Origin of the sequence: Vibrio sp. 10N.261.46.E11, from assembly GCF_041472735.1 — a bacterium.
Taxonomy (GTDB): domain Bacteria; phylum Pseudomonadota; class Gammaproteobacteria; order Enterobacterales; family Vibrionaceae; genus Vibrio.
Window position 1 is genome coordinate 9,352 of record NZ_JBFRQW010000045.1, and the last position, 57,671, is coordinate 67,022.

A 57,671-nucleotide genomic window follows, 5' to 3' on the forward strand; every position below is an offset into this window, starting at 1 on the left:
TTAAGCATTAAGCATTAAGTGCTAAGTGCTTGCTCTAGGTCAGCCAAGATATCGTCAATATGCTCAATGCCTACAGAGAGACGAATCATCTCTGGTGACACACCTGCTTGCTTTTGTTCCGCTTCGCTTAATTGACGGTGTGTTGTAGAAGCAGGGTGACAAGCGAGAGATTTTGCATCGCCAATGTTCACCAAGCGCTTGAATATTTGTAGCGCATCATAGAAACGAACACCGGCTTCATAACCATCTTTCAAGCCAAAAGATAAAATGGCAGACGGCTTACCTTGCATGTATTTTTCAGCCAGCGGATAGAACTCAGACGTTGGTAAACCAGCGTAGCTCACCCAACTCACTTTCTCATGTTGCTGAAGGTACTCTGCTACTTTTAGTGCGTTCTCTGTGTGTCGCTCCATGCGTAGCGACAACGTTTCTAGACCTTGCATTAGCATGAAGGCATTCATTGGCGACAGTGCTGCCCCCGTATTACGCAGTGGAACCGTTCGAGCGCGGCCAATAAACGCGGCTTCGCCAAAGGCTTCTGTATACACCACACCGTGGTAAGAAGGTTCTGGCTGATTAAATACTGGGAAGCGATCTTTGTGCTCTGCCCATGGGAATTTGCCTGAGTCGACAATCACGCCACCCAATGTTGTTCCGTGACCACCAACGTATTTGGTGAGTGAGTGCACCACAATATCAGCACCAAAATCGATAGGTTTACACAACACAGGTGTCGCCACCGTGTTATCGACAATCACAGGTACACCTTGTGCGTGAGCAAGCTCAGCCACACGTTCTAAGTCGATGATATTACCTGCTGGGTTGCCGATACTTTCGCAGTAAACCGCCTTGGTTTTTTCATCAATCAGTGCCGCTAAGCTTTCTGGTTTGTCGTCTTTGGCAAAGCGAACTTCTATCCCTTGGTTTGGCAGCATGTGAGCAAATAGAGTGTAAGTACCGCCGTAAAGCTGAGGCGTTGAAACGATGTTATCACCGATTTGTGCCAACGTTTGAATGGCGTAGTTGATCGCCGCGCTGCCCGCACTCACCACTAAGCCTGCAATACCACCCTCTAAGGCCGCCATGCGTTTTTCCAACACATCATTGGTTGGGTTCATTATGCGAGTGTAGATATTACCTGGCACCGCAAGGTTAAACAGGTCGGCGCCGTGTTGTGCATCATCGAATTCGTAAGCAACGGTTTGGTAAATAGGGGTCGCAACTGATTTGGTTGTTGGATCAGTTTCGTAGCCGAAGTGAATCGAGAGTGTTTCGTCTTTCATGTGTCTTCCCTGAACGATTGAATTATCTATGTACTCTCATATTGCCGATTTTTTTATAAAAGAAAAGTACTGTTTAGTCACTGGGAGAATTCTGGGGGAGTTGTTTGTGAGCAGGTATGGTTATTACATAAAAGAAAACTGCATGACTTTAGCATAAAGGGGAGGGAGATTATGCCTGGAGCAATGTAGTGCTCAACAAATCCGGGTACTGATCAAAGTAGATTTTTGTCATCTACTGGTGACGCCTCATCATTTACTCGATGAGGCTGTGCTGATTGTCGTAACTCATCAGGTAATAGTTGATGCCCTTTTTATCTTAACTTTAAGCTCTGTGAATAAGTGTGCCTGGGAGTTCAAAACATAATATTGAGATCTGCACTCTCTCTGAGTTCGGGGATTTGTGAGGTGGAATCCGAATTGATGACAATGACTAGGATATTTTAAGAATTACTGCCGCAATGGATACTAGTCCCTGTTGGAATACAAAGAGCGCCGTTGGCCACACAGCCAGATAGATAGAAACATATTACAACTAAGATTATTTTTTTCATGCTGATGGGGAGTCCTTTTAAGATGAAAGAGTAGCGCTTCGTTTTCGTTATATAGGCACTAAGGAGCTTGTTAATTAGTAATAGTACAGGCTGATAAAAGCCCAATAAGCGGTTAGAAGTATATCGCGCAATTATGATACGTGGGTAACTCTTTCTTTAGAGTTATAACGGATCGCTTTAGTTCACTATTTCGGTTAATAGATCTTTAAAGTGCTGGATAATAGAGCTGGGCCTGTAATTTCAATCGTGCCTTTACTCATACGTTCGACATAAAGCATTCATTATATTTTTGTTGTTTTTGTCGAGCAGTTTTTGAGATTCGGCTCTGGTGCTGAGATCTAGCGCTGAATCATACTGTACAGATGAGAGAGCTTACTGATTGTCAATATCAGCCTGAGATAGATTTACGGGTTCTGCGGTGATTAGATGGAGTGTTTCAGTGTTACTAATTGAATCGTGCTTACAGGAAGTAATCGAAGACTGGATATGGAAAGGATTAGAAAAGATAAAGGCCCATGAATTTCTTCATGAGCCTTATCGGAATTTGGTGGCCCCTCCCAGATTTGAACTGGGGACCGAACGATTATGAGTCGTGCGCTCTAACCACTGAGCTAAGGGGCCGTAGGGCATAGATTATAGGGGAAGCATTCATTGGTGTCTAGACACTATGAGGGGCAATTCCGCTTACATCTTAGCCACTTAAATCATACAGGCACAAAAAAGGTGAGCCAACGCTCACCTTTTTTATTTTATGCTTAAAAGCTAACCACACTAAAGCGTGTAATTACTCGTCTAGGAAGCTACGCAGAGTTTCTGAGCGGCTTGGGTGACGAAGTTTACGCAGTGCTTTTGCTTCGATCTGACGGATACGTTCACGAGTAACGTCAAACTGCTTACCCACTTCTTCTAGAGTGTGGTCAGTGTTCATGTCGATACCGAACCGCATACGCAGTACTTTCGCTTCACGAGGCGTTAGGCCAGCAAGAACGTCTTTAGTTGCGCCGCGTAGGCTTGTTGCCGTTGCAGAATCTAAAGGCAGTTCTAGCGTTGTATCCTCGATGAAATCACCTAGGTGCGAATCTTCGTCGTCACCGATTGGTGTCTCCATTGAGATTGGCTCTTTAGCGATTTTCAGTACTTTACGGATCTTGTCTTCAGGCATTTGCATGCGCTCAGCCAGTTCTTCCGGAAGTGGTTCACGACCCATCTCTTGTAGCATTTGACGAGAGATACGGTTTAGTTTGTTGATCGTTTCGATCATGTGAACCGGAATACGGATAGTACGAGCTTGGTCGGCAATCGAACGAGTGATTGCTTGACGGATCCACCAAGTAGCGTAAGTAGAGAATTTGTAACCACGACGGTATTCAAACTTATCTACCGCTTTCATTAGACCGATGTTACCTTCTTGGATTAGATCCAAGAATTGTAGACCACGGTTTGTGTACTTCTTAGCAATCGAGATTACTAGACGTAAGTTCGCTTCAACCATCTCTTTCTTCGCACGACGAGCTTTCGCTTCACCGATAGACATACGACGGCTGATATCTTTAATGCTTTGAACAGTAAGAGACGTTTCTTTCTCGATCATATCCAGTTTTTGGATTGAGCGACGGATATCGTTCTCGTTACGTTTGATCTTTTCTGCGTATGGCTTGTCTGAAGCTAATACTTCGTCTAACCATGCTTCGCTAGATTCATTACCCGTAAATAGAGCAATGAAAGATTTCTTCGGCATTTTGCCGTACTCAACCGTTTGACGCATGATTAGGCGTTCTTGAGTACGTACGCGATCCATCGAAGTACGCAGTTCGTTTACTAGGTAATCAAACTGTTTTGGCGTTAGACGGAACTCTTTGAATACGTCTTGCATCATTGTCGTTGCAAGTGTCGCTTTCGGGCTTTCGTGGCCGTATTCATTGATTGCTAGTTGACGGTTTTGGTAGCTAGTGCGAAGTGCTGTGAACTTCTCAAGAGCAAGCTCAGGGTCAATACCTGTATCTTCCTCTTCTTCTTCCTCGTCGTCTTCTGCTTCTTCTTTGTCTTCGTCTTCTAGATCAGTTTTAGCAAGTTCTGAACCGATGTGAGTCGCCGTTGGCGCAGCTGTGCCATCGTCGTCTGGGTCAACAAAGCCATTGATTAGATCTGTTAAACGAATCTCTTCAGCGAGTACGCGGTCAAACTGTTCCAATATGTATGGAATAGTGCCTGGGTACTCAGCTACAGATAATTGTACAGTATTGATACCATCTTCAATACGCTTCGCAATGTCGATTTCGCCTTCACGAGTCAGTAGTTCAACTGTACCCATTTCACGCATGTACATACGAACTGGGTCAGTTGTACGGCCAATCTCGCTTTCTACGCTTGAAAGCGCAGCAGCTGCAGCTTCAGCTGCATCTTCATCTATATTGGCATCGTCATCATTAAGTGCTAGATCATCAGCGTCAGGTGCAGTTTCTACTACCTTGATACCCATGTCGTTGATCATTTGAATGATGTCTTCTACCTGTTCAGAATCCACGATTTCTGCAGGTAGGTGGTCGTTTACTTCGGCGTAGGTCAGATAGCCTTGTTCCTTGCCTTTAATAACAAGTAATTTAAGCTGTGACTGCGGATTTTGATCCATAGATGATATCCAACTTCAGGTCTGGTGAAGGACGTTGCATTCTCAAATGCAAACCAATTATGTTAACAAATTTATTAAATGCTGACTAATCAAACAGGGTTACGCTTTTAGATCTCGCATTAAAGCGAGTAGCTCCCTTTTTTCTTCGGCTGATAAACCGACACTTCTTGCTTTGGCCTGCAGGTTTTCAATTTGTTTTTCAACGCACTGGGCAAGGATATTGTCCAATGAGTCTAAAAATATGTCTTCTTGATTGTCTTCGTCGAGGGGGATTTCCCAGCTCGCGAGACGAGACAGAAGTGCCTCATGTTTGTTCTCTCGCCAATGTTCTAATAATTGGCCTGTGCTGATATGGGGGTTCACTCGGCAGATATCAAGTACTTCGACGAATAAACTTAGTCCAGGCAATTGTAAGCCTTTGACACTTGATAAATCCGGTACCATATCAGCATAGCTCGGATTTTGGATAAGCAAAGCGATAACTTCTCGCATTGGAGTGCGTTTCAGCTCTTTATGCGGTTGAGGTTTATTGTCGTTGTTAACCTTTAATAAAGCATTTAGAAACTTTTGAAGTTGGAAATCACTCCACCCCGTACCTAAAGCGAGCTCTCGCCATAAATATGCTTTTAAAGAAGGGTCTTGAGTCTTATTTAGCAAAGGGGCTGCATTGGTAGCAACATAAGTTCCCCAGCGTCGGGAATCAGTATCGGGAGCTTCTTTTTTTATCTCAGTTAATAGAAAGTCAATTAACGATTCCGCATTCTTAATTTCATTTTCAAATGCGCCTTTCCCATTTTCTCTTATGTAGCTATCAGGATCATCACCATCAGGTAGGAATAAAACTTTTAGTACTTTATTCGCATTAAGGAACTCTAATGCGTTTTCCATAGCTCTTCGTGCGGCTTCTCTGCCAGCACGGTCACCATCGTAACAACAAATAACAGTATTAGTTTGTCTGAATAATGTTTGTAGTTGTTCTGTGCTTGTTGCTGTGCCCAGTGATGCTACCGCGTAATCTACACCATATTGCGCTAATGCTACGACATCCATGTAACCTTCAACCACAAGTATTTGCGGCGGTTCACGGTAGGCTTGCAGCACTTCATAAAGGCCGTAAAGCTCTTTACCTTTATGGAAGATAGGCGTTTCTGGTGAGTTGAGATATTTTGGTGTGCCGTCTTCTAATACACGACCACCAAAACCAATCACACGGCCACGACGATCGCGAATCGGGAACATTACGCGTCCACGGAATCGGTCGTATCGGTTACCTTTATCGTTCTCAATTAACATACCGCCAGTCACGAGCATGTCTTGGGCTTCTTTCTGTTGGCCAAAGTTCTTACGAACTAAGTCCCACTCATCGGCCACATAACCAATGCCAAACTTCTGGACGATTTCGCCAGAAAGACCACGATTCTTTAGGTAATCAATCGCAGGTTTGTTGGCCGATATTTTCAGTTGAGAGCGGTAAAAATTACTGATGCCGCCCATCAAATCGTAGAGGTTACGTTTTTGTTCGCTGTTGGCTCTTGGTGCCGTGGATATTTCACCGCTGCGCTGTTCTCTAGGAACATCAAGGCCTAAAAATGAGGCAAGTTCTTCAATCGCTTCAACAAAGTCGAGACGTTCGAACTCCATAATGAAGTCGATGGCATTGCCATGCACGCCACAGCCAAAGCAGTGATAAAACTGTTTTTCTTGACTTACGCTAAAAGAAGGGGTCTTCTCGTTGTGAAATGGACAACAAGCGCCATAGTTTTTGCCTTTTTTCTTAAGTTTCACGCGTGCGTCCACAATATCGACAATGTCGAGACGCGCTAGGAGATCATCGATGAAACTACGCGGGATGTGTCCTGCCATAAAACCTTAGAAAAATGCACTAACTGAGAGTGTGGATAATAATAGTTTGAATAGGTTACAGATACAAACAAGCCGTGCGTTCCGAAGGATTGCACGGCTTGTTGCAATTTGATTTGGGATTAAGCGAGTTTAGAACGAACTAAACCACTAACTTTACCCATATCTGCACGCCCTTGAATTTGTGGTTTCAAGATAGCCATTACTTTACCCATGTCTTGCATGCCCGCAGGTTGAGCTTCTGAAATTGCGCTATCAAGTAGTGCAATAACTTCTTCTTCAGTTAGCGGCTGAGGCATAAAGCCTTCAAGTACCGTAATTTCTGCTTTTTCCACATCAGCAAGATCTTGACGATTTGCCGATTCATATTGAGCAACAGAATCGCGACGTTGCTTAACCATTTTAACTAATATAGCAATTATGTCGTCGTCGTTCAGAGTGATCCGTTCGTCAACTTCACGTTGCTTAATTGCTGAAAGAGCTAAGCGGATAGTACCAAGGCGCGGTTTGTCCTTGGCTTTCATCGCTAATTTTTGCTCTTCTTTGAGTTGTTCAATAAGAGCCATAACTCAGTCCTTATGGATTAAGTTATTAGTACAGACGAACGCGACGTGCGTTTTCGCGAGCTAGCTTTTTAGCGTGACGCTTTTGAGCTGCTGCTTTAGCGCGTTTGCGAACTGTAGTTGGCTTTTCGTAATGCTCACGACGACGCACTTCAGAAAGGATACCTGCTTTTTCACAAGAGCGCTTAAAACGACGTAGTGCAACGTCGAACGGTTCGTTTTCACGTACTTTAACTATTGGCATATGCCTTTCACCTCAGGGGTTATTCATTATCGCTGGCTACTCAGTACCAAATCAGAGAAGTTACCCATCGAGCTAACTCTCTATTCGCGTTTGGCCATTAACCAGCTTGATCAAAAATGGTGCGGAATTTTAATCCGATCACAGTGGCTTTGTAAAGCACTTTGTCGATTATAGTCTGTACAATATTTGTTTGAAGAGCTTAGGCAGGGTAATATTGCGCTAATTTCCCATTTTAGACGAAAGCGTGCCGAGAAAATTATGCGCATTATTGGTATTGAAACCTCTTGTGATGAAACAGGAATCGCAATTTATGATGATGAGCAAGGGCTGCTTTCTCATCAGTTATACAGCCAAGTAAAACTGCACGCCGATTACGGTGGTGTAGTACCTGAGCTAGCGTCGCGTGACCACGTAAAAAAAACCATTCCACTGATTAAAGCGGCATTGGCAGAAGCGAATCTAACATCGAAAGATATTGATGGTGTGGCTTACACGGCTGGCCCAGGTTTGGTTGGTGCATTGCTTGTGGGCGCAACGATTGGTCGCAGTATTGCTTACGCTTGGGGCGTACCTGCAGTACCTGTTCACCACATGGAAGGTCACCTTCTTGCGCCAATGCTAGAAGACAATCCTCCACCATTCCCATTTGTTGCTCTGCTGGTTTCTGGCGGTCATACCATGATGGTAGAAGTGAAAGGCATTGGTGAATACCGAATCCTTGGTGAATCGATTGATGATGCGGCGGGTGAAGCGTTTGATAAAACCGCGAAGCTAATGGGCTTAGATTACCCAGGTGGTCCACTGCTATCTCGACTCGCAGAAAAAGGCACGCCAGGTCGTTTTAAGTTCCCACGTCCGATGACCGATCGTCCGGGTCTAGATATGAGCTTTTCGGGCTTGAAAACGTTCGCGGCAAATACCATTCGTGCTAATGACAATGATGACCAAACTCGTGCTGACATCGCTTATGCGTTCCAAGAAGCGGTTTGTGCGACCTTGGTAATCAAGTGTAAGCGTGCGTTGGTAGAGACGGGTATGAAACGTATCGTGATTGCTGGCGGTGTGAGTGCCAACAAACAACTACGAGTTGAGCTTGAAGCATTGGCCAAGAAAATCGGTGGAGAGGTGTACTACCCACGCACTGAGTTCTGTACAGATAACGGTGCGATGATCGCTTATGCGGGCATGCAGCGCCTGAAGAATGGTGAAACTGCTGATTTATCTGTCCATGCCACACCGCGTTGGCCAATTGACCAGCTTGAGCCAATTGCTTAACCAGTAGCAATCGTTCAACGAGAAACCGTCGATCAACTAGAAACCGTCGATCAACTAGAAACCGTCGTTCAACAAAAGCTAAGCGCAGAATAAACCAGTGTGTTTCGATTAACGGTCGCCTCTTGCGGCCGTTTTTATATATCGCCGTTTCATAAGCTCAACAATATTCGTAGATAGAGATTAGGGAAGAAAATGAACAAGTTCACAGTAGACAATCAATCGATGGCGTATCTAGATGAAGGTCAAGGCCCTGTTGTAGTATTAGGCCACAGCTACCTTTGGGACAGTGCAATGTGGCAGCCGCAGATCGATGCATTAAAAACTCAGTATCGCTGTATTGTTCCAGAGCTTTGGTCTCATGGTGAATCACAAGCCGCGCCGAACTCGATGCGTAACTTAAAAGATTACGCTCAACACATGTTGGATCTACTTGATCATTTAGAAATCGAAGAGTTTTCCGTAGTAGGTTTATCGGTTGGCGGTATGTGGGGAGCTGAATTAGCGGAACTTGCACCTGCACGTATTAAATCTTTAGTTCTAATGGATACCTTTGTTGGTTTAGAACCAGAAGTTGCTCATGCTAAATACTTCAGCATGTTAGACACCATTACTCAAACCAAGATGGTTCCTCAACCGATTGTTGAAGCGGTTGTTCCATTGTTCTTTGCAAATGATGCTCAAACAAACACGCAAGCTTTAGTGGAAGGCTTTACTCAGAAATTATCAAATCTTAAGGGTGAGAACGCTGAAGAAGTGGCTCGAATCGGTCGAATGGTGTTTGGACGTCGCGATATGATTGAAGCAGTAGAGAGCTTTGCACTGCCGGTTTTGATCGCTGTAGGGCAAGAAGACAAACCACGTCCGGCACTTGAGTCATACCTAATGCACGACTGTATTACGGGCAGTGAATTGGTGGTGATTCCTGGAGCAGGTCACATTAGTTCGCTAGAGCAACCAGAGTTTGTGAACACAATGCTGAAGACGTTTTTAGATAAGCATCTGCTGTAAGCAATGAAAGAACGAATGGTATTGACCGAATTAGACTAGCGTCGGTTCAAACGTATCTTAGTTTAAAAAATGGTTCGGCTTAGACATAACAGTTTAAGCCGATTTTTTTTGCCCGAGTTTTGGTTCGCTGCCATCGAGTAGGCGGCGGATATTCTGATGGTGACGTAGAACGATCAAACAACACAACATGGCCACAGGCAGTGTGTATTGAGGTTTAACTAACCAAGCGTAGAAAGGTGCGAGCAACACAGTAATCAGTGCAGCTAAAGATGAATAACGAAACAAAAATGCCACAACCAACCAGGTCGCCATGATCATGCCTGTTAGATCGAATCCAATTGGGGCGATAGCTCCGAGTGCGGTTGCGACGCCTTTACCACCTTTAAAGTGAAAAAATATTGGATACATATGACCAAGACAGGCTGCGATCGCCACAACACCTAAAATGATGGGATCGATCTTGAGGTAGTAGCCAAGCCAAACAGGAATGGTGCCTTTAAGCATGTCACAAAGCAGGACGGCCGCAGCGGCGCCTTTGCCACCCACGCGAAGCACATTGGTGGCTCCGGGGTTATTGGACCCCACAGTTCTTGGGTCAGGAAGTCTTAAGACTCGGCATATCAAGACCGCACTAGAGATTGAACCTAGTAAATAGGCAGCAATAATCATGATGAGTGCCAATGGGGTCATGTTTTTCCTTAAACAGTTATAAGCCTAACGATGGGAAAATAATGCTCAATCTAAGAGTAATTGATATCATATCTGGAATTACGCAAATAATACGTTTTTTTCCCCGATATGGGTATCCGACCTCTAAAAGGACAAGTCATGGCACTGGATAAAGTTTTCATTGAACAGCTAGAAGTAATTACAACGATCGGTGTTTACGATTGGGAACAAGAGATTAAACAAAAACTTGTGCTTGATATTGAAATGGCTCATGACAATCGCCCAGCAGGTAAGAGTGATGATGTTGTCGATGCTTTGGATTACTCGACAGTCAGTACAGTTGTGCTTGACCATATTGCTAATGGCCGATTCCTATTGGTTGAACGTGTGGCAGAAGAAGTCGCTGAATTGATTATGACTCAGTTCTCAGTGCCTTGGATTAAAATCCGTTTAGCGAAGCCTGGCGCAGTACCACAAGCAAAAGCCGTGGGTGTGATCATCGAACGAGGCCAAGCATGACAATAGCCTATGTTGGTGTTGGCACGAACATAGACCGCGACAAGCATGCAAGGGTGGCATGGACAGAGCTTCAAGCATTAGGGACTAACCTTAAATGCTCTAAGATCTATCACTGTGAGCCTGTAGGGTTTAACAGTCATCCGTTTTACAATTTTGTGGTAGAGATCGACACATCACTCCCATTGACTGAATTTTCACAACAACTGCGTAAAATTGAGTTCAAGTGGGGGCGCTCTCAAGATGCACATAAGCTTCAAGATCGAAAGCTCGATCTTGATATTGTGTTGTTTGGAGAGGTGGTATCAGAGAGCGACCCAGAATTACCACGCAGTGATATCTATAAATATCCTTTTGTAACACAACCACTTTATGATCTTTGTCCTGCGAGAGTGATCCCGCAAGATGGACGAACCGTCGGTGAAATATGGCAGAAGATGCAGCAATTAGACACACTCTCTGTCGTAGATATAACACTATGATTTTTAAGGTAAGTAATGAGTTATTTTGAAGCGTTTATGTTGGCGTTGGTGCAAGGCTTTACTGAGTTTTTACCTATTTCCAGTTCTGCACACTTAATCCTTCCTTCGGCTGTTTTAGGCTGGGAAGATCAAGGCTTGGCTTTTGATGTGGCGGTCCATGTCGGTACTTTGGCAGCTGTCGTTATTTATTTCCGCAAAGAAGTGGTCTCTCTGTTGAGTGCATTCTTTGGTTCAGTATTTAAAGGCGATCGCAGTAAAGAAGCGAAGTTAGCGTGGATGATCATTCTTGCGACCATTCCTGCGTGTATCTTTGGTTTGTTGATGAAAGATATTGTTGAGCTGTACTTGCGTAGCGCGTGGGTTATTGCAACGACCACCATCATTTTTGGCCTATTGCTTTGGTGGGTGGATAAGAACTCAAGCCTGCGTGATGACGAATACCAAGCGGGTTGGAAAAAGGCGTTGTTTATTGGCCTTGCTCAGGCAATGGCGATCATTCCGGGAACGTCTCGTTCTGGTGCGACGATTACTGCAGCGCTTTATCTTGGTTTCACACGTGAAGCGGCGGCTCGATTCTCTTTCTTAATGTCTATCCCAATCATCACTCTGGCTGGTGGTTACTTAGGCTTGAAGTTGGTGACAAGTGGTGACCCAATCCATGTTGGTACTTTACTGACAGGCATCGTGGTGTCTTTCATCAGTGCTTATATCTGTATTCACTTCTTCTTGAAGCTTATCTCTCGTATGGGTATGACGCCGTTTGTTATCTACCGCCTGATTTTAGGTTTTGGTCTATTTGCTTTCTTGATGATGCAGTAGCGCTCGACTTACGAAGGCAAATGTTTCGTCCTACAGATTGAAACGGAAAAACCCGCTTAGTTGCGGGTTTTTTAATGCATGGTAACCAGCGTTATTACGATTAATTATCTGCGAGTTCTAATAGGGCAATCTCAATCGCGGCAGCTCTGCGTCTCTCTTGCTCTTCTCGAATATCTTTACCTTGAAAACCATCGGTAATAATGGCTTTAACTTCGACTTGAAGTGCCGCTTGGTAAGCCACTTCAAAACGCGCTTTTTGAGGATACGGCTGATCCTCTAATCCTTTTCGGCCTGCGTGATCGGCTTGGCAGCAAAGCAGTATATCGTCGAGTCTATCTGGCTTACGCCATACATCGAATTTGTTGAGAACCTTGAGAAAGGTGGTTGGTTTTAGCTCGCCAGCACGATGGATATTAGAATGCTGCTCGCACACTAACAACGCGAGGTCTCTGAATTCATTGGGCACTCTGACTCTTTCACACAGCTTCTTAATGATATTTAAGCCTGTATGGCAATGCATTTTGTGGCTTGGCCACTCGCTTTCTGGCGTGACGCCTTTACCTAAATCATGTACTTGAGCGGCAAAGCGTACTGGCAATGACTGGCTTAAGAGTGCTACTTGTTGAGCCACCATCAGAGTGTGGATGCCCGTGTCGATCTCTGGGTGCCATTTTTCAGGTTGAGGTACGCCAAATAGAGCGTCAATCTCAGGTAAAACAACCGCCAATGCGCCACATTCTCTTAAAACGGAAAGGAACACTTCAGGGTGCGGTGTACTAAGAGATTTATGCCACTCTTGCCAAACTCGCTCTGCCGTAAGGTGTGCGAGTTCACCAGATTGCACTATCTCACTCATCATCACCATAGTTTCTGGGGCAACGGTAAAGTTGAGATGGTGAAGCTTGGCAGCGAAACGAGCTACACGCAGTACACGAAGCGGATCTTCAACAAAGGCATCCGAGACGTGCCTTAGAATGTGATCAGAGAGATCTTGCTGGCCGTGGTAAGGATCGTGCAGGTTGCCTTCGTCATCTTGAGCGATGGCGTTGATCGTTAGATCTCGACGCATCAGATCTTCTTCTAGGCTGACATCCGGAGCGAAGTAACATTCGAAGCCTGTGTAACCTGAACCAGATTTTCTCTCAGTGCGAGCCAGTGCGTGCTCTTCTTTGGTTTTTGGATGCAGGAAGACCGGGAAGTCTTTACCCACCGCAGTAAAGCCAAGGCTTTCCATCTCTTGAGGGGTACTGCCGACCACGACCCAATCTCTATCATAGCTATCAATATTTAGCAGCTTATCGCGTACCGCACCGCCGACGAGATAGCGTTGTAGCCCATTCTCTTTTGGTAGGCTATCGAATATTTGCAACTTATCACCTCGAAATGTTTTATCACTGCTGGACTTTACTGAAAGCAATGGTACTTTCCATTAATCGTAATTATAGGGCAGCACATGTATAAGGAATATTTTGGCTTCGTTGAGATGCCATTTTCGATTGTACCAAATTCTCGTTACTTGTTTTTGAGTCAGCGTCATCAAGAAGCGATGCAGAACCTACAAGCCGGTTTAGGCGAGGGCGGGGGCTTTGCAATGCTTACTGGTGAGGTAGGTACAGGGAAAACTACGGTCGCCAAGGCAATGCTGTCCTCTCTCGATAGTCAGACTCAAGCTGGCCTTATACTCAACCCTACGTTTTCCAATTCAGATTTACTTGAAGCTATTTGCGATGAGTTTGAGGTCGAATACCCTGAACAAGCGTCGTTGAAACAGTTGAGTCAGGCAATTCATCACTTCCTGTTGGATAGCCATGCTGAAGGTATTCAAACCTTATTGGTGATAGATGAAGCCCAACATCTCGCTGCCGATGTGTTGGAACAGCTGCGCCTTCTAACTAATTTGGAAACCGACAGTCGTAAGCTGTTAAAAGTGCTGCTGGTTGGTCAACCGGAATTGCAGCAACATCTACAAACCACGCAGCTACGTCAGCTAGCGCAGCGCATTACTGGTCGCTATCATCTATTGCCTCTTAATACAGAAGAAACCGGCAAGTACATCGCGTTTCGTTTGGAAACCGCGGGTGGCGAGCAGATGTTGTTTTCGAATCGTTCAATCAAGCTTATCGCTCAATATACTCATGGAATCCCAAGGCTCATTAACTTGGTGTGTGATAAAGCGTTGCAATTGGCTTTTCATGATGGTGATAAATTACCGAGTAATGAAACGGTTAACCGAGCTTGTCAGCAAATCATGTCCTTTCAGGCCGATGTGTATCACGTAGAAAAAACTCGTGCTACTCATGTAGCGCCCAAATTGCTCCAATATGCGGGGATTGCCACATTAAGTGTCGGCCTTGCAATCGCGACCTTTAATTTCGCCCCAACCTATATTAGTTCATGGATGCCTACAGATACTTCCGGTGAAGTGAAAACGGAAGTAGCGGCGCATACTCAACGCTCACTTGTGGCTGAAACTCCGACACTGGTTGATACACCTATATCGGCTCAAGAGCTCAAGGCTTCGAAGTTTGCACTACCACAAGATGTTCAGAATCACTTAAGGCAAGGGAATAATCAAACGCTTGCAATTAGGGACCTATACACGCTTTGGGGGTATGAATCTTCGCTTCGTGATTGGCTATGTTTGGGTGAACAACAAAGTGTATTTGTATGTGAGCAACATCAAGCCAATTTAGAATATTTGATTGAACTTGGAGTCCCCGTAGTTCTTAATCTGGAATTAGGTCAAGAACCTGTGTTTGCTGTACTTTATGGTGCGTCTGAGGAGTCTGTTGAGCTCCTAGTCAACGAAAAGCTATTGATGATGCCTAAGCGCACCTTAAAACAAATTTGGCAAGGCAATTACATCGCGATTTGGCAGCAGCCGTTAAGAGAGACCCTGAAAGAGGGATATCAAGGTGAGGCGATCGTGTTACTCGATCTGCTATTGTCTGAAGCATTGGGTGAGGATATATCGGGCAGTGATGTTTTTGATAATGAGTTAAAAATGAAAGTTGAAGCCTTCCAGGTTTGGCAGGGGATGTCTGTTGATGGCATCGCAGGAAAACGCACATTGGCAAGATTGCAAAGATTGGCCCAACTCAACTCTCCCGAGTTGATGTCATTAGAAGGAGGTGAAAGCTAATGTCACGTATTATGCATGAGCTTAAACAGTCTTCTAATAATAAACCTAGTTTTAAAGGTTACCAAAACCATCATGTGCCTAGTTCTGCTAGAGGGATTAGCAACAAACGAGGTTCATCGTTAGCAATGGGACTACTTCTTGTCTTAGTACCTTCTTTGTTGGTGGGCGGCGTTCTGGCTTACCAGTCGTATAATCAACAGCAGCAAGGCTCGGCTAGCCCCGTAGCTCTGCCTGAATCAAAGCTTCAATCAAACCTTGAGCCTCAAATTGCTGATGCTGACATAGCCAGTGTGGATACTGGGTCAGTGGATACAGACGATGAAGGATTATTCTCTGTTCGCTCGGCACCGGCAAGCACACCCTTGAAAGCACTACCGCGCCAAGAGATACATGCAAAGATGGACACTGAGATCTATAATATCGCTAGTGGCTCAAAAGCGAATGTAGATAATAGTAATCAAGCTGCAACGAATTTTGAGCCATTATCTATTGAACCGCCAGTTCAACCAGGAACGAATAATGATAATGGCATGCTGCAATCGGACCGTGATTTACTCAAAGGGTTAGACCTTACCGAGTTGCCAACCGATTTAGCATTGAAGCTTGAATCCATCATGGGTGACCAACAAAGCGCACCTGAACCTATGGATTCTAGACCTGTGGGGAACTTGGATCCTCAGATCATAGGTTTAGAGACGCACGGTAATCGATTATCTGGTGTATTACCTAAGTTAGACCTACAAACTCACATGTACTCGAGTAGCGAAACCAAGCGTTGGGTAAAAGTGAATGGGCACGAAGTTGCTCAAGGGGAGTGGATCGAGCGGGGTATTCAGTTGCTTGAGATTAAACCACAATCGGTAATCATTGAATTCAATCAGCAGAAAATAGAAATCCCAGCGTTGTATGAGTGGAAAGGTTAGTAATATCGATATTACTTACTGTGATTGATGTTATCGCTTAGCGCTGTGACTAGAATGATAAATCCAGACAAATAAAAAGGAGCACCTCGGTGCTCCTTTTTGATATTCGATACTGAACCTACTGTACCAAATGCGAGGCTTACGCCCAGCCGTTTGGTGACTTTCTACGACGAGGCATGATGTGTGGCAGAACAAGGCCAAGAAGTAGACCAATACCAGCAACACCACCACCGTACATGAAGTACTTCAATAGTAAGTCATCTTTTTGAGTATCTAGCTTAGCGCGTAGTTGACGGTTCTCTGTCTGAGAGCTCGTTAGCTGTTGGCTAATCTCACTGTAGTTCTGCTCTAGTTCAGCAATCTGCTTGTTACGAGAGTCTAGAGAGCTTGCGAGACCTGCTTTTTCGCTATCAGCACTGTGGCGAGCATTTGCCAGTTTACCTTTTACTTCAGAGAGCTCTTTCTCTAACTTAGGCAGACGCAATGCCATACTTTCTTTTGTGCTTACGAACTTACTCTCAACCCAACCTTTGCGTCCTCGGCTATCTTGAACCTGAGTGTAACCCGTGCTCTTGTTAGTTTGTAGGTAGGTGATTTTCTCACCGGCATCAATACTGCCTATAATACGGAAAGTATTGTTTGGGCCAGAGTGCATGTAAGTAAATAGTTTGTCAGCAATATAACGGTCTTGAGCAAAGGCAGCTGGAGCCGCAAGCATTGCGAACAAAACTAAGCTAATCAGTTTTTTCACAGTAAATCCTTTAACGATTCAAATTGGGTAGGCGTATGAGTCAGCCTCAATGAGCAAATAATATTTAGTTTTTTTATATGGTGCAACAAAGAAGGGAGGCAAAGCCTCCCTTTCTGTGCGTTTGAGTCAATAATGACATGGTATTTACATATCTTTACTGAAGCTCACCGTTTTCTGACGCTAATATTGATTAACGCAGGAGCTACTACATAGTAAACGCAGCTTGAATTCCGTAGAAGAACACAACAGCAAGTAGAGCACCTGCAGGTAGTGTCACAATCCAAGAAGCTACGATATTACGTACAACGCCTAAGTTCAGTGCAGCGATACCACGAGCAAAACCAACACCTAATACTGCACCAACCAGTGTTTGTGTAGTCGAGATTGGAAGGCCAGTACCTGAAGCAAGTACAACCGTACATGCTGTTGCAAGTTGTGCAGCAAAGCCACGGCTTGGTGTTAATTCTGTAATACCGGTACCAACGGTTGCCATTACTTTATGGCCCATTGTTGCAAGACCAACAACGATACCGAAACCACCTAGAGGCAGAATCCACCATGCGATAGTACTCTTACCTGTGATCTCACCCATGTGCTCAACGGTTGATACAACAGCAGACAGTGGACCAATCGCGTTAGCTACATCGTTTGAACCGTGTGCGAATGCCATTGCACAAGCAGTGATAACCATAAGTACGCTGAAGATACCTTCAACGCCAGCAAAGCCATGGTCTTCTTCGCGGTTAGCAAATTTCTTTTGAATGTATAAGTAACCGCCAATCATGACGAGAGCAGAAACACCAGCTGCCCATAACCATGCTTCAGTACCGGTTAGGTGAAGACCAACGTGCTTAAGACCTTTCTTGATGGTTACAAGTGCAATGACCATGGTAGTAATGAACATGTACACAGGCACAAAACGCTTAGCGTTAAACAACGGATTTTCTGTATCGAATATCAGTCGTTGGGCACTGACAAAAATGAGATAGGCGAAGATGCCGGAAATCAACGGTGTGACAATCCAACTACCTACAATACCTTGAACGCTGTTCCAGTCTACTGCTTCTGTACCTACAGACACACAAGCAAAACCGATGATTGCACCGATGATTGAGTGAGTCGTTGATACTGGCCAGCCCATGTATGATGCTAGAAGCAACCATGTACCCGCAGCGAGTAGTGCAGACATCATGCCGTACACCAGGATATCAGGTTGATGAGCGAATAGAGACGTTTCGATAACACCTTTACGGATCGTGTCTGTTACTTCGCCGCCCGCAAGGTAAGCACCTGCGAATTCAAAGATCATTGCGATAATGATCGCTTGTTTAACGGTTAGAGCTTTAGAGCCTACTGAAGTGCCCATTGCGTTCGCAACGTCATTTGCACCAATACCAATAGCCATCAAGAAACCGAAAGCTGCTGCAACAATAATCAGGACAGTGCCGTAGTTAGCAAGGATATCCATCGTAATACCTAGTTGTTTGATAACAAGCGGAACAAATTTAGACGCAAAAAACCGCTCAGCGAGAGAAATACTCAGCGCATAAGTGGTTTGTTCAAAAAATGCTCTTCGTTATATAGTTAACGTATGATTTAAGATCGAGAAAGCATTACTTCAAGACGAGCGCCTACACGCTGTGCTTGATCTGCAATACCACCAACCCATTCAAGAATTTTGTATAAGAACATGATATCAACTGGATTCAGACCTTCTTCAATCGCCATTAGTTGTTGGCGTAGTTCGATCTGCATCGCATCCGTGTCATCTTCAATTACATCTAATTGATGAATCATTTCAGCAACGAGTGTTACTTCACGGCCTTTAAAGCCCGTTTCAAGTAATTCGTCTAGTTCATTGATTACGTTTTGTGCTTGGTTCGCTGCATCTAGACAACGTTTAACGTAAGCGATGAAGTTTTCTTGCATAGGAGCAGGAATGACAAGTTGACGACCATATACACGGCCAGCAATGTCTTTCGCTAGGTTTGCTAGTTTGTCTTGTTGAGTTAATAGCTCCAACATATCGGTGCGATCAACTGGCATAAACAAACCGCGAGGAAGTTTAAGGCGAATTTCACGTTTTAGTACGTCAGCTTCTTTCTCAAGGTGAGAAATTTGAGCTCGAATTTCTGATGCTTTTTCCCAGTCACCTTTTGAAGAAACTTCAAAGAAATTAACTAGGTGAGAACAACATTCGTTCACGCATACTACGTGACGCTGCAAAGGTTTAATTGGGGACTTTGCAAATAACCCCATAATTGTATTTACTGGCATGGTCATCCAACCTAATAAATAATAACCTTAAAACAACATACACCATACTCATGGTGAAATGTTAAGCGATGGCTACAAAGTCGCGCATGTTAACCTAATCAATCTCTCATTAAAACTGTTTTAGATCATCATAAGGGCGATATTTCTGACTTGCCGACTTTTCAAATTGGCAATATCCTGTCCCTATCTTCACAGAAAGGTATAACTATGGAAACCGAGATAGAACTGAAGTTTTTTGTTTCTCCTGAATTTTCAGAGACTTTACGCAATAAAATTGCTGAAACTAAAGTACTTCAGCACAGTTGTCGTGAGCTAGGTAACATCTACTTTGACACCGCTGACAACTGGCTACGTAAGCACGATATCGGCTTACGCATTCGACGCTTTGATGACGTATTTGTACAAACCGTAAAGACAGCGGGTCGTGTGGTTGCTGGCCTGCATCAAAGGCCTGAATACAATGCAGAACACGACAGTAACGAACCCAAGCTAGCCCTGCACCCAGAGGATATCTGGCCAGCAGGTAAAGACATCGAAACGTTGCAAGCTGAGCTGACTCCTCTGTTCTCTACCAACTTCACGCGTGAGCAGTGGCTGATTGGCATGCCTGATGGCAGTCAAGTCGAGGTCGCATTCGACCAAGGCTTCGTTGAATCAGGCGACCTGCAAGAACCGATTTGCGAAGTCGAATTAGAACTTAAATCCGGCCAAACGGATGCGCTATTTACATTGTCTCGCCAATTCTGCGAACAAGGTGGCATGCGTTTGGGCAATCTAAGCAAAGCTGCTAAGGGTTACCGCCTTGCTCAGGGTTATCAAGGCGATGAAGTGACTCCTTTGACCTTAGTTGATACGGACAAAAGCGATACCGTTGAATCGTGTTTTATTCAATCTTTAGAGCATGCTCTCGCTCATTGGCATTATCACGAGCAGATCTTCACTGAGCGTCAATCAATTGAAGCGTTACATGAGATCAGTCATTCTCTGAGTTTTATTCGTCAAACCTTCACTATTTATGGCGGTATTGTTCCAAGACGCGCGAGTGCTATTTTACGCCAAGAGCTTAAGTGGCTTGAGCAAGAGCTCGACTGGCTGAAAAGCTATGACCATTTCGAAGACTTGCTCGAAGATAAAGGTCACGTGCTGCGAAAACTGGATGCGCGTAAGTTCTTGGTCGCTGAGCTTAAAGAGATGCAAGAGCAACTTCCCGATCGCGAAGAGCTGCTGACCTTGTTGAGCTCTGCTCGCTACACCGGATTGTTATTGGATCTGAGCCGCTGGATCTTATCTCGTGGTTGGCAGCCATTCTTAGATGAAAAAGCACGTGAACAAATGGCACGTGGTATCGAATGGTTTTCGGTTAAGCAACTTGATCGCACATGGGCCGACTTGATGGAAGCTTTCCCGCCAGAGCGAGTGATGACTAGCCAAGCGTATATTGAGCAGCAATATCGTTTGATGAGAAACCTATATTCTGGTGTTGGTTTCGCGAGTTTGTATGATGACGATGAACGAAACAGTTTCCGCTTGCCATGGGCCGATATGGTGCAAGGTATTGACGATTTGCTGGCACTTAAAACATTAGAGCCTTTGACTGAGAAATTAGAAGGCGATGAGAAGGTTCAGCTAGAGCGTTGGTTAGCTCGTCAAGAGGTGTCTATTCTGCATGCGATGGAACAGACACGCCAAATAAGCGTAGAAGTTGAGCCGTATTGGCAAGACTGAGTTTCATAACAACATGAAATTGAAAATAGGGCTTTGGCCCTATTTTTTTGTTTGTTGTTCCAGCTTTTCTAGTCGTTCGAGAATTTTCTGTTGTTGCTCAATGATCTTCTCAAGGTGCTTCTCTTTGTTTTCTGCTCGTTGATTGTCATGGCGAGTTGGAGAGGTGATCAAAGAAGTAATCAACCCTGAAATCATACCAAAAACACCCACACCACAAATGATCACCAGAGAAGCGACTAACTTGCCTGAGCTCGTCACTGGATAATGATCGCCGTACCCCACGGTACTAATCGTTACGAAAGCCCACCATAAAGCATCTTGGCCAGTGGTAATGTTGGCATTGGGATCCTTGTGCTCTAGCAGCAGTATTGTTCCTGCACCTATGGTCAGGAGAATAACCAAAAGCAAAATAATTGAGGCGAGTGTCGTTTCTTTTCGATTGCGAAACAGCTCTCTGAAAACACGTTTTCCTGACCGAAGAACGAGAATCACGCGCAAGATCTGAAAAATGCGAGCGAATCGAAGTGGCTCGACCATAGGGATGCTTGCCAAGAAATCGATCCAGTGTACTTTTAGATATTCTTTCTTATTTTGTGATCTGAATAGATCAATAGTGAGCTGAAAAAGAAAAACGCTACAGATTATAAAGTCCAGGCCGATAAGAACTTGTTTCGATTCTTTATCAATCGGTGCAAACAATAAGCCTGAGATCACAAATAACGCTAAGAAAGAGAGAATCAGTGATAATAAGCTCATCGGCTTAGTGGTGTCTTTGATACTATTTAACATTCATACGAGGCTCAAAATAAATCGCGAACTTTGACTGACATAGCCATCTCGCGGATATAGAAGCCATCAATATATAAGAGTTAATGGAGAACTGACAATGACTAAACTGTCATTCAAGCCGTGGGAAAGGATTATCTCAGACATCCGTCTCGTTCCAAAAATGATCATGCTGATGGTTTTCAGCACTATCTTGATTATTTCGAAGCAGCTATGGGACGCAAGTGCGTTTTACGATTCATTACTTGCAGTCACTAACAATGCACAAGTTGCACAGCAGCATTACGAGACTTACCTAGTTCAAGTGGCTTGGCAAACAGCCTTGATGATCATTGTGTTTGTGGTTCTTCTATTGGCGGCAGCGCGCGTTATGCTTCGCCAAACTCAATACCTCAATGACGCCATTAAAACCATGGCCGATAAGAACCTATCAGTGCCTATTCATATGGATTGTAAAGATGAATACGGTGATGTGGCACGAGAACTCGAAAAAACTCGAGTCCAGTTGAATGACATGATCAAAACTCAGGTGGCCTCTTCTGATGAGTTGTTTGCCCTGACGGAAGTGATGACCATCAGCATGTCCGAAACCAAAGATTCAGCTCAGGAAGAATTTAACGAAATCGACCAACTAGCGACAGCAATGAGCGAGATGACGTCTACTGTGCAAACCGTGGCTGAGCACGCGCAAAGTGCTTCTTCTCTTACTGAGCAAGCATCAGGTCAAGCTCTAACAGGTCAGAAGTTCGTTCAAGGTTCTGTTTCTAAGATGAGTGAGCTTTCTTCGGACATCGCAGCCTCTGCAGCAGCGGTAAACCAAGTAGAAGAGCGCGTAGACTCGATTGGCAGTGTGGTTGGTACTATCCAAGGCATTTCAGAGCAAACGAACCTATTGGCTTTGAACGCAGCGATTGAAGCCGCGCGTGCCGGTGAAGCGGGACGTGGTTTTGCGGTTGTTGCCGATGAGGTTCGTAACCTTGCGCAACGTACTCAGCAAGCGACAGTAGAAATTCAAGATATGATCAGCCATCTACAAAGCAGTGCTAACTCGGCTGTAGAGCTGATGGAAAAGAGTGTTGTTGAAGCGGCTGAAGGCGTAGACCTAGTGACTAACGCTGGTTCTGAGCTTGATGGCATCGTAAGTCAGGTAAACCAGATTAATGATATGAACTTCCAGATCGCGACTGCTGCAGGCCAACAAACTAGTGTGGCGGAAGAGATGAGTGTCAATCTGACCAATGTTCGTGAGCTTGTTGAAGCCTCCGTAGTGGTGGTGGGTGAGCTTCTCGAGACTTCTGAGATCATGGAAAGCAACGCACAAGAGCTAGACGGTAAGATTAAGCAGTTTAAGGTTTAATCCCCAGTTCTCGGTCTTGAGCTCTAGTTTGTAAGATCTAAAGGTCTATTCCTAGGGCGTGTTGACCTTTCGAGGTTAAATTTTGTTCGAGATAAAAGCGTTTTAATCGCGGCGAGGGGGAAGTAGCCTAGTCATTCTAAGCAAATCTCCCTCAACAAAGAGTAAAACGCTTTTTGCGGGGGCGCCCAGCTCGAACCCTTCAGGCAGCGTTTGCTGGTCATTTCTACTACGTTATCGGCTTCTCATGTAGGCTAGCTACACATCAAAGCCTCTGCCTTGTATAAATACCCAGCAACTCGCTGCAAAAACCAGCTCGAAAGATCAACACGCCCTAGAGGTTTGGCCACGGAGACTTGTTATTAGAGATAAAGGCTTTACTTGATAAGTTCACTGATAAAACGCCCACATTGCTAATGTGGGCGTTTTTTATTGGCAGAACTTTGGTATAACTAATCATTAGTTTTTAGAACTCGTTATTGAAGAACTGAACCGACAAGCCAATTGTTCGGTGCGCAGCTTACACAAGGAAGAAACATGCCATTGCCTTCTCTACTCGTCACTCATTCCCAGTCTGCTTTTGAGCAATTATTAGAGCATCAAAGTGACGCCATTAACACTTGGCCTGAGCCACTGATTGCCGAGCTCAAGCGTGTATTAGGCTTGAGCTGTTTTGTTGGTGATTGTTTACAGCGTGACTCGATTTTATCCAGCACCTTGCCAGAGATGCTGAGATGCCAAGAGCGTGCAGAAGGGTATCGTAAGCGTTTGGCCGAGTTACTTTCTGGTTGTGTTGATGAAATGAGCGGTCAACGTGTACTGCGCCAATTTCGTAATCGAGAGATGACCTACATTGCTTGGCGTGACTTTATGGGCTCATGGGATCTAGAACAGAGCTTAAATCATTTGTCGATGCTAGCAGAGGCGATGATCTTCGAGACCTATCAATGGCAGTACGATATTTGTTGTAAAGAGTGGGGCACACCTTGTAACGAGCAAGGTGAAGCGCAGCCTATGTTGATCATAGGTATGGGCAAGTTAGGTGGCGGTGAGCTGAATTTCTCTTCCGATATCGATCTAATTTTTACTTACCCTGAGAATGGTGAAACCCAAGGAGCAAGAAGAAGTATCGCCAACGCGCAGTTCTTCACGCGTTTGGGGCAACGTATTATCAAGGCGCTTGATCAGCAAACCTTTGACGGATTCTGTTATCGAGTCGACATGCGCTTGCGTCCATTCGGGGAGAGCGGCCCTTTGGTCATGAGCTATGCTGCTCTTGAAGACTATTACCAAGAACAAGGCCGTGACTGGGAACGCTACGCAATGGTTAAGGCGCGTGTGATGGGCAGCGAAATGTACCCTGAATACCAAGAGCTCCGCCAGATGCTGCGTCCGTTTGTTTTTCGTCGATATATTGATTTCAGTGCGATTCAATCTCTGCGCCGAATGAAGTCGATGATCAGTAGCGAAGTGCGACGTCGTGGCTTATCAAACAACATTAAGCTTGGTTCTGGTGGCATTCGTGAAGTCGAGTTTATTGCTCAAGTCTTTCAACTGATTCGTGGTGGACGTGAACCGATCCTTCGTGGTCGAGGTTTGTTGGAGACGTTAAGTGCGATTGAATCTCTTCATTTATTAGAAGCAGAAGAAGTCGGTCACTTACGTGAGGCATACCTGTTTTTACGCCGCCTTGAGAACCTATTACAAGCGATGTCTGATAAGCAAACTCAAACCTTACCTGATGGCGATTTCGAACAGTTGCAACTTGCTGTCGCCATGCAGTTTGCAGATTGGGATGGTTTGATTGATGCGACCCGTGCTCATATGGCGAATGTTCACACCGTATTCGAAGACCTAATTGGGGTTGATGAAGATGATGCTAACCCAATCGCGAGTCACTTTAGTGAGTTGTGGGATATGGCTCATAAGCAAGACGTGATTGAGCAGGTTCTAGAGCATGACATCGCGATTGCTAACCCGCAGCAAGCGGCGAGAACCATTATCCAATTTAAAGCTGATTTGGCTAAGAAAACCCTTGGCCCTCGTGGACGTGAAGTACTCAATCGATTAATGCCTAAAGTGTTTCAAGCGCTCTACACCGCCAAGGATGCTGAATTTGGTTTGTCTCGAGTGCTGCACCTGTTGCAAAAGATAGTGACTAGAACTACCTATCTAGAGCTGCTTGATGAACATCCTGCTGCTCTGACTCAACTCGTTCGCTTATGTACAGCGAGCCCGATGATCTCGGAGCAGTTGGGGCGTTATCCAATTCTGTTAGATGAACTAATTGATCCGCAGCAACTCTATAATCCCGTGCCTTTAGAATCTTACAAGACCGAGTTGCGTGATTATCTAGCCCGTATTCCTGAAGATGACATGGAACAACAGATGGAGGGGCTGCGTCAGTTTAAACAGACTTGTATCTTGAGAATTGCAGCCGCTGATATTGCGGGCGTTTTACCTGTTATGAAGGTAAGCGACCATCTAACTTATTTAGCAGAAGCGATTGTTGAGGCCGGCATCAATCAAGCTTGGTTACAAGTGACAGCCAAGTTTGGGGAGCCTACCCACGTTAAAGATCGTGAAGGCCGTGGCTTCGCCGTGGTTGGTTACGGCAAAGTCGGCGGTTGGGAGCTTGGTTATAACTCCGATCTCGATATCGTATTCATGCACGATTGCCCGGTACACATCTATACTGATGGTAAGAAAGAGATCGACGGACGCCAATTTTATCTGAGATTGGCGCAGCGCATTATTCATATTTTCTCGACCAGAACTGCTTCTGGTATTTTGTACGAGGTCGACACTCGCTTGCGCCCTTCAGGTGTCTCTGGTCTATTAGTGAGTCCAACCGATGCTTTTGACGAGTATCAGCACAATGATGCGTGGACTTGGGAGCACCAAGCTTTGACTCGCGCTCGTATGATTTATGGTGATGACTTATTGGCTTCGGCATTTAACAAGACTCGCCATGAGATTTTGTGTTTGACTCGAGATGAAGTTGTACTTAAAAAATCCGTTGTCGATATGCGTGAAAAAATGCGCGGGCACCTCGGTGGAAAAAAAGCCGATCGATTCATGCTGAAACAAGATGCGGGTGGTATCACCGATATTGAGTTTTTGGCGCAATATTTAGTACTTCGATACAGTAATGAAAAACCTAAGTTGACTCGTTGGTGTGACAATGTACGAATCTTTGAAAGTCTGTTGTCACAAGGGATTATGGACGAACAGCAAGGCATGGCATTAACTAATGCCTATACAACATTAAGAGATGAAATCCATCACCGAAACCTACTCAACCTTGATGCGGACGTGGCGATTGATAAATTTAAAATGGAAAGGGAACATGTTGTTCAGGCATGGAAGCAATGGATGGAAGCGTAACGGAACTATTTCTTAACAGTTACGTAATTATCATTGAGTGATCGCTTATCGACTTCTTAGCTGCTTATTCGCTACTTCTTAGCTGCTAGAGTATCTATCGAGTTAGGCTTTCACTCATTTTTCTATGGTTTAGCCACTCTAATCAGTGTGCTAGACTCTAGCCAGATTCGATTTTTGGAGATCCACAATGAAACCAATTCTACCTGACTACAGCCAATCAGGCGTTCTTGTTGTCGGTGATGTAATGCTTGACCGTTACTGGTATGGCCCTACTGGCCGTATTTCACCAGAAGCACCTGTGCCCGTTGTTAAAGTAGAAAATAACGAAGAGCGCCCTGGTGGTGCTGCCAACGTAGCAATGAATATTGCCTCTCTTGGTGGTCATGCTCATATCGTTGGTTTGACTGGAAAAGATGAGCCTGCGGAGGTGTTGAAAAATACCTTGGGTGCATTAAAGGTTAAGTGTGATTTTGTTGAGTTAGAGGATTACCCGACCATCACAAAATTGCGCGTCATGAGCCGCGGACAGCAGTTGATCCGTCTTGATTTTGAAGACAAATTTGAGAATACGGATCCTGAGCTTGTTTTATCTCGCATGGAGCAAGCGCTTCCTAATGTACGCTCGGTAATCTTATCTGATTATGCGAAAGGTGCTTTGGAGCATGTGCAGAGCTTTATTCAAAAAGCGCGCGCAGCGAACGTTCCGGTGTTTATCGATCCTAAGGGTGCAGATTTTGAACGCTACCGTGGTGCGACATTACTTACGCCAAACATGGCGGAGTTTGAGCTGGTTGCCGGTAAGGTTAAGTCTGAAGATGAAATGATCGAGAAAGGGCTCGCGTTAATCGAAGAGTTTGATTTTGAAGCCTTGTTAGTGACTCGTAGTGAGCATGGAATGACATTGCTCCGTAAAGGCGTAGAACCATTCCACTTACCGACCCAAGCAAAAGAAGTATATGACGTTACTGGTGCTGGTGATACCGTTATTTCAGTATTAGCAGCTTCAGTTGCAGCAGGTAAGCCACTTGACGAAGCGTGTGCATTAGCAAATGCTGCAGCTGGCGTGGTAGTCGGCAAGCTGGGTACATCGACGTTGTCTACGATTGAGTTAGCGGAAGCGATTCATGGTAGCCAAGATACTGACTACGGTGTGATCTCTGAAGCTGCTCTAGTTGAAGCTGTGAAACGTGCTCGTGCGAAAGGCGAGAAAGTTGTTATGACTAATGGCTGCTTTGATATTTTGCATGCGGGACATGTCTCTTACATGAACCATGCTGCTGAGTTGGGTGATCGTTTGATCGTTGCTGTGAATACGGATGAATCAGTGAAACGCTTAAAAGGTCCAGGTCGTCCTGTGAACCCAACTGATCGTCGTATGGCGGTACTAGCTGGTTTAGGTGCGGTTGATTGGGTTGTTCCGTTTTCTGAAGATACACCGCAACGTTTGATCTCTGAAGTTCTTCCAAGCATTCTTGTGAAAGGTGGTGATTACAAACCTGAAGAGATTGCTGGTGGTGCGGAAGTTATTGCGGCTGGCGGTGAAGTTAAAGTGCTTAACTTTGAAGATGGTTGTTCGACTACTGAAATCATTAAAGCGATCAAAGGCGGCCGAGGCTAACCTTCAGTCTCTTAGCTTCTATGCTCGCTTTTGAACAGATAATAAAAATGCCGCTCAATGAATGAGCGGCATTTTTGTAACTGCAACTTGAGTAATTAAGATTTACTTACTTGCGACTTTTAGACCTGCGTTTACATCAACAATGTCTTGTTCGCTTAGCGTACCAACCGCTTGGCGAAGCTGAAGTACACTTAGGATGTAGTTGTAACGAGCATCTGAAAGGTTTTTGTTCGCATCATATAGACGACGAGTTGAATCAAGTACGTCAACAATCGTACGAGTACCAACATCAAAACCTGCTTCTGTTGCTTCTAGAGCAGACTGAGCAGAAACAACAGACTGTTCGTAAGCGCGTAGCGCACCAATTGAAGCACTGATGTTGTTGTTGAAGGCTCGAACGTCTTTCACAACGCTACGGTAAGTCGCTTCAAGATCTTCACTTGCTGCAACGTAGTTGTATTCTGCCTGTTTAGTCAAAGAAGTTGTACTACCACCTGTGTATAGAGGCACAACTAAATTTAAGCCGACGTTTAGGTTATCTTGATCGTAGTCTTGAGAGCTTTTTGACTGATCTGCAATAGAATAGTTACCGTCTAAGGTTAGGCTAGGTAGGTGGCCAGAACTTGCTAGTGTGATGTTATCTTTAGCGATGTCTTGATCAATACGTGATGCCAATAGCTTCAGGTTTTTCTCTTGTGCTTGCTCAACCAGTGCAACAGCAGATTCAGAAGACTTGCTTGCTGAGAAACGGTCTGTATCTAAAATGTTTAGATTAGAGTGCTCTTGACCAGTTATTTCACGTAGACCTTCGTAGTTATTAATCAGAGTGTTCTCTGCTAAAACTTCGTCTGCTAATACGCCATCGTACTGAGCTTGCGCATCATGCACATCGGTGATTGCTGAAAGGCCGACTTCAAAGCGCTGCTTAGTTTGTTCCAGTTGACGAGCAACTGCTGCTTTCTCTGCACGAACAAACTCTAGGCTATCTTGAGCACGAAGTACTTCGAAGTATGCGGTCGCAACACGAAGGATCAGATCTTGTTGCTCTGCTGCATAAGCAGAATCAGCTTGGCGAGCTGTTTTCTCTGCTGTATCTAGCGTGATCCAAGAAGAGCGTTTGTACAGCTCTTGTGTGAAGCCAACGCCAACACCCCATTGATTATTGTCAATATTTGACGTACCACTTGAGTCATTGTCGCGTTCACCGCGATTGATATCGTAGTTCGCGTTCAGGTTGATTTGCGGTAGCAAAGAGCTACGGCTTGACGTTACTGCTTCAAAAGCGGCATCGCGCTTCGCTGCTGAACGAAGAAGTTGTGGATCGTTCTGTTTTGCTTGGTCGTAAACCTCAGCTAGCGTATCAGCGAAAGCTGACGAACTCAGGCTGCCAATTGCTGCACTGATAAATAGTGGAAGCAGTTTTTTCATTTTCCTATTCCTGCCTTTAATGGAATTTTCTTTAAAAGAGTTTAACCCACTTTGGTGGTAATTTACTCGAAACTTTGCACTTTTTTACAGTTAACTGTCCACTTGTGCAATATTTATTTTTTAAAACTTAACTTTAATTATAAGTTTTATACTAAAAGTTGAACCTTATCCTTGGTAGTTAACTCGGACAATGAGTAAACTATAAAGATCACTTAGTGAGGTACCAAATGCAACAGTATGACAATCAACGACATGAGTTTACTCCGCAAGATGTGGAAATAGTCTCAAAAGAGACGCTGTTTCGTGGTTTTTTCAAAATGGTTAAGTACACATTTAAACATAGACTGTTTGAGGGCGGCTGGAGCCAACCAATCGAGCGTGAGATGTTTGAGCGTGGACATGCTGCCGCTTTGCTACCTTATGATCCTATACGTGACGAAGTCGTGATCGTCGAACAGATCCGTGTCGGTGCTCTAGAGTATGAGAACCCGTGGCAATACGAAATTGTTGCGGGGATTATTGATACCGATGAATCACCACAAGATGTTGCTCGTCGTGAGGCGATGGAAGAAGCGGGGGTCGAAGTCGGATCTGTATTGCCTATTACTTCGTATTATCCTTCATCCGGCGGTTGCTCAGAAAAGCTCGACGTCTTTGTTGGTTGTGTTGACGCCACGACAGCAAAAGGGGTTCACGGATTGGATTACGAAGGTGAAGATATTCGCGTGCAAGTGATGAGTCGTGAAGCCGCTTATCAGTTAGTAAAAGACGGTGTGTTTGAAAATGGCGCCACGATCATTGCGTTGCAGTGGCTACAATTGAACTACCATGAATTAAAGTCAGAGTGGGTAGATTAACGTCATGCCAAATATAGCAGTCAAAAAACCGTATCATGTCGATCTGGCTGAATTGATGCGAGTTTACGAGACTAACTATGCCAAACTTAATGCTCTGTTACCGGCTGGGCATGAGGTTGGTGACGTTCGCTGTTACCAAGCCGTTAATATGGTGTATCAACTGACAGTGAATGAGGTCACAAAATACACCACATTAATAGATATATGTCAGAGTGACGAGATGCCAGTGTTTCCTTTGCCAAAAATGTCTGTCAGGCTATATCACGACGCTCGAGTTGCAGAAGTGTGTGCTAGCGGGGATTTTTCGCGAGTCAAAGCAAAATATGACTATCCCAACACAAAACTTCTGCAAAAGGATGAGAAATTTCAATTGAATAAATTTCTTGGGGAATGGTTAACGTTTTGTTTAAAAACAGGTATCAGCCGAACTCCAGTTTCTTTTTAATTGAGCTGATTTAAAAACACTTTTAAAGTCTTAAACAGTAACGTATCTGGATTTGTTATTTTGGAATTATCACACACTTCAAAATTTGATGAGAGCAGTATTAAGCTTGTACAGCTAACGGACACGCATTTATTTGCGCCGAGCAATGGCAGCTTATTAAGCATCAACACTCAAGATAGCTTTCGTGCTGTAGTCGATGCCATTGTTAGTCAGGGCTTTGACTATCAAGCGATTTTAGCAACTGGTGATATTTCTCAAGATCACAGTGCTGAGTCGTACCAAAAATTTGAGTCAGGAATTCAACCTTTGGATAAACCGTGTTACTGGTTGCCAGGGAATCATGACTTCAAACCGAATATGGGCAGTGTTTTACCATCACCACAAATACAGTGCGTTGAGCATGTCTTGCTAGGTAATAATTGGCAGATGGTGATGCTGGACTCGCAAGTGGTTGGCGTGCCTCACGGACGTCTCAGTGATCAACAGCTTGATCTACTAGAACAAAAGCTAACCGAATTTCCCGAACGTAATACCTTGGTTCTGCTGCACCACCATCCACTATTGGTTGGCAGTGCATGGCTGGACCAACATAACCTGAAAGATGCTGATCAATTTTGGGAAGTGGTTCAACAGCACACCAATGTGAAAGCGGTACTGTGTGGTCACGTTCATCAAGACATGAATCGAGATCATCATGGTGTACAAGTCATGGCAACACCGTCGACTTGTGTTCAATTCAAACCTAACTCAGATGACTTTGCGGTTGATACTTTGTCGCCTGGTTGGAGAGAGATTGAATTGCATCAAGATGGCTCAGTAAGCACGCAAGTTCGCCGTTTACCTCATGGACAATTCTTACCTGATTTTGAAGCCGCTGGTTATTAATGAAGGTCGCTATTGATGTTTGATTCTGAACAGCAAGCCGCTAAGCCGCCACTGCTTCTCTATATTCACGGTTTTAACAGTTCATCACGTTCTCACAAAGCCACGGTGATGGCTGACTATTGCGCGGAGCATCGTCCTGATATCAAGGTGATGACACCTCAATTGCCGAGTTTTCCTCAGCAAGCGTCCATTTATTTGCAGCAACTGGTGGAGCAATATAAAGAGCAATATCAGATAGCGTTGGTAGGTAGCTCTTTGGGTGGCTATCTTTCAACATGGCTGAATAGTCACTACGGCTTTAAAGCTGTGGTTGTGAACCCAGCCGTTAAGCCGTATGAGCTTCTTGCTGACTATTTAGGTGAACAAGTAAATCCATACACAGAAGAGCGATATGTTCTGGAAACAAAACATATTAATGAACTGAAGGCGTTAGAGGTTCCGGCTATCGCTCAGCCGAGTGACTTCTGGTTACTTCAGCAAACGGAAGACGAAGTTCTGGATTACCGACAAGCGGTAGAGAAGTACCAAGGTGCAGTACAGACAGTAGAAGAGGGCGGGGATCATAGCTTTGTTAATTTTGAACGCTACCCCCAACAAATCATCACCTTTCTAAATCTTTAATCTGTTTCAGCAATCAAGTAATTTTCTCTTGTTTGACTGTTATTTCATCTATCAGTGGTGAAATATCATAGTTTGATGCCTTAGTTTTTGAACTAGCTTGACATCATTACTCAGCTTCCAGACTATATTCCCCAATACTTCGCTCGTTCGCTCTACTATGACGGTTCATAGTAATGATTTCGCTTTAGTCAAACTAGAGCCAGCGAACTGACGCAAACTTTTTGAGTAAACTCCGTATTATGACTGAACAATATAATGCAAAAGACCTCGAGGTACTTGAAGGTCTCGACCCCGTGCGACATCGCCCGGGAATGTATACCGAGACAGAAAGACCAAACCACCTTGCCCAAGAAGTCATTGATAACTCGGTTGATGAAGCACTAGCGGGACACGCTAAGAAGATTAAAGTCGTGTTGCATGCTGACCAATCGTTAGAAGTGACGGATGATGGCCGTGGTATGCCTGTTGATATCCACCCTGAAAAAGGCATCTCAGGTGTTGAGCTGATTTTAACTAAGCTCCACTCTGGCGGTAAGTTCTCGAACAATAACTACAAGTTTTCAGGTGGTTTGCACGGGGTAGGTATCTCGGTGGTAAACGCGTTGTCAAAACGTGTTGAAGTGACGGTTCGCCGTGACGGTCAGGTACATGAAATTGCCCTTGAAGGTGGTCATGCTGTAACAGAACTGACTGTAACGGGCACTTGTGGGCATCGTAACAGTGGTACATCTGTACATTTTTGGCCTGATCCTAAGTATTTCGATAGCCCTAAATTTTCGACACTGCGTCTGATTAACAACCTACGTGCCAAAGCAGTGCTTTGCCCCGGTTTAGAAATTACCTTTATCGACAAAGTCGGTGGCGAAGAGCATAAATGGTTCTATGAAGATGGCCTAAAAGACTACCTTGCCGAAGGCGTGAAAGGTTACACCTTACTGCCTGAAGAACCGTATGTTGGCGAATTCGTTGCTGAAACAGAAATGGCGAACTGGGCGATTATTTGGCAGCCAGAAGGCGGTGATATGATCACCGAGAGTTACGTGAACTTAGTACCAACTAAGCAAGGTGGTACACACGTAAACGGCCTTCGACAAGGCCTGCTTGATGCAATGCGTGAGTTCTGTGAATTTCGTAACCTTCTACCGCGTGGCGTTAAGTTAACGGGTGACGATATTTTCGATCGTTGTTCGTATGTATTATCGGTGAAGATGCAAGATCCGCAATTTGCTGGTCAAACAAAAGAACGTCTTTCTTCTCGTCAAACCGCAGCGTTTGTGTCTGGGGTGGTAAAAGATGCCTTTAGCTTGTGGTTGAACGAAAAACCACAACTGGCAGAACAGTTAGCTGAAGCTTGTATTGCGAATGCTCACCGTCGCATGCGCGCAAGCAAAAAGGTTGTGCGTAAGAAGATCGCTTCAGGTCCAGCGCTGCCGGGTAAGCTAACCGATTGTTCGGTTCAAGATTTAAGTCGTACTGAAATCTTCTTCGTGGAAGGGGACTCGGCGGGTGGTTCTGCTAAACAAGCTCGTGATCGTGAGTTCCAAGCGGTTATGCCACTTCGCGGTAAGATCCTAAATACATGGGAAGTGTCAGCGGACCAAGTATTGGCTTCACAAGAAGTACATGATATTTCGGTTGCTCTGGGTATCGACCCTGATAACGATGACTTGTCAGGCCTGCGTTACGGTAAGATCTGTATCCTTGCCGATGCGGACTCGGATGGTCTTCATATCGCGACACTGCTATGTGCACTATTTACTCGTCATTTCCATGCATTGGTTGAAGCGGGTCATATCTATGTGGCAATGCCTCCTCTGTATCGTATCGATTGCGGCAAAGAAGTGTTCTACGCACTTGATGACGCAGAGAAAGATGGTGTGCTTGAGCGACTATCGCAGAAGAAAGCTAAGATCAACGTGCAACGATTCAAAGGTCTGGGTGAAATGAACCCACTTCAGTTGCGTGAAACCACCATGGATCCAAACACTCGTCGCCTTGTTCAGTTAACGATTGATGACAGCGAAGCGACTAACGAGATGATGGACATGCTGCTTGGTAAGAAACGTGCAGATGATCGCCGTACATGGCTACAGACTAACGGTGATATGGCCGAGGTATAATGGATGTCTAACGAAATTACATATGATGGCGTTGAACAGCTGCCAATGCGCAAGTTCACCGAAGATGCCTACTTAAATTACTCAATGTACGTGATCATGGATCGTGCATTGCCGTATATCGGTGATGGCTTGAAGCCAGTACAGCGTCGTATTATCTACGCGATGTCTGAGCTGGGCTTATCAGCTGCATCGAAATACAAAAAATCAGCACGTACCGTTGGTGACGTATTAGGTAAGTATCACCCACACGGTGACTCTGCTTGTTACGAAGCGATGGTATTGATGGCGCAGCCTTTCTCTTACCGCTACCCATTGGTAGATGGTCAAGGTAACTGGGGTGCTCCGGACGACCCGAAATCGTTCGCTGCGATGCGTTATACCGAAGCGAAATTATCTAAGTTTGCTGAGGTTCTTCTAGGTGAACTAGGTCAAGGCACTGTTGATTGGCAACCCAACTTTGATGGCACGATGAAAGAGCCTCAGATGTTGCCAGCTCGTTTGCCTCATATCTTACTTAACGGTATTACTGGTATCGCAGTAGGTATGGCGACTGACATCCCGCCTCACAATGTCCGTGAAGTGGCGAACGCAGCGATTCACTTGATTGATACGCCGAAAGCTGAACTTCCAGATGTGATGGGTTTCATTCAAGGCCCTGATTACCCGACAGAGGCTGAGATTATTTCGCCGAAGTCGGACATCGAAAAGATCTACCGTACTGGACGTGGCAGCATCAAGATGCGCGCGGTTTGGCATAAGGAAGGCTCTGATATTGTTATCACGGCTTTACCTCATCAAGTGTCAGGTGCGAAATTACTTGAGCAAATCGCGAACCAGATGCGAGCTAAGAAGCTGCCAATGGTTGACGACTTGCGTGATGAATCGGATCACGAGAACCCAACGCGTATCGTTGTCGTTCCTCGCTCGAACCGTATCGACTGTGATCAATTGATGAGTCACCTATTCGCGTCGACCGATCTAGAGAAAAACTTCCGCGTTAACTTGAACATGATTGGTTTAGACAATCGTCCTCAAGTTAAAGGCTTAGTTCAAATTCTGAAAGAGTGGATTGAGTTCCGTCGCTCGACTGTTCGTCGTCGTTTGCAGTACCGTTTAGATAAAGTACTGGCACGTTTGCACATCTTAGAAGGCTTACTTGCTGCTTATCTTAATATTGATGAAGTGATTGAGATCATTCGTACAGAAGACGAACCATGTCCTGTTCTAATGAGCCGTTTCAATATCTCTGAAATTCAAGCCAATGCGATTCTTGATATTAAACTTCGTAACTTAGCTAAGTTAGAAGAGTTTAAAATCCGAGCGGAACAAGAAGAGCTTGAAGCTGAACGCGAAAAGCTTGAAAAGCTACTCGGTTCAGAGCGTCGCTTGAATACGTTGATCAAGAAAGAAATCCAAGCCGATGCAGATAAATACGGCGATGATCGTCGTTCACCTCTGATTGAGCGTGCTGAAGCGAAAGCGCTGACAGAACGCGACTTAGTACCAAGCGAACCAATCACGGTTGTGTTGTCTGAAAAAGGTTGGATTCGTCATGCTAAAGGGCATGAAGTTGATGCTGAAGGCTTGAACTACAAATCTGGTGATAAGTTCTTAGCGAGTGCTAAGGGTAAGAGTAACCAACAAGCGGTGTTCCTTGGTAGTGATGGCCGAAGTTACTCCCTTGAGTCACATTCATTACCGTCGGCACGTAGCCAAGGTGAGCCAATTACAGGCCGCTTGAACATCAGCCCAGGTACTTCGATTCGCCAAGTGGTGATGGGAGAGAATGAACAATTATGGTTAGTCGGTTCTGATGCTGGTTATGGCTTTGTTTGTAAGGGGAGCGATCTGCTGTCTAAGAACAAGAGTGGTAAGGCGTTGGTTAACTTGCCACAGTCTTCTGAAGTGATGATGCCAAGCCCGATTGCTGATTTGGACAGTAACCAGATTCTAGCGATTACTAACCAAGGACGTATGTTATTGTTCCCGATTAAAGACCTACCTCAACTGAGTAAAGGTAAAGGCAACAAGATCATCAACATCCCTTCTGCGAAAGCAAAAGAGCGAGAAGAGTTTGTATCGCATCTGATGGCTATTCCAGAGAATGCAACGCTGACTATTTACGCGGGCAAACGTAAACTTGGCTTGAAACCTGCGGACCTTGAAAACTTCCGTGGTGAGCGTGGTCGTCGTGGTGGCCTGCTCCCAAGAGGTTTGCAGCGTGTGACTCGCATCGATATCGATGAACCTAGTGACGCCTAGTTTTGATTGAGTTTATCATTAGCTTTGATTGATAAAAGAAAACCCAGCTTAAGAGCTGGGTTTTTTGTATCTATACTTTTTGTCTCTGTAATTGGCGGTTTGAGTTACTCGCTATTAGCAATCAAACTAAATAAAGACTACAGGCGTGTGTCTTCGGTAATGGTGACCTTGAGTGTCTTGTTTTCACCTTTGCGCAATACACCAACATCAATGATAGTACCCGGGCGAAGGTCAGTAACAATGTCCATTACGCTCTGTCGTCCGCTAATTTGGGTGTTGTTGATGCTGATAATGATATCTTGTGCTTCAAAGCCGGCATCGACTGCAGGACCATTCGGGTCAATGCCTAAGACAACAATACCACCGATATTCTTAGTACCGAGCAAGCGTGATGTCACCGAATTGATGTCTTGTCCGTCGATACCAATATAACCACGAATGACACGACCATCGGCGATGATCTTCTCCATGATTTTATTAGCAAGTGAGTAGGGGATTGCAAATGAGATCCCGTAGGTTTCCATGTCGGTAGCTTGTTGGAAAGAAGCCGTGTTGATTCCGACGAGCTCACCTTGTGAGTTAACCAGTGCACCACCAGAGTTACCTTCATTGATTGCAGCATCGGTCTGGATAAAGGCTTGGTGACCATCTGCACTGATCGAAGAACGACCTGTTGCAGAGATAATGCCAAAGGTTGTCGTTTGCCCTAGGTTGTATGGGTTACCGATAGCCAGCACCACGTCGCCGACATTCGCTTTGTAATTCGGGTTCAGTGGAATAACAGGTAAGTTGCCACCGCTGACTCGGAGTATCGCAATATCGGTGCGTTTGTCTGAGCCGACAAGTTGTGCGGCCGCTACTCGTCCGTCTTGAAGTGCCACGACTATTTGGTCAGCTTGAGCAACAACATGGAAGTTGGTAATGATGTAGCCTTTTTCGCTAACAATCACCCCTGAACCTAATCCTTGAGTGAGTAGCTTGTTGCGATCGCTTTCTGCGTATTTACGACTATAAATATTGACCACAGCGGGTGCCGCTCGTCGCACCGCTTGGTTAAATGAGATCTGAAGAGAGCCAATATTATCGACTTGAGGGTTCGTGACGTCTGCAACAATCGCCGGCCTTAAACTCGGGAATGCGAGAAGAATAAGCGCCGCTGAAACGAGTCCAAGGGAAATAGAACGAAATAGAAAGGACAGCATGTTTCCCTCTTCAACAAGTAAGGTATGAAGCATCCGTCAATGGATGACTGACTTGATTACTAGTGAAGCATAGCATTTTGATTGATCTAAAGAAAAGGGGGGCTCAGTAAGTTTAAAGCAAACTTACCGAGCCTCCCTATTATTACGCTGACGTATGACTATCGAATAACGAGGTAGATAATCCTGTCACCGCGTTGGATATTGAGCGCCAATACGCCCGGTTGTTTTTCAAGAATCTTTCTAAATTCAGCAAGGTTCTTAACTGGTTGGCGGTTTACCCCGATGATGATGTCATCTTTAAGAAGCTGATAAGCTTCTGCTGGCGAACCTTGAGCGACACTTGATACCTTGACGCCTGTCGCTGAATCGCTGTCGGTTGTGTTGGTGAGCTCAGCACCAGCTAAGCCTTCATGGAGCTTTTCAGCTTGTGTCTTGCTATTTGTGGATTCACCAAGCGTGACGTCAAAGGTCTTATTCTTACCGTCACGAACCACGCCTAACTCGATCTGTTTGCCTGCACCTAAAGTGGCCACTTTGGCTCTTAACTCACTAAAAGTATCAATACGCTTACCGTTAATGGAGATAATGACATCGCCCGCTTTCAATCCGGCTTTGTCTGCTGCGCTATCAGGTACAATTTGGCTAACAAAGGCACCTTTACTGGACTCATAACCAAGCGCTTCAGCCAATTCCGAGGTGACCTCTCCGCCTTGGACACCCAGCATGCCGCGTTTTACTTCACCGAAATCGAGAATCTGTTCTGTCAGGTTTGTCATCATATTGGATGGAATGGCAAAACCGATACCGACATTGCCTCCGTTAGGTCCTAGGATAGCCGTGTTGATACCAATCAGTTCACCGTTGAGGTTCACTAGTGCGCCACCAGAGTTACCGCTGTTAATTGCTGCATCGGTTTGAATGAAGTTCTCAAAGTTCTCTAGGTTTAGGCCGCTACGACCGAGCGCAGAAACAATGCCTGATGTCACGGTTTGACCTAGTCCAAACGGGTTACCAATTGCGACACTAAAATCACCGACTCTTAACTTGTCCGAGTCTGCGACTTTTATCTGGGTAAGGTTCTTGGCTTTTTCGAGTTTAAGCAGTGCGATATCAGACATCTGGTCGCCACCGATCAGCTCAGCATCGTACTCTCGACCATCATGCAGTTTTACTTTGATATCGTCTGCGCCATTAATTACATGGTAATTGGTCACGATATGGCCTTTCTTTGCGTCAATGATGACACCAGATCCTAGCCCTCGGAATGGACGCTCTCGTGTTTGTTCAGGGCCGAAAAAGAATTGAAATTGTTCAGGGATTTGCTGGCGTTGTACCTGTTTGCCTTCTACAGCAATACTAACCACAGCGGGGGTTACTTGTTCAAGCATAGGAGCAAGGCTTGGTAATTGTTCATTCCCCACACTTAATGGGAGTGCGGCTGTAGCTTGAATGGGGGTGATGATTGAACTTAAGCTTAAAGTCAGTACTGATAAAGCAAGCAAAGGTTTTTTCATCATAAACTCCTCTTTAGTTAAGGTATTACATCTCTCATATTTGGTATAAGTATGAGAAATTTCAAGTGACCTGAGTGAAAGTTATGACTCAAAAACCTTTGTAAAGTTCACAGAAGTGTTAAATGTTTACGATGCTTTTGCTGTAACGACATCGGGAGCATCTATTATTTCTTTCTTCTGCTCGGTAAATAAACCGGTTGCGCCATTAGCGTAATCTTTCGGTTGTTCCTCAAGTGTTGTCTCTTTAACAGAAGCTTTATCTTGTGGCTTATCCGAATGAGCGGCGGCTGTTTTCACAAATGGGTTGTCTTGCTCTGGCAGGTTAGGGAGTAGCTCTGAGCTTGTTTTTTCCATGTGTTGGTACAGCTTTGTATAGTCCTTACCTAAGGTGTCTAACATTTCTGCTGATTTCGCAAAGTGATCAGCCAGCTCTTGTCGCTGCTGTTCAAGGGCAAATTTTGCGCTATCTAATTCTTTCTGTACGTTCTTTTGTTTTTTGTATTCAGGTGTCATGAGACGAGAAATAGCGACCCCTAAAATAACGCCGACTAGTAAACCGGCAACGGCATACATCCAAGGCATAACAGCTCCTTATTATTGTTTTTTAACATGTTTATTACTGCTTAGTTACACGTGATACGGCTCCATGGTACTATGAGAAAGCCGCAGTATAAAGAGAAATGCGTGTGCGCTAGTTAGCAGTTTGATGCTGAATTATTCACCGCATAGCGACATGCCTCGTACTGTTTGGGCTCATTTTTATTTGCTGTCTGATATCGCTTTCATTGTGGAAATGTCGTCATGAATCCCATTAAAAAATACGAACAAGATATAAAAGAACATGGATTTCAAAGAGATCCAGCACAAGAACAAGCCGTTAAATATTTAGATGAACTCTTTCATCAATTTCAAGATTACATGAATGCCCCTATTCCTCAACTGACTCGACTCCAGAAGTTAATGGGCAAAAAGTCAGAACGGCCACAGCCACCAAAAGGCCTCTATTTTTGGGGCGGCGTCGGGCGCGGTAAAACGTATTTAATGGATACGTTCTACGATGCCTTACCGACCACAAAAAAAATGCGTGTTCACTTTCACCGCTTTATGTATCGAGTTCATGATGAGTTAAAATCGCTAGGTAATGTTAGTGACCCGTTACCGCTAGTGGCTGACAAGCTAAAGCAAGAAGTGGATATTATCTGTTTTGATGAATTTTTTGTTTCAGACATCACGGATGCCATGATCTTAGGAACCTTGTTCCAAGAGTTATTCGCTCGAAACGTTATCTTGGTGGCGACCTCTAATATTCCACCTGCTGATCTGTATCGCAACGGGTTACAGCGAGCGCGTTTCTTACCCGCTATTAAGCTCATTCAAGATAACTGCCACATTCTTAATGTCGATAGTGGCATTGATTATCGTCTACGTACCTTAGAACAGGCTGAGATCTATCATTACCCTCTGGATAGCCAAGCGAACATTAACCTCGAAACATATTACGCGCAGCTAGTTGGTGAAGATAAAGAGAAGCTTAAGCAAATAGAGGTTAATCACCGCCAATTGGATGTAGTCGAAGCGAGTGATGGCGTGCTGCATGGTACTTTTGCTCAGCTTTGTCAGTCAGCTCGTAGCCAGAACGATTATATTGAGTTGTCTCGGGTATATCACACGGTTCTATTGGCTGATGTGTCGCAAATGGGCGCGACTTCCGATGACGCTGCTAGACGCTTTATTGCGTTAGTTGATGAGTTCTATGAGCGTAATGTGAAACTGATTATTTCAGCGGAAGTGGAGCTAGAAAAACTATACACCCATGGTCAACTAGAGTTTGAGTTTAAACGTTGTCAGTCGCGTTTAATTGAAATGCAGAGCCATGAGTATTTGGCTAAAGAACACTTAAGTTAGCTTTGATTATCTCGAATAAGAAAGAGAATTAAAAAAATCGTGATTTTGTTCAAAAAGAGGTGATTTTTTCTTCGCTCTTCTCTATAATCCTGCGACCTACCGTTACTGCGGGCCTCTAGCGATGAGTAAAATCACGTTATGCCAAGAGTTTTCCAACACTCGAAGGGGTGATGAATGGTAACTCTTAGACAGTGGGAATACGCGAGTATTCCTTAAGTGTAAATTTTTTAAATAGGTAATTATTAGCATGAAAACTTTCGTTGCTAAACCAGAAACTGTAAAACGCGACTGGTATGTTGTAGACGCTGAAGGCAAAACTCTTGGCCGTCTAGCAAGTGAAATCGCTTCTCGCCTACGCGGCAAGCACAAAGCAGAATACACTCCTCACGTAGACACTGGTGATTACATCATCGTTGTTAACGCTGAGAAAGTTGCTGTAACTGGTAACAAAGCTAAGGGTAAGGTTTACTACCGTCACTCTGAGTTCCCAGGTGGTCTTAAAACTATCACTTTTGAAAAGCTAATTGCTAAGAAACCAGAAATGGTTCTTGAACTAGCAGTTAAAGGTATGCTTCCACGTGGTCCACTAGGCCGCGCGATGTACCGTAAGCTTAAAGTGTACGCTGGTACTGAGCACAACCATGTTGCTCAACAGCCACAAGTACTAGACATCTAAGGGGATTATGAAAATGGCAGAGAATCAATACTACGGCACTGGTCGTCGCAAAAGCTCAGCAGCTCGTGTTTTCATCAAACCAGGCTCTGGTGAGATCGTAATCAACAAGCGCAGCCTTGATGTTTACTTCGGTCGTCCAACTTCTCGTATGGTTGTTAAACAACCTCTTGAGCTAGTTGAACTAACTGAGAAACTTGACCTTTACATCACTGTTTCTGGTGGTGGTATTTCAGGTCAAGCTGGCGCAATCCGCCACGGTATCACTCGTGCTCTTATGGAATACGATGAAACTCTACGTCCTGCTCTACGTGCAGCTGGCTATGTTACGCGTGACGCTCGTTGCGTTGAACGTAAGAAAGTTGGTCTACGTAAAGCACGTCGTAAACCTCAATTCTCTAAGCGTTAATTTTTCTTTACGAAAAAGTACACGCTCCCAGTTTTTCGACTGGAATTGTGGTTCAAAGCTCGGCTATATGCCGGGCTTTTTGTTTTTATACCCCTTCTAAACGCTTTCCCTCCCTCGTTTTATTTCCAAATTCTTATATTTTGAAAGCTTTTGTAACCCAATGTGCGCTTTGCCTCATGATTGTTACAAAAAGGTAGCTTTATCTTGTCAAAAAGTAGGGTTTTATTTATCATTTGCCGTCAATAAATAGAACTAAATACATATTTTGTTAGCCATGCTCTTTATTCGGAATTATTTCAATCCATAAGGAGCAAATGGGAGAATGTTTGGATGAGCAACGCGCCTTTAAATAACGGTCGCAGGCGTTTCTTAACCGCAACAACAGCCGTTGTTGGTGGTTTAGGAGCTGCTGCTGTAGCCGTGCCTTTTATTAAATCATGGAATCCGAGTGCCAAGGCGAAAGCTGCGGGCGCGCCGGTAGAAGTGGAAGTCAGTAAGTTGGAACCGGGACAAATGGTTCGTGTCGAGTGGCAAGGTAAACCTGTATGGGTTGTACGCCGTGCTGAATCGGTATTAGAAAACCTAAAGTCTATTGGTGGTCAACTTCGTGACCCTCAATCTGAAGCTGAACAACAACCTGAATACGCACAGAACGAATTCCGTTCAATTAAGCCGGAATTCTTCGTTGCTGTTGGTTTCTGTACGCACTTAGGTTGTTCTCCAACTTACCTGCCAGATTCTTTTGCAGAACAAGTTCAGGGTGTTAAGTCTGGTTTCTTCTGTCCTTGCCATGGTTCAAAGTTTGATATGGCAGGTCGAGTATTCCAAGGCGTACCAGCTCCATTGAATCTTGTTGTACCAAAGCATATGTATTTGAGTGACACTAAGATCATGATCGGTGTGGACGAGGGAGACGCGTAATGCAAGGATTGCTTGATTGGGTAGAGAAACGTCTACCCGCGATGAATGCTTACAAGAAGCATTTATCTGAATACCCAATGCCTAAGAATTTTAACTTTTGGTACCTTTTTGGTTCTTTAGCGATGTTGGTTCTGGTTAACCAAATCCTTACAGGTATTTGGCTAACAATGAACTACGTGCCATCTGGCGATGGCGCATTTGCTTCTGTTGAATACATCATGCGTGATGTGGAATACGGGTGGCTACTGCGTTACATGCACTCAACGGGTGCTTCGGCATTCTTCGTTGTTATCTACCTGCATATGTTCCGTGGCCTAATTTACGGTTCTTACCAAAAACCTCGTGAGCTACTTTGGATCTTCGGTATGTTGATCTTCTTAGTGCTTATGGCTGAGGCTTTCATGGGTTACTTACTACCATGGGGTCAAATGTCTTACTGGGGTGCTCAGGTAATCATTTCTCTGTTTGGTGCGATCCCTGTTATCGGTGATGACCTAACGCTTTGGATCCGTGGTGACTACATCATCTCTGGTGCAACGCTGAACCGTTTCTTCGCACTGCACGTTATCGCACTACCAATTGTTCTTCTGCTGCTTATCGTACTTCACGTACTAGCTCTGCACGAAGTGGGTTCGAACAACCCTGACGGCATCGAGACTAAGCTTCCGAAAGGCACAATGGGCGACGACTACAAAACTCAGTTCCCATTCCATAAGGATTACACTAAGAAATACGACATCATCGACTCTATTCCTTTCCACCCATACGGGACGGTAAAAGACATGGTAGGTGTTGCTGGTTTCCTATTCTTGTTCTGTTATGTGCTGTTCTTTAACCCAGAGATGGGGGGATACTTCCTTGAGCCGCCTAACTTTGAAGCTGCAAACCCGCTGAAAACACCTGAGCATATTGCTCCAGTTTGGTACTTCACGCCGTTCTACGCTGTACTTCGTGCTGTTCCTGATAAGCTGCTAGGTGTAGTAGCAATGGGTGCATCTATTGTAGTGCTATTCCTACTGCCATGGTTCGACCGTTGTAAAGTGCGCTCTTACCGTTACCGTAGCAAACTGCATTTGATTAATATCATCCAATTCACAATAAGCTTTATTGCGCTTGGTGTCCTTGGTGCGCTTCCAGCAACGCCAACATACACGCTATTAGCTCAAATATTTAGCTTAGGTTACTTCATGTTCTTCGTTCTGCTGTGGTTCTACAGTAAAAATGAAGCGACGAAACCATTACCAGAAAGGGTGACATTCAAATGAAAAAGTGGATTGTAATTTTATTTGCTATGTTGCCGTCATTGGCGATGGCAGCGGGTGCAAACGTACCATTAGATAAAGCGAATAATGATTTAACAGATAAAGCTTCATTGCAAAATGGCGCTAAGATGTTCATGAACTACTGTTTCGCTTGTCACTCTACGCAGTACCAGCGTTATGAGCGTGTTGCGAATGATTTAGAGATCCCTGTTGATCTAATGAAGGAAAACCTGATTTTCGACCCAGAAGCGAAAATCGGTAGCTTGATGGTTAATGCAATGCCTTCTGAACAAGCGGCAAGTTGGTTTGGTGCTCCACCACCTGATCTAACTTTGGTTGCTCGTGTTCGTGGCGCAGATTGGCTATACACGTACCTTCGTACTTTCTATGAAGATCCATCTCGTCCGTTTGGCGTGAACAACATTGTTTTCCCAAGTGTAGGTATGCCGCACGTTCTTGAAGAATTGCAAGGCATCCCAACGCCAATTTACGATACTCATATGGTTGATGGCGAGGAAGTCACAACTGTTGTTGGTACTGAAACTGACGGCTCTGGCGAATTAAGTGCTGGCGAATACGACGAAGCCGTTCGTGACCTTGTTAACTTTTTGGTTTACTCGGGCGACCCTGTTCAACTTGAGCGTCATGCGATGGGTTGGTGGGTAATGGCCTTCTTAGTCATCTTCACTATCATTGTAATTTTGCTGAAGAAAGAGTATTGGCGTGATGTACACTAATTATGCTATAATACCGCGCTAATTCCCAAATTATGTTAATGTTCAATGGAGGCTTTAGGCCTCCATTGTTTTTATTTAAAGTGTACTGGAGGGCTCCATGGCTGTAGCTGCCAATAAACGTTCTGTAATGACTCTTTTCTCAAGTGCTTCTGATATGTATAGCCATCAGGTGCGCATTGTTCTTGCTGAAAAAGGCGTAAGTGTTGAAGTTGAGTTGGTTGATGAAAAAAATCTACCAGCAGAGCTTGTTGAACTGAACCCGTACAAATCAGTACCTACTCTTGTTGATCGTGAGCTTGCTCTATATGACTCTAAGATCATCATGGAATACCTAGATGAGCGTTTCCCTCATCCACCATTAATGCCTGTATACCCGGTTGCTCGTGGTAACAGTCGTCTAATGATGTACCGAATTGAGCGTAACTGGTATTCAGTTGCAGAGAAGATCGTTAAAGGCAACGCTGAAGAATCTGAAGCAGCTCGCGTGAAATTACGCAACGACCTACTAACTCTTGCACCTATCTTCGCTGAGTATGAATACTTCATGAGCGAAGAGTTTAGCCTAATTGATTGTTATCTAGCTCCGCTACTATGGCGTTTACCTGAGCTTGGTATCGAACTAATTGGTCCTGGCTCTAAAGAACTTAAGATTTACATGAATCGCGTATTCGAACGTGATTCATTCCTAGCTTCTCTAACAGAAGCTGAGCGTGAGATGCGACTCGTTCGCTAAGCGTTTATGGATATTTCAAATATGACTCCACGCCGACCATACATGCTTCGTGCATTTTATGAATGGCTGGTTGATAACGAATTGACTCCTCATCTTGTTGTTGAAGCAACATTACCGGGTGTGAGAGTTCCAGAAGAGTTTGTTCAAGATGGTCAGATCATTCTGAACATCGCGCCTCGTGCGGTTGGGCAACTTGAACTGGGTAACGAAGCTGTGACGTTTAGTGCTCGCTTTAGTGGTCGTCCACACTCTGTGATCGTTCCGCTATACGCAGTACAGGCTATTTATGCTCGTGAGAATGGTGCTGGCACCATGTTTGAACCTGAAGAGGCTTACATGGAAGCGTTTGAAGAAGGAATTGAAGAAAGTCCTTTTGAAGAACCAGAAAAAGGCCCATCTTTGAGTGTTGCAACAGCAGACGTAGATGCTGAAGAGTCTGACTCAGAACCTGAGCCATCTCGTCCAGCGAAAGGTCGCCCAAGTCTTCGTGTTATCAAATAGCGTTATTTTTTAAATAACTCCAAATACAAAAAAAGCAGCGATTTATCGCTGCTTTTTATTTTTGTGCTTACTGATTTTTAGTCGCTAGACTCATTTCCATATTCAAACGCTCGAATCACCTGCTTCACACCAGAGATATTACGCGCAACTTCTGTCGCGATATCTGCGTGTTCTCGAGAAACTAATCCAAGCAGAAATACTTCTGAGTCTTCTGTAATGACTTTGACTTTGATGCCGTTAAGCTCAGATTTGGCAAGTAGGGCAGACTTCACTTTAGTGGTAATCCAACTGTCTTTACTGATATCACTAACAGATAATGGCTCTTTCACTCGGATCTGGTTGTGTATACTTTCAACTCCCGTTACTGCTTTAGCTTGGCTTTCAAAGGCACGACGTTCAGAATCTGTTGTTGCTTGCCCCATCAGTACGACTGAACCGCGGTAAGAGCTTGCTGTGATACTGACGTTGCCGCGAAATGGCGGTTTATTGGTCATAGCTGCAACTTCAAATTCGATATTGTTGTCGCTCCAAATCTCTTTGGTGGTTCGTGTATCTGTGACTAGATTTGCAGTAGTTGCTGCACCAGCAATGAAAAGACCAGCACAACCAGATAACGACAGTGTAAGTAGCGAAACACTAATCAGCTTAAGCAGCTTCATAGAAGTTAATGATTTCATCGTGATGCTCCGTATATCACTCTTCGTGAGCTGGAAAGAGTACTTGATCGATTAGGTCACATAAGCAATGTAGTGTCACCATATGTACTTCGTGGATACGTGCTGTACGGTGTGAAGGGATGCGAATTTCTACATCGTGCTCACCAAGCAGGCCAGCCATTTCACCACCATCTTTACCTGTAAAGGCGATGATTGTCATGTCACGTGTTACCGCAGCTTCCATTGCTTTGATGATATTTTTACTGTTACCACTAGTAGATATAGCCAGTAAAATATCACCAGTTTGACCAAACGCACGTACCTGCTTAGAGAAGATCTCTTCATAGTGGTAGTCGTTAGCGACAGCCGTTAACGTAGTGTTGTCAGCAGTGAGAGCCATTGCTGGAAGGCTAGGGCGCTCGGTTTCAAAGCGATTAAGTAGGCAAGATACAAATTGCTGAGCATTCGACGCCGAACCACCATTACCACAACAAAGAATCTTGTTTCCATTAAGCAAGGTTGCAACCATTGCTTGAGCGGCATGCGTGATTGCGTCTGGCAGTGCTTCAGCCGCCGCAATTTGGATTTGAATACTTTCTGTAAAACTTTCTTTGATGCTGTCTAGCATGTTTATCCTTGGGTAATCGCGTTTTGAATCCAGTCGATATTGTCATTCGGCCCTTCAATGGCAACGATATCAAACCTGTAATCTGTAGAGTGTACCGACAAGCCTTGCTGCATAAGCCAAATATTGGCTGTTTTGAGTAGCCTTTGTGACTTTTTGGCAGTCACCATTTCAGCGGCATGTCCGTAGCGGGTTTGCTTGCGGTATTTTACCTCAGCAAACACAACTGTTTTGTTATGGCGCATTATAAGATCAATTTCGCCACACTTTGCTATGAAGTTTTCTTCAATTAACGATAAACCGTGTCGAATTAAATAATTCTTTGCCACGGTCTCGTATTTATCACCCACTTGTTTGTGGGTGATTGTTGACTTGGATAGGAACTTACGGCTAAAAAGCCCCATGCTCTGCCCAGCTGATTTCACGTTGAACAACACAGTTGTTGTCGATGGTTAATACGCCGGTTTCACCGGTAATGCTGTAATCTTGTACGGCTTTCATCTGTGGTAGTGCATCCATTAGATAGTATGCATCCATTCCTAGAGCTTGTAGACGCTTTTGGCTGTTCGAGTATGAAGGCCATAGGTCATTAAGTTCTTTGTTTAGCTCGTTTTTACTCTCGACTAATAGCGGGATATCACTGTAGAAAACACCCGTTAGGTCTTCATATTGCTTGTCACCGCTGTTGCTGCGTGAGTTTGAAAACAGTGCAGGTTGGCTAGCATCAGGGTTAATTGCGACTTCAATGAAAGGCTTGATCAGTGTGAGTTCTGAGTTCTTCGCCACAATGTAGACAGAGTCGATATCACGACGGCTGCGCGGCTCAGTTTCTAGGTCAAGGTTAAGCAGACCATCCATTTGAGCGATGCGTTGTTGGCTCTCTTGTAAACCGAAAATCTGATTCACATTACGCTGCAGTTGGCGTTTGTCAGAGAAGAAGCTGATTGCAACGTCGTTGTTGCTGTATTTTTGCCACTCTTCTTTAAACGCTTGTTCAACGCGATCACCTAAACGTCCTTTTGGAGCAAGGATAAGCGGGTACTTGTAGCCTTGAGCAAAAAGATGCTTCGCTGCTTGAGCGACTTCTTGTTCTGGCGATAAAGCGAAATAACAAATATTAGTATCTGGTTCTAGCTGAGTTGGAATATTAAGAGCTAATGCTGGAATCGAGTTCTCGTGGTTTTTCTGCGCTTGCTGAAGCTTAGTGATGTTGCTCTTAATCAGCGGGCCAACGATGAAATCAACGTTGTTCTCTTCCAGTGTCGCTTTAATCTCAGCCGCACTTTGCAGGTTGGTATCCATTACCGTCAGCGTTGCATCTTCTTCGCGCTCTTTGTCATTCATCATCGCAAAGATGAAACCATCACGCACAAGTTGTGCTTGCTTGCCGTACTTGCCGGTTAGAGGCAGTAATAGTGCAGTGCTGGTTGGCTTGCTGATCTCTAGCGCTAAGATGTCCGTGATCGCCTGAGGTGTATATGTCGCTGCTGGGTGCTGAGGATTCTCAGCTAGCCAATCAGACAGGGTTTCCTGCAGGTTTGGAAGGTTCGAATTCAGCGTCTTCATGTAGATAGCCAGTTGCAACCAACCTGAAAGCACATCTTCTGTCGGCGATGTTTTCAGTTCTAGAATCTCGTATTGAGAGTAGCTATTCAGGTTCTGCCAAATACGGTCAGCAGCTTGCTGTTGGAGCTCGTCGTCAGCGTCTAGATATTCTGAATAAAGAACTAACTCGCGGCTCGCCTCAAAATACTCGCTTTGCATTTCAGAAATGTTCGCGCGTAGCTCGTGATAATCTTTCCACTGCTCGTTCGGAAGTTTCCACCAAGGCTGGAAGTTCAGTTGGCTATAAGCTTGCTGCGGCTGCGAGTTGTTCACTAGCAGTTGAGCGCGCGCTAATTGCCATTCCGCTTGTTGCGTTTCGCTCAGCTCTTGTTTTGCTAAGCGTTTGATAAGCAGAGTCGCTTGGTCGGTTTTTCCAGCTTGCACAGAAGCCTTAAGTGCCATAATTAACCAGTCGTTTTGTAGACTTCCTTTGCTACTATCCGCCTGCATCATGTAACTTTCAGTTGATTGCACTGGATCTAGTGTAATATCTACGCTCGTTGGTGTTTGAGGACCTGAAGAACAAGCCGCCAATGTAATTGCTAATGCAATTGGAGTTAGTAAGCGTGGTACACTGAGTCTCTTATGGTTCATCGTTGCCATGAGTTCTTTAAATTCCGTATAAATTTGTATCTATATTAATCGTTGAAGTGATGGTAAACAAATGACAGATAACAAAACCTTGCTCACAGAGAGCCCAACTCTCTACATTGTGCCAACCCCAATCGGAAATTTGGGAGATATCACTCAAAGAGCAATTGAAATTTTATCAAGTGTCGATGTTATTGCAGCCGAAGACACACGCCACACGGGTAAGCTGCTTGCTCACTTCAATATATCAACCAGAACGTTCGCTTTACATGATCATAATGAACAAACTAAAGCACAAGTTCTAGTCGAAAGGTTATTAGAAGGTCAGTCTATCGCATTAGTCTCTGATGCGGGTACTCCTTTAATTAGTGATCCAGGTTACCATCTTGTCTCACAATGTCGTCAAGCGGGTGTGAGAGTTGTGCCACTTCCTGGTGCTTGTGCTGTGATTACCGCACTAAGTGCGTCTGGTTTGCCGTCTGATCGTTTCAGCTTTGAAGGTTTCTTACCGCCAAAGAGCAAAGGTCGTAAAGACAAGTTCTTAGAGATCGCAAAGGCAGAACGCACCTGTATCTTCTACGAGTCACCGCACCGTATCTCAGATTCTCTACAAGATATGCTTGAGATCTTAGGCCCAGACCGCGAAGTTGTGTTGGCGCGTGAGTTGACTAAGACATTCGAAACTATTCAAGGATTGCCATTGGGTGAGCTGATTGATTGGATTGAAGAAGATTCGAACCGTAAGCGCGGTGAGATGGTGTTATTGATTCATGGTCATCGTGAAGAAGCGAGCACAGAACTGCCAGACGAAGCGACTCGCACGCTGGGTATCCTAACCAAAGAATTACCCCTTAAAAAAGCGGCGGCGATGACAGCAGAAATCTATAACTTGAAAAAGAACGCTTTATACAAATGGGGCCTAGAGCATCTAGACAACTAGATGCCTCTTGGTTGAATAGAAACCTCTTTATAGAGTAGCTAACCTGTATTGAAAAGCTTGTGAGGAATGATGGTATTGCCGTCATTCCTCTTTTTTGTCTGAATTGTGTAAAATTCACGCAGTTGCTTAGAGGTTTGCAGCATATTTGTGATCTCGCTAGACACTGCTCACTAATCTCTATACAATCCGCCCTCGGAGTTGAACGGGTAATCGCTGCTTTGCTGATGTCCTTCGGGAGACTGACGTTGAGGTCCTTCGGGAAACTGACGTTGAAGTCCTTCGGGAGACTGGTAGAGGGGAGGAACGTCCGGGCTCCATAGAGCAGGGTGCCAGATAACGTCTGGGGGGCGCGAGCCCACGACAAGTGCAGCAGAGAGAAGACCGCCGATGGCCTCATTTCTTCGGAAGAGGCACAGGTAAGGCTGAAAGGGTGCGGTAAGAGCGCACCGTGCGACTGGCAACAGTTCGTAGCAAGGTAAACTCCACCCGGAGCAAGATCAAATAGGCCCTCGCATTGCGCTGCTCGCGTATGGGGGCGGGTAGATTGCTTGAGCCTGTGAGCGATTGCAGGCCTAGACGAATGGTTACCGCCGCGCAAGCGGAACAGAACCCGGCGTATGTGTCAACTCCACCTATATAAAGAACCCATCATTACTTAACGGTAGTGATGGGTTTTTTGCTTTATATTGACGTTAATTATTTAGATTTCCTTAGAATCCATCATCTTGATATGAGCTTGGGGCAAAAATTCCCAAAGGCTAGACACAATATGGTGGAGATACGGCGTGAAATCAGTAAACTAAAACGTTAATAGAACATATTATTGCCGAACTAATGGCTCAATCCATTCACTGAGAAGACTATGACAGAAGCATTCAAACATATTTCAGTATTGCTTAACGAATCTATTGACGGACTTGCGATCAAACCTGACGGTACCTATATCGATGGTACTTTTGGCCGTGGTGGTCACAGCCGTACAATCCTGTCTAAACTGGGCGAGAATGGAAGACTCTTTAGTATCGACCGCGATCCACAAGCGATTGCCGAAGCACAAAAGATTGATGACCCTCGTTTTACGATTATTCACGGCCCATTCTCAGGTATGGCTGAATATGCAGAGCGTTATGACTTAGTCGGTCAAGTGGATGGCGTATTGCTGGATTTAGGTGTCTCTTCACCACAGCTGGATGATGCTGAACGTGGCTTTAGCTTTATGAAAGATGGCCCGCTTGATATGCGTATGGATCCAACAACCGGCATTCCTGTTTCTCAGTGGTTGGTTGAAGCTGATCTTGATGACATCACATGGGTTATTCGTGAGTTCGGTGAAGACAAACACGCTCGTCGTATCGCGAAAGGCATCATTGCTTATCAAGAGAATGAAGAGAACGAACCGCTAACGCGCACTGGTCAACTGGCTAAGCTTATCTCTGATGTCGCTCCAAAAAGCTTCAAAGAGAAAAAACACCCAGCAACACGTGCTTTCCAAGCATTCCGTATCTACATTAACAGTGAATTGGAAGAGATCGATACCGCACTGAAAGGCGCGGCAAGCATCCTTGCTCCTCAAGGTCGTATCTCTGTTATCAGTTTCCATTCACTTGAAGACCGCATGGTGAAGCGCTTTATCCGTAAAGAGAGCCAAGGTCCACAAGTACCACATGGCCTGCCACTAACTGAAGAGCAGATCAAAGCGCTAGGCAGTGCCGATCTGAAACCAATTGGTAAAGCAATTAAGCCTTCTAAAGATGAAGTGGATGAGAATACTCGTTCGCGTAGTTCAGTACTACGAATCGCAGAAAAGCTATAGTCAATGAAGACCTCCAAACCCAACTTAGCCAAGATAATCTTTTTTGATTTGATCTCCGTGGGCAAAGTCCCATTGGGGCTTCTTATCTGCATCTTTGCGAGTGCGATGGGGGTCGTTCTTACGACACATGTATCACGTCAGGCGATTACGCAAAAAGACATGGCATTGGTGGAACGGGAACAACTTGATGATGAGTGGCGAAATTTAATGCTTGAAGAGACGGCGCTAGCAGAACACAGCCGCGTTCAAGCATCGGCAAAAAGAGAGCTAGACATGAAACGTCCAGACTCCGACAAAGAAGTTGTGATCACACTGAAATGACCGGTAAAAAGGAAAAAACACCCGCAAAAACCGTTAATGAATCAACGAAAGAGCGAGTGAAGAGCGAAAAGGATTCGGATCCAATTCTTATTAAATGGCGTTTCAACGTTGTTATTGCTTTCGTGTTTCTAGCCTTTGCTGCACTCGTTGGCCGTGTGGCTTATATCCAAATCATTGAACCCGATAACTTAATTCGTCAGGGCGATCTTCGCTCAGTGCGTGTTAAGGCTATTCCTTCTGCTCGCGGTATTATCTCTGACCGCAATGGCGAGCCGCTTGCTGTGAGTGTTCCCGTTGAAGCAGTATGGGCCGACCCAAAAACGATTTTCGATAAAAATGGTATGGCCCAGATTGATCGTTGGTATGCGTTAGCCGATGTACTTGGCCTACAGCGACAATCGATGATCGATAAGATCTCTAGCAATAAATCCCGTCGATTTATTTATCTACAAAGACAAGTTAGCCCTGCGATGGCTAAGTATATCCGTGAACTTAAGCTGGTGGGTGTGGGCCTAAAAGCGGAATCTCGACGTTACTACCCTGCTGGTGAAGTCAGTGCACACCTTATCGGTGTGACCGGAATTGATGGGCACGGCCTGGAAGGGGTTGAACGCAGTTACGATAAATGGCTTACGGGCGAAGCAGGCAAGCGAACGATTCGTAAAGACCGCTACGGACGCGTTGTCGAAAACATTGCGTTAGAAGAACGCGAAGAAGGCAAACCACTAGAACTCACCATAGATCAACGACTGCAGGCGATAGCCTATCGAGCGATTAAGCAAGCGGTGGCCGATCATAAAGCGACCTCAGGCTCTGCAGTATTACTCGATGTGAAAACGGGCGCTGTGTTAGCCATGGTCAATGCACCGTCTTACAACCCGAACAACCGCTCTGATTTACAAAGCTTTAAAATGCGAAACCGCGTGCTGACCGATGCTATGGAGCCTGGCTCAACAGTGAAACCTTTTGTGGTGCTCGCCGCATTAGAAAATGGTACAGCTGATGCGAAATCTATTATTGATACAGGTAATGGCATCATGCAAATTGGAGGTAGCCGAGTACGTGATACCTCTAAAGTGGGCAAGGCTGATTTAGCCTTGATCCTTAAAAAATCAAGTAACATCGGCGTGGCGAAATTAGCGCTTGATATGCCACTTGAAGCCTTGCTTGGTATGTACAGTTCGGTTGGTTTAGGCGAAATGTCTGGGCTAAATCTCGTGGGTGAAACGAGTGGTATTTTCCCTAACCGTCGCCGTTGGTCTAAGTTCGAAATCGCGACGCTATCGTTTGGTTATGGCTTATCTGTGACCCCGCTTCAGTTGGCTCATGCTTATGCAACGTTAGCCAACAAAGGCATGTATGAACCGATTCATATCATTAAAAGCAACGACCAAGACTTCTCAAAGCAGATCATCAAACGTGAAAATGCAGAGATGGTATTGCAAATGTTAGAAGGTGTGACTCAAAAGGGCGGAACGGCAACCAGAGCCGCTGTTCCGGGTTATCGAGTTGCGGCAAAAACGGGTACATCTCGGAAAGCCGCTGCGGGTGGCTATAGTGATGAGTATATTGCTATAACGTCGGGTTTTGCTCCAGTCAGCGATCCAAGAGTCGCTCTGGTTGTCGTAGTCAATGAGCCGCAAGGTGACCTTTACTATGGCGGTTCAGTTGCTGCCCCCGTTTTTTCTGAAATCATGAAGGGGGCACTGCAAATACTCAATGTCCCTGCTGATGAAAACAAGTTTCAAGAATAGAGCCAATCAGGATTCAATATGAGTAATAGCCTCACACTGTCATCTTTACTTTCTCCTTGGGGGGACTTTAGTTCACTTGAGCTAGATGCGATTGCTGTTGAGCAATTGGAGTTGGATAGCCGTACCATCAAGGAAGGCGATATTTTTGTTGCCATTGTTGGACATGCCATTGATGGTCGTCGCTTTATCGATAAAGCCGTCGCTCAAGGTGCGAAAGCTGTCATTGCACAAGCGAGTGATGACAAAGTTCATGGCTTGGTTGAGTGGTTAAATGCTGTTCCTGTTGTTTATGTATCTGAGCTAAATTCAATTCTCTCTGAACTGGCTGGCCGAGTTTATTCTTCTCAAGCGACTAAGTTGATTGGTGTTACCGGCACCAACGGCAAAACCACCATCACCCAATTGATTGCTCAGTGGCTTGATTTGGTCGGCCAGCGTTCGGCGGTAATGGGCACCACGGGTAATGGCTTCTTAGATAACCTAAAAACAGCGGCGAATACCACAGGCAGCGCGATTGAAATACAACGCACACTGAGCGAGTTGGCTGAGGAAAGTGCAGTTTATACCGCGATGGAAATCTCTTCTCATGGTTTGGTTCAAGGCCGAGTAAAAGCGTTGGATTTTGAGGTTGGTGTGTTCACTAACCTGAGTCGTGATCACCTTGATTACCACGGCACGATGGAAGAGTACGCATTGGCTAAGAAAAGCCTGTTTACTCAACACAAATGCAAACATGCAGTGATCAATGTGGATGATGAAGTCGGCAAAGCGTGGATGTCAGATTTGTCCAATGCAATAGCTGTTTCATTGCTTCCGTTGTCTGGTTACCAACAGTCGGTATGGGCATCTGACGTTGCTTATGCTGAAACGGGTATTAAGATGTCTTTTGATGGTAGTTGGGGGCAAGGGAAGCTTTCTGTTCCACTGATTGGTCAGTTCAACGCATCAAACGTACTGGTTGCTTTTGCGACTTTGCTTTCGTTGGGCATCGACAAGCAAACCTTGGTCGACACTGCGTCTCAGCTTCAACCTGTTATTGGTCGTATGGAACTGTTTCAAGTTCCGAGCAAAGCAAAAGTCGTTGTCGATTACGCTCACACGCCAGATGCTCTAGAAAAAGCATTGGCAGCACTGCGTGTACACTGCTCTGGAAAGCTGTGGGCTATCTTCGGTTGTGGTGGCGATCGTGACACAGGTAAGCGCCCAATGATGGCGATAACCGCAGAGCAGTTCGCCGATAAAATCATTATTTCAGATGACAACCCTCGCAGCGAAGACCCAGCACTGATTGTTAAAGACATGCTGGCTGGCTTAAGAGAACCTGAATCTGCGTTCGTCGAACACGATCGCTATCAAGCGGTTAAGTTTGCCTTAGAACTGGCTGGCAGTAATGACATTATTCTTTTGGCTGGTAAAGGCCATGAGGATTACCAAGTATTGAAAGACGAAACGATCCATTACTCAGACCGAGAGTCTGCGCTTCAACTTTTAGGTATTTCATGATGATTGATGTATCACTCGAACAGATTTGTTCAGCGGTCAGCGGTGAGTTGATTGAGGCTGATAACTCAAACAATACCGTAATTAATGCGGTTTCTACCGATACTCGCACCGTTGAAGAAGGCGCATTGTTTGTAGCTCTCGTTGGCGAACGTTTTGATGCGCATGACTTTTGTCATCAAGCGGTAGAGGCGAATGCGAGTGCGCTGTTAGTCGAACGAAAACTTGACCTAAATATTACTCAGGTGGTTGTGGAAGACACTAAACTTGCTTTAGGTCAGCTAAGTGCTTGGATCCATAAGCAATGTAATGTTCCAACCATGGCGATTACAGGCAGCTGTGGCAAAACGACCGTCAAAGAGATGGTGGCAAGTATTCTACAACAGCGTGGCAAGGTGCTGTTTACGGCAGGTAACTTCAATAATGATATTGGTGTGCCTTTGACTTTGCTACGCAGTGAACCAAGCGATGACTATGCGGTGATCGAATTAGGCGCTAACCATATTGGTGAAATCGCCTACACCACGCAGCTCGTGAAACCACAGGTGGCGTTAGTTAATAACGTAGCTGCAGCGCACCTAGAAGGCTTTGGGTCTATCAATGGTGTGAAACAAGCGAAAGGTGAAATCTTTCAAGGGCTTGCCGCTGATGATACTGCTATTGTTAATCTAGAGAGCAATGGTGGTGACTTTTGGAATGACGTGCTTGCAGATAAAAGCGTGCTGACATTTTCAGAAAGCGACAGCAAGGCAGATTATTTTGCCAAGAATATTCGCATCAATGAGCAAGGTGAAGCGTGCTTTGAAATGCAGACACCGCAAGGTGTAATGGCGGTCGAACTTGGCATTATTGGTCAGCACAACGTAGCTAATGCATTAGCAGCTGCAGCGTTGAGCATCCAATTTGGAGCCTCGCTTAATGAAGTGAAAAATGGTTTAGCGAATCTGATCTCTGTCAAAGGGCGAGTTGAGGTTCAACAATTAAGTCAGAATATCAAGCTGATAGATGACAGTTACAACGCCAGCGTGCCTGCAATGAAGGCGGCAGCGAAGCTATTGTCGAGCTTCAGAGGTCAACGTTGGTTAATTTTAGGCAATATGGCTGAATTAGGCGATGAAAGCCTTGCACTTCACCGTCAAGTCGGTGAATATGCTGCCCCATTCGCTTTTGAGCATGTACTTACTTACGGTGATGATACCAAGGTGATTAGTGAGGTCTGTAATGGTACCCACTTTACAACGCATCAAGCGATGATCGCGCACATAGAGCAGCAACTAAGCTTGCCAGAAAGCGTGTCACATACCTTATTGGTAAAAGGCGCGAATAGTGCAGGAATGAGTAAAATAGCCGCTGCTTTAAAGGAGAACTTTTCATGATAATTTGGCTTGCAGAGCTACTACAGCCACACTTTTCTTTTTTCCGTTTGTTCGAATACCTATCGTTTCGTGCAATCGCGAGCATTTTGACGGCTTTATGTCTGTCGCTGTGGATGGGACCTCGTTTAATTGAGCGTCTGCAAATGCTGCAAA

Annotated in this window: 51 protein-coding genes, 1 tRNA gene and 1 other RNA gene (1 of these 53 running past the window's edge); 33 read left to right on the forward strand and 20 right to left on the reverse strand. The window is 44.9% G+C overall.

What is annotated here, in order from left to right; translation table 11 throughout:
• Positions 1 to 14 precede the first annotated feature (14 nt).
• The 6 genes from AB4407_RS14925 to rpsU all read right to left on the reverse strand — a co-directional run bounded on the left by AB4407_RS14925 (position 15) and on the right by rpsU (position 7,130).
• Positions 15 to 1,283, reverse strand: coding sequence for an O-acetylhomoserine aminocarboxypropyltransferase/cysteine synthase family protein (locus tag AB4407_RS14925; RefSeq protein WP_016790933.1), 1,269 nt, complete (start codon positions 1,281 to 1,283; stop codon positions 15 to 17).
• A 1,096-nt stretch (positions 1,284 to 2,379) separates the two neighbouring features.
• Positions 2,380 to 2,455 (reverse strand) — tRNA-Ile (locus AB4407_RS14930).
• A gap of 163 nt (positions 2,456 to 2,618) precedes the next feature.
• Complete coding sequence (gene rpoD, locus AB4407_RS14935) at positions 2,619 to 4,463, reverse strand: RNA polymerase sigma factor RpoD (protein WP_017106853.1); 1,845 nt, start codon at positions 4,461 to 4,463, stop codon at positions 2,619 to 2,621.
• A gap of 99 nt (positions 4,464 to 4,562) precedes the next feature.
• Complete coding sequence (gene dnaG / locus AB4407_RS14940) at positions 4,563 to 6,326, reverse strand: DNA primase (RefSeq protein ID WP_372121109.1); 1,764 nt, start codon at positions 6,324 to 6,326, stop codon at positions 4,563 to 4,565.
• Between the two features lie 119 nt (positions 6,327 to 6,445).
• Positions 6,446 to 6,889 (reverse strand): GatB/YqeY domain-containing protein, encoded by a 444-nt coding sequence (locus tag AB4407_RS14945; RefSeq protein ID WP_372121110.1) that lies wholly within the window; start codon positions 6,887 to 6,889, stop codon positions 6,446 to 6,448.
• A 25-nt stretch (positions 6,890 to 6,914) separates the two neighbouring features.
• Positions 6,915 to 7,130 carry a 30S ribosomal protein S21 gene (gene rpsU / locus AB4407_RS14950; protein ID WP_004396009.1) on the reverse strand — a complete coding sequence of 72 codons (216 nt, stop codon included), beginning with the start codon at positions 7,128 to 7,130 and terminating at the stop codon, positions 6,915 to 6,917.
• 258 nt (positions 7,131 to 7,388) lie between these two features.
• Between rpsU and tsaD the strand changes: the two genes are divergently transcribed.
• Both tsaD and AB4407_RS14960 read left to right on the forward strand, forming a co-directional pair.
• Complete coding sequence (gene tsaD, locus AB4407_RS14955) at positions 7,389 to 8,405, forward strand: tRNA (adenosine(37)-N6)-threonylcarbamoyltransferase complex transferase subunit TsaD (protein WP_017098284.1); 1,017 nt, start codon at positions 7,389 to 7,391, stop codon at positions 8,403 to 8,405.
• 192 nt (positions 8,406 to 8,597) lie between these two features.
• Positions 8,598 to 9,413, forward strand: coding sequence for an alpha/beta fold hydrolase (locus tag AB4407_RS14960; RefSeq protein WP_372121112.1), 816 nt, complete (start codon positions 8,598 to 8,600; stop codon positions 9,411 to 9,413).
• A gap of 93 nt (positions 9,414 to 9,506) precedes the next feature.
• Here the strand turns inward: AB4407_RS14960 and plsY are convergent, their stop codons facing one another.
• Positions 9,507 to 10,103 (reverse strand): glycerol-3-phosphate 1-O-acyltransferase PlsY, encoded by a 597-nt coding sequence (gene plsY / locus AB4407_RS14965; RefSeq protein WP_372121113.1) that lies wholly within the window; start codon positions 10,101 to 10,103, stop codon positions 9,507 to 9,509.
• A gap of 138 nt (positions 10,104 to 10,241) precedes the next feature.
• On the opposite strand from plsY, the gene folB reads away from it, so the two are divergent.
• The 3 genes from folB to AB4407_RS14980 are packed head-to-tail and all read left to right on the forward strand — an operon-like array spanning position 10,242 to position 11,899.
• On the forward strand, positions 10,242 to 10,601 hold the full coding sequence (gene folB, locus AB4407_RS14970; protein ID WP_215515027.1) for a dihydroneopterin aldolase: 360 nt from the start codon (positions 10,242 to 10,244) through the stop codon (positions 10,599 to 10,601).
• On the forward strand, positions 10,598 to 11,080 hold the full coding sequence (folK, locus tag AB4407_RS14975; protein WP_372121114.1) for a 2-amino-4-hydroxy-6-hydroxymethyldihydropteridine diphosphokinase: 483 nt from the start codon (positions 10,598 to 10,600) through the stop codon (positions 11,078 to 11,080). Before folB ends, folK begins: the two co-directional genes overlap by 4 nt.
• A gap of 15 nt (positions 11,081 to 11,095) precedes the next feature.
• A complete protein-coding gene (locus tag AB4407_RS14980) occupies positions 11,096 to 11,899 on the forward strand; it encodes an undecaprenyl-diphosphate phosphatase (RefSeq protein ID WP_004735967.1) in 804 nt (267 codons plus the stop codon).
• A gap of 100 nt (positions 11,900 to 11,999) precedes the next feature.
• On the opposite strand, the gene AB4407_RS14985 is transcribed toward AB4407_RS14980, so the two are convergent.
• On the reverse strand, positions 12,000 to 13,316 hold the full coding sequence (locus AB4407_RS14985) for a multifunctional CCA addition/repair protein (RefSeq protein WP_372121115.1): 1,317 nt from the start codon (positions 13,314 to 13,316) through the stop codon (positions 12,000 to 12,002).
• Between the two features lie 36 nt (positions 13,317 to 13,352).
• On the opposite strand from AB4407_RS14985, the gene AB4407_RS14990 reads away from it, so the two are divergent.
• Together AB4407_RS14990 and AB4407_RS14995 are read left to right on the forward strand one after the other, a co-directional pair.
• The gene (locus AB4407_RS14990; RefSeq protein WP_372121116.1) at positions 13,353 to 15,041 is read left to right on the forward strand and encodes an AAA family ATPase; all 1,689 of its coding nucleotides are present in this window, start codon (positions 13,353 to 13,355) and stop codon (positions 15,039 to 15,041) included.
• The gene (locus AB4407_RS14995) at positions 15,041 to 15,964 is read left to right on the forward strand and encodes a general secretion pathway protein GspB (protein WP_372121117.1); all 924 of its coding nucleotides are present in this window, start codon (positions 15,041 to 15,043) and stop codon (positions 15,962 to 15,964) included. The genes AB4407_RS14990 and AB4407_RS14995 overlap by 1 nt, the downstream gene beginning before the upstream one ends.
• A gap of 139 nt (positions 15,965 to 16,103) precedes the next feature.
• On the opposite strand, the gene AB4407_RS15000 is transcribed toward AB4407_RS14995, so the two are convergent.
• The 3 genes from AB4407_RS15000 to AB4407_RS15010 form a co-directional block, all read right to left on the reverse strand.
• The gene (locus AB4407_RS15000; RefSeq protein ID WP_372121118.1) at positions 16,104 to 16,715 is read right to left on the reverse strand and encodes a TIGR04211 family SH3 domain-containing protein; all 612 of its coding nucleotides are present in this window, start codon (positions 16,713 to 16,715) and stop codon (positions 16,104 to 16,106) included.
• Positions 16,716 to 16,920: 205 nt separating this feature from the next.
• Positions 16,921 to 18,183 carry an inorganic phosphate transporter gene (locus AB4407_RS15005; protein ID WP_372121119.1) on the reverse strand — a complete coding sequence of 421 codons (1,263 nt, stop codon included), beginning with the start codon at positions 18,181 to 18,183 and terminating at the stop codon, positions 16,921 to 16,923.
• A gap of 128 nt (positions 18,184 to 18,311) precedes the next feature.
• A complete protein-coding gene (locus AB4407_RS15010) occupies positions 18,312 to 18,992 on the reverse strand; it encodes a TIGR00153 family protein (protein ID WP_170213692.1) in 681 nt (226 codons plus the stop codon).
• Positions 18,993 to 19,199: 207 nt separating this feature from the next.
• Between AB4407_RS15010 and AB4407_RS15015 the strand changes: the two genes are divergently transcribed.
• Positions 19,200 to 20,717 carry a CYTH domain-containing protein gene (locus AB4407_RS15015; RefSeq protein WP_372121120.1) on the forward strand — a complete coding sequence of 506 codons (1,518 nt, stop codon included), beginning with the start codon at positions 19,200 to 19,202 and terminating at the stop codon, positions 20,715 to 20,717.
• A 39-nt stretch (positions 20,718 to 20,756) separates the two neighbouring features.
• On the opposite strand, the gene AB4407_RS15020 is transcribed toward AB4407_RS15015, so the two are convergent.
• The gene (locus tag AB4407_RS15020; RefSeq protein WP_017098290.1) at positions 20,757 to 21,506 is read right to left on the reverse strand and encodes a potassium channel family protein; all 750 of its coding nucleotides are present in this window, start codon (positions 21,504 to 21,506) and stop codon (positions 20,757 to 20,759) included.
• Between the two features lie 97 nt (positions 21,507 to 21,603).
• Between AB4407_RS15020 and AB4407_RS15025 the strand changes: the two genes are divergently transcribed.
• The 3 genes from AB4407_RS15025 to hldE all read left to right on the forward strand — a co-directional run bounded on the left by AB4407_RS15025 (position 21,604) and on the right by hldE (position 27,862).
• The gene (locus AB4407_RS15025; protein ID WP_012603193.1) at positions 21,604 to 22,860 is read left to right on the forward strand and encodes a methyl-accepting chemotaxis protein; all 1,257 of its coding nucleotides are present in this window, start codon (positions 21,604 to 21,606) and stop codon (positions 22,858 to 22,860) included.
• A 534-nt stretch (positions 22,861 to 23,394) separates the two neighbouring features.
• Positions 23,395 to 26,244 (forward strand): bifunctional [glutamate--ammonia ligase]-adenylyl-L-tyrosine phosphorylase/[glutamate--ammonia-ligase] adenylyltransferase, encoded by a 2,850-nt coding sequence (gene glnE, locus AB4407_RS15030; RefSeq protein WP_372121121.1) that lies wholly within the window; start codon positions 23,395 to 23,397, stop codon positions 26,242 to 26,244.
• 187 nt (positions 26,245 to 26,431) lie between these two features.
• On the forward strand, positions 26,432 to 27,862 hold the full coding sequence (gene hldE / locus AB4407_RS15035; RefSeq protein ID WP_065680187.1) for a bifunctional D-glycero-beta-D-manno-heptose-7-phosphate kinase/D-glycero-beta-D-manno-heptose 1-phosphate adenylyltransferase HldE: 1,431 nt from the start codon (positions 26,432 to 26,434) through the stop codon (positions 27,860 to 27,862).
• A gap of 102 nt (positions 27,863 to 27,964) precedes the next feature.
• Here the strand turns inward: hldE and tolC are convergent, their stop codons facing one another.
• On the reverse strand, positions 27,965 to 29,290 hold the full coding sequence (gene tolC, locus AB4407_RS15040; RefSeq protein ID WP_372121122.1) for an outer membrane channel protein TolC: 1,326 nt from the start codon (positions 29,288 to 29,290) through the stop codon (positions 27,965 to 27,967).
• A gap of 227 nt (positions 29,291 to 29,517) precedes the next feature.
• Between tolC and nudF the strand changes: the two genes are divergently transcribed.
• The 6 genes from nudF to parC all read left to right on the forward strand — a co-directional run bounded on the left by nudF (position 29,518) and on the right by parC (position 36,480).
• Positions 29,518 to 30,147 carry an ADP-ribose diphosphatase gene (gene nudF, locus AB4407_RS15045; RefSeq protein ID WP_372121123.1) on the forward strand — a complete coding sequence of 210 codons (630 nt, stop codon included), beginning with the start codon at positions 29,518 to 29,520 and terminating at the stop codon, positions 30,145 to 30,147.
• 4 nt (positions 30,148 to 30,151) lie between these two features.
• On the forward strand, positions 30,152 to 30,592 hold the full coding sequence (locus AB4407_RS15050; protein ID WP_372121124.1) for a DUF1249 family protein: 441 nt from the start codon (positions 30,152 to 30,154) through the stop codon (positions 30,590 to 30,592).
• 60 nt (positions 30,593 to 30,652) lie between these two features.
• On the forward strand, positions 30,653 to 31,477 hold the full coding sequence (gene cpdA, locus AB4407_RS15055) for a 3',5'-cyclic-AMP phosphodiesterase (protein WP_009848963.1): 825 nt from the start codon (positions 30,653 to 30,655) through the stop codon (positions 31,475 to 31,477).
• Between the two features lie 15 nt (positions 31,478 to 31,492).
• Entirely contained in the window at positions 31,493 to 32,098 is a 606-nt protein-coding gene (gene yqiA, locus AB4407_RS15060; RefSeq protein ID WP_372121125.1) for an esterase YqiA, read from the forward strand.
• Between the two features lie 239 nt (positions 32,099 to 32,337).
• Positions 32,338 to 34,218: a DNA topoisomerase IV subunit B gene (gene parE, locus AB4407_RS15065; protein WP_372121126.1), complete on the forward strand. Its 1,881-nt coding sequence runs from the start codon at positions 32,338 to 32,340 to the stop codon at positions 34,216 to 34,218.
• 3 nt (positions 34,219 to 34,221) lie between these two features.
• Entirely contained in the window at positions 34,222 to 36,480 is a 2,259-nt protein-coding gene (parC, locus tag AB4407_RS15070) for a DNA topoisomerase IV subunit A (RefSeq protein ID WP_372121127.1), read from the forward strand.
• 137 nt (positions 36,481 to 36,617) lie between these two features.
• On the opposite strand, the gene degS is transcribed toward parC, so the two are convergent.
• The 3 genes from degS to zapG all read right to left on the reverse strand — a co-directional run bounded on the left by degS (position 36,618) and on the right by zapG (position 39,778).
• The gene (gene degS, locus AB4407_RS15075; RefSeq protein ID WP_372121128.1) at positions 36,618 to 37,682 is read right to left on the reverse strand and encodes an outer membrane-stress sensor serine endopeptidase DegS; all 1,065 of its coding nucleotides are present in this window, start codon (positions 37,680 to 37,682) and stop codon (positions 36,618 to 36,620) included.
• A 158-nt stretch (positions 37,683 to 37,840) separates the two neighbouring features.
• Entirely contained in the window at positions 37,841 to 39,196 is a 1,356-nt protein-coding gene (locus tag AB4407_RS15080; RefSeq protein ID WP_372121156.1) for a Do family serine endopeptidase, read from the reverse strand.
• 126 nt (positions 39,197 to 39,322) lie between these two features.
• A complete protein-coding gene (zapG, locus tag AB4407_RS15085) occupies positions 39,323 to 39,778 on the reverse strand; it encodes a Z-ring associated protein ZapG (protein ID WP_372121129.1) in 456 nt (151 codons plus the stop codon).
• Positions 39,779 to 39,997: 219 nt separating this feature from the next.
• Here zapG and zapE point away from each other — a divergent pair, with 219 nt between their 5' ends.
• From zapE to sspB, 8 genes are all read left to right on the forward strand, one after another.
• Positions 39,998 to 41,101 (forward strand): cell division protein ZapE, encoded by a 1,104-nt coding sequence (gene zapE / locus AB4407_RS15090; RefSeq protein ID WP_372121130.1) that lies wholly within the window; start codon positions 39,998 to 40,000, stop codon positions 41,099 to 41,101.
• 247 nt (positions 41,102 to 41,348) lie between these two features.
• The gene (gene rplM / locus AB4407_RS15095; protein WP_010434689.1) at positions 41,349 to 41,777 is read left to right on the forward strand and encodes a 50S ribosomal protein L13; all 429 of its coding nucleotides are present in this window, start codon (positions 41,349 to 41,351) and stop codon (positions 41,775 to 41,777) included.
• Between the two features lie 13 nt (positions 41,778 to 41,790).
• Entirely contained in the window at positions 41,791 to 42,183 is a 393-nt protein-coding gene (rpsI, locus tag AB4407_RS15100; RefSeq protein ID WP_004740758.1) for a 30S ribosomal protein S9, read from the forward strand.
• Between the two features lie 330 nt (positions 42,184 to 42,513).
• Positions 42,514 to 43,104, forward strand: coding sequence for a ubiquinol-cytochrome c reductase iron-sulfur subunit (gene petA / locus AB4407_RS15105; protein WP_017061434.1), 591 nt, complete (start codon positions 42,514 to 42,516; stop codon positions 43,102 to 43,104).
• Complete coding sequence (locus AB4407_RS15110; protein WP_372121131.1) at positions 43,104 to 44,369, forward strand: cytochrome bc complex cytochrome b subunit; 1,266 nt, start codon at positions 43,104 to 43,106, stop codon at positions 44,367 to 44,369. Before petA ends, AB4407_RS15110 begins: the two co-directional genes overlap by 1 nt.
• Positions 44,366 to 45,103 carry a cytochrome c1 gene (locus AB4407_RS15115; protein ID WP_372121132.1) on the forward strand — a complete coding sequence of 246 codons (738 nt, stop codon included), beginning with the start codon at positions 44,366 to 44,368 and terminating at the stop codon, positions 45,101 to 45,103. The genes AB4407_RS15110 and AB4407_RS15115 overlap by 4 nt, the downstream gene beginning before the upstream one ends.
• Positions 45,104 to 45,200: 97 nt before the next feature.
• Entirely contained in the window at positions 45,201 to 45,836 is a 636-nt protein-coding gene (sspA, locus tag AB4407_RS15120) for a stringent starvation protein SspA (RefSeq protein WP_009848943.1), read from the forward strand.
• Positions 45,837 to 45,842: 6 nt separating this feature from the next.
• Entirely contained in the window at positions 45,843 to 46,337 is a 495-nt protein-coding gene (gene sspB / locus AB4407_RS15125) for a ClpXP protease specificity-enhancing factor (RefSeq protein WP_139683822.1), read from the forward strand.
• Between the two features lie 77 nt (positions 46,338 to 46,414).
• Here sspB and AB4407_RS15130 read toward each other — a convergent pair whose 3' ends face one another.
• The 4 genes from AB4407_RS15130 to AB4407_RS15145 are packed head-to-tail and all read right to left on the reverse strand — an operon-like array spanning position 46,415 to position 49,826.
• On the reverse strand, positions 46,415 to 47,014 hold the full coding sequence (locus AB4407_RS15130; protein ID WP_372121133.1) for a BON domain-containing protein: 600 nt from the start codon (positions 47,012 to 47,014) through the stop codon (positions 46,415 to 46,417).
• A 16-nt stretch (positions 47,015 to 47,030) separates the two neighbouring features.
• The gene (locus AB4407_RS15135) at positions 47,031 to 47,621 is read right to left on the reverse strand and encodes a phosphoheptose isomerase (protein ID WP_004729817.1); all 591 of its coding nucleotides are present in this window, start codon (positions 47,619 to 47,621) and stop codon (positions 47,031 to 47,033) included.
• A gap of 2 nt (positions 47,622 to 47,623) precedes the next feature.
• On the reverse strand, positions 47,624 to 48,022 hold the full coding sequence (locus AB4407_RS15140) for a YraN family protein (RefSeq protein ID WP_372121157.1): 399 nt from the start codon (positions 48,020 to 48,022) through the stop codon (positions 47,624 to 47,626).
• Positions 48,009 to 49,826 (reverse strand): penicillin-binding protein activator, encoded by a 1,818-nt coding sequence (locus tag AB4407_RS15145; RefSeq protein WP_372121134.1) that lies wholly within the window; start codon positions 49,824 to 49,826, stop codon positions 48,009 to 48,011. Before AB4407_RS15145 ends, AB4407_RS15140 begins: the two co-directional genes overlap by 14 nt.
• Positions 49,827 to 49,887: 61 nt before the next feature.
• On the opposite strand from AB4407_RS15145, the gene rsmI reads away from it, so the two are divergent.
• The 8 genes from rsmI to mraY all read left to right on the forward strand — a co-directional run.
• Positions 49,888 to 50,754, forward strand: a complete 867-nt coding sequence (gene rsmI, locus AB4407_RS15150) for a 16S rRNA (cytidine(1402)-2'-O)-methyltransferase (protein WP_048609684.1) — start codon at positions 49,888 to 49,890, stop codon at positions 50,752 to 50,754.
• 194 nt (positions 50,755 to 50,948) lie between these two features.
• An RNA gene (gene rnpB / locus AB4407_RS15155) (RNase P RNA component class A) lies at positions 50,949 to 51,388 on the forward strand.
• 228 nt (positions 51,389 to 51,616) lie between these two features.
• On the forward strand, positions 51,617 to 52,567 hold the full coding sequence (gene rsmH, locus AB4407_RS15160; protein WP_009848949.1) for a 16S rRNA (cytosine(1402)-N(4))-methyltransferase RsmH: 951 nt from the start codon (positions 51,617 to 51,619) through the stop codon (positions 52,565 to 52,567).
• Positions 52,568 to 52,570: 3 nt separating this feature from the next.
• Positions 52,571 to 52,888, forward strand: coding sequence for a cell division protein FtsL (ftsL, locus tag AB4407_RS15165; protein ID WP_009848950.1), 318 nt, complete (start codon positions 52,571 to 52,573; stop codon positions 52,886 to 52,888).
• On the forward strand, positions 52,885 to 54,642 hold the full coding sequence (locus AB4407_RS15170) for a penicillin-binding transpeptidase domain-containing protein (protein WP_009848951.1): 1,758 nt from the start codon (positions 52,885 to 52,887) through the stop codon (positions 54,640 to 54,642). The genes ftsL and AB4407_RS15170 overlap by 4 nt, the downstream gene beginning before the upstream one ends.
• A gap of 18 nt (positions 54,643 to 54,660) precedes the next feature.
• Complete coding sequence (murE, locus tag AB4407_RS15175) at positions 54,661 to 56,145, forward strand: UDP-N-acetylmuramoyl-L-alanyl-D-glutamate--2,6-diaminopimelate ligase (protein WP_372121135.1); 1,485 nt, start codon at positions 54,661 to 54,663, stop codon at positions 56,143 to 56,145.
• A complete protein-coding gene (gene murF / locus AB4407_RS15180) occupies positions 56,145 to 57,518 on the forward strand; it encodes a UDP-N-acetylmuramoyl-tripeptide--D-alanyl-D-alanine ligase (RefSeq protein WP_372121158.1) in 1,374 nt (457 codons plus the stop codon). The genes murE and murF overlap by 1 nt, the downstream gene beginning before the upstream one ends.
• Positions 57,515 to 57,671, forward strand: the 5' end (the start) of a protein-coding gene (mraY, locus tag AB4407_RS15185) for a phospho-N-acetylmuramoyl-pentapeptide-transferase (protein ID WP_123310378.1). It continues 926 nt past the right edge of the window; the window shows 157 of its 1,083 coding nt (coding positions 1-157); its start codon is at positions 57,515 to 57,517; its stop codon lies off the right edge, out of view. Before murF ends, mraY begins: the two co-directional genes overlap by 4 nt.

Coding starts and splice junctions, on each gene's coding strand:
- AB4407_RS14995 (WP_372121117.1), top strand. CDS start 15,041: ATGTCACGTATTATGCATGAGCTTAAACAGTCTTCTAATAATAAACCT.
- tsaD (WP_017098284.1), top strand. CDS start 7,389: ATGCGCATTATTGGTATTGAAACCTCTTGTGATGAAACAGGAATCGCA.
- AB4407_RS14960 (WP_372121112.1), top strand. CDS start 8,598: ATGAACAAGTTCACAGTAGACAATCAATCGATGGCGTATCTAGATGAA.
- sspA (WP_009848943.1), top strand. CDS start 45,201: ATGGCTGTAGCTGCCAATAAACGTTCTGTAATGACTCTTTTCTCAAGT.
- AB4407_RS15140 (WP_372121157.1), bottom strand. CDS start 48,022: ATGGGGCTTTTTAGCCGTAAGTTCCTATCCAAGTCAACAATCACCCAC.
- AB4407_RS15135 (WP_004729817.1), bottom strand. CDS start 47,621: ATGCTAGACAGCATCAAAGAAAGTTTTACAGAAAGTATTCAAATCCAA.
- rsmH (WP_009848949.1), top strand. CDS start 51,617: ATGACAGAAGCATTCAAACATATTTCAGTATTGCTTAACGAATCTATT.
- tolC (WP_372121122.1), bottom strand. CDS start 29,290: ATGAAAAAACTGCTTCCACTATTTATCAGTGCAGCAATTGGCAGCCTG.
- ftsL (WP_009848950.1), top strand. CDS start 52,571: ATGAAGACCTCCAAACCCAACTTAGCCAAGATAATCTTTTTTGATTTG.
- rsmI (WP_048609684.1), top strand. CDS start 49,888: ATGACAGATAACAAAACCTTGCTCACAGAGAGCCCAACTCTCTACATT.
- degS (WP_372121128.1), bottom strand. CDS start 37,682: ATGCTGTCCTTTCTATTTCGTTCTATTTCCCTTGGACTCGTTTCAGCG.
- plsY (WP_372121113.1), bottom strand. CDS start 10,103: ATGACCCCATTGGCACTCATCATGATTATTGCTGCCTATTTACTAGGT.
- AB4407_RS14945 (WP_372121110.1), bottom strand. CDS start 6,889: ATGGCTCTTATTGAACAACTCAAAGAAGAGCAAAAATTAGCGATGAAA.
- hldE (WP_065680187.1), top strand. CDS start 26,432: ATGAAACCAATTCTACCTGACTACAGCCAATCAGGCGTTCTTGTTGTC.
- rpoD (WP_017106853.1), bottom strand. CDS start 4,463: ATGGATCAAAATCCGCAGTCACAGCTTAAATTACTTGTTATTAAAGGC.
- AB4407_RS15110 (WP_372121131.1), top strand. CDS start 43,104: ATGCAAGGATTGCTTGATTGGGTAGAGAAACGTCTACCCGCGATGAAT.
- rpsI (WP_004740758.1), top strand. CDS start 41,791: ATGGCAGAGAATCAATACTACGGCACTGGTCGTCGCAAAAGCTCAGCA.
- AB4407_RS14925 (WP_016790933.1), bottom strand. CDS start 1,283: ATGAAAGACGAAACACTCTCGATTCACTTCGGCTACGAAACTGATCCA.
- AB4407_RS15010 (WP_170213692.1), bottom strand. CDS start 18,992: ATGCCAGTAAATACAATTATGGGGTTATTTGCAAAGTCCCCAATTAAA.
- AB4407_RS15145 (WP_372121134.1), bottom strand. CDS start 49,826: ATGGCAACGATGAACCATAAGAGACTCAGTGTACCACGCTTACTAACT.
- rplM (WP_010434689.1), top strand. CDS start 41,349: ATGAAAACTTTCGTTGCTAAACCAGAAACTGTAAAACGCGACTGGTAT.
- parE (WP_372121126.1), top strand. CDS start 32,338: ATGACTGAACAATATAATGCAAAAGACCTCGAGGTACTTGAAGGTCTC.
- zapG (WP_372121129.1), bottom strand. CDS start 39,778: ATGCCTTGGATGTATGCCGTTGCCGGTTTACTAGTCGGCGTTATTTTA.
- petA (WP_017061434.1), top strand. CDS start 42,514: ATGAGCAACGCGCCTTTAAATAACGGTCGCAGGCGTTTCTTAACCGCA.
- glnE (WP_372121121.1), top strand. CDS start 23,395: ATGCCATTGCCTTCTCTACTCGTCACTCATTCCCAGTCTGCTTTTGAG.
- rpsU (WP_004396009.1), bottom strand. CDS start 7,130: ATGCCAATAGTTAAAGTACGTGAAAACGAACCGTTCGACGTTGCACTA.
- folK (WP_372121114.1), top strand. CDS start 10,598: ATGACAATAGCCTATGTTGGTGTTGGCACGAACATAGACCGCGACAAG.
- zapE (WP_372121130.1), top strand. CDS start 39,998: ATGAATCCCATTAAAAAATACGAACAAGATATAAAAGAACATGGATTT.
- AB4407_RS14990 (WP_372121116.1), top strand. CDS start 13,353: ATGTATAAGGAATATTTTGGCTTCGTTGAGATGCCATTTTCGATTGTA.
- AB4407_RS15170 (WP_009848951.1), top strand. CDS start 52,885: ATGACCGGTAAAAAGGAAAAAACACCCGCAAAAACCGTTAATGAATCA.
- AB4407_RS15005 (WP_372121119.1), bottom strand. CDS start 18,183: ATGGATATCCTTGCTAACTACGGCACTGTCCTGATTATTGTTGCAGCA.
- AB4407_RS15015 (WP_372121120.1), top strand. CDS start 19,200: ATGGAAACCGAGATAGAACTGAAGTTTTTTGTTTCTCCTGAATTTTCA.
- AB4407_RS15020 (WP_017098290.1), bottom strand. CDS start 21,506: ATGTTAAATAGTATCAAAGACACCACTAAGCCGATGAGCTTATTATCA.
- folB (WP_215515027.1), top strand. CDS start 10,242: ATGGCACTGGATAAAGTTTTCATTGAACAGCTAGAAGTAATTACAACG.
- murF (WP_372121158.1), top strand. CDS start 56,145: ATGATTGATGTATCACTCGAACAGATTTGTTCAGCGGTCAGCGGTGAG.
- AB4407_RS15050 (WP_372121124.1), top strand. CDS start 30,152: ATGCCAAATATAGCAGTCAAAAAACCGTATCATGTCGATCTGGCTGAA.
- nudF (WP_372121123.1), top strand. CDS start 29,518: ATGCAACAGTATGACAATCAACGACATGAGTTTACTCCGCAAGATGTG.
- AB4407_RS15130 (WP_372121133.1), bottom strand. CDS start 47,014: ATGAAATCATTAACTTCTATGAAGCTGCTTAAGCTGATTAGTGTTTCG.
- parC (WP_372121127.1), top strand. CDS start 34,222: ATGTCTAACGAAATTACATATGATGGCGTTGAACAGCTGCCAATGCGC.
- AB4407_RS15080 (WP_372121156.1), bottom strand. CDS start 39,196: ATGAAAAAACCTTTGCTTGCTTTATCAGTACTGACTTTAAGCTTAAGT.
- yqiA (WP_372121125.1), top strand. CDS start 31,493: ATGTTTGATTCTGAACAGCAAGCCGCTAAGCCGCCACTGCTTCTCTAT.
- dnaG (WP_372121109.1), bottom strand. CDS start 6,326: ATGGCAGGACACATCCCGCGTAGTTTCATCGATGATCTCCTAGCGCGT.
- sspB (WP_139683822.1), top strand. CDS start 45,843: ATGGATATTTCAAATATGACTCCACGCCGACCATACATGCTTCGTGCA.
- AB4407_RS14980 (WP_004735967.1), top strand. CDS start 11,096: ATGAGTTATTTTGAAGCGTTTATGTTGGCGTTGGTGCAAGGCTTTACT.
- AB4407_RS15025 (WP_012603193.1), top strand. CDS start 21,604: ATGACTAAACTGTCATTCAAGCCGTGGGAAAGGATTATCTCAGACATC.
- AB4407_RS15115 (WP_372121132.1), top strand. CDS start 44,366: ATGAAAAAGTGGATTGTAATTTTATTTGCTATGTTGCCGTCATTGGCG.
- murE (WP_372121135.1), top strand. CDS start 54,661: ATGAGTAATAGCCTCACACTGTCATCTTTACTTTCTCCTTGGGGGGAC.